Raw genomic sequence first — 57,671 nt, forward strand, 5'->3', positions numbered from 1 at the left:
CGGCTTATCCATACTGAAATTGATATTTGCTTGTGCTGCATGGCTATCCGTTTTCCCACGTTCAGTTTGCGGTTCAACTTCCCAAGGTCGTGTTAGTCGCCCGCGCGCTAATGGCGACCAGGGTGTTACCCCAATACCTTCCGACTCACATAGCGGAAGCATTTCCCTGGCTTCCTCCTGATAAAGAAGGTTATAGTAGTTCTGCATGACGATGAATCGGTGCCAGCCTTTGGCACGCTGTATTTCAATCGCTTTCATAAACTGCCAGGCATATAGGGTAGAAGCACCAAGATAACGGGCTTTACCCGCTTTCACAACATCATTCATGGCTTCCAACGTTTCTTCAAGAGGTGTGTTGTAGTCAAAGCGACCGATTTCATAAATATCAATATAGTCTGTTCCCAATCTCTTAAGGCTATCGTCTATTTCAGTCATAATCGCTTTGCGAGACAGCCCCATACCATTTGGGACGGGGCGCATAGGAGCAAATACCCTGTCCGCAATGACGACATCATCGCGCCGTGTGAAATCACGGATGGCTCGACCAAGTATTCTTTCTGTATCGCCATTAGAATAGTTGTTGGAAACATCAAAGAAATTTATTCCATTATCCAAAGCCAGCTTGATGAAACTTCGGCTACTATCCTCATCCAATGTCCACGGGCGGTCATTCATGCCTGAACCGGTATTCCCGTAACTCATGCAACCAAGACAAATTCGCGAAACTTCCAAACCAGAATTCCCCAATCTTGTATATTCCATTTTTGTCCTCCTGCTATACTTGTTATAAGTCAGCGCAAAGTCTTTTGTTGGCGAATTAATTCGGAAGGCGTATACCCGAAATGCTTTTTGAACGCGTAGGAAAAATGCGATAGATCTTCAAATCCTACTTCATCGTATATATCAATCGGCTTTTTATTTTTTTCGGCAAGCTGGTAATGGGCCAATTCCAGCCGTTTTTGGGTCAACCACTTTTGCGGAGTCGTATGAAACGATTTTTTGAAGTCCCGCTTGAACGTACTCAAGCTTCGTGCAGTCAGGTAGCTGAACTGATTTAACGTGATGTTGAACATATAGTTCTTTTCCATGAATTCAGCAAGATTTATTTTGCCCGGCTCATCAAAGTTTGTCAGCAAATTATCCGTATCCGGGTCAATGGAGCGCAAGATGGTTATCGCTTCTTCCAGCTTTAAGGAAATCATTGTTTCCGGCAACTGGCCCTCCATTTGGAGATAAGGCAGCAGGGAAGCAAAAAAACTGTCCAGCAAGGGCTCATTCGCATAAGTCTTGATCTTGTGTGAACCGGACTTGGTCACGTTAAAATGGTGACGGACATAATAATCCTTCAGCCGCTCGGCTTTCAGGATCATCATGATTGACTGGTAAGGCTGGCCATCTTTTGGATATTTGATGAGTGCAGCCAACTGACGACGAGGGAACAGGAACGTTTCTCCCGCTCCGATAACATATGTGCTTTCGGCTTGAACAATCTTCATTTCTCCGGAAATAAGCCGTACAATGCAATGATGCTCCAGTACGGCTTCTTCTTTATAGTATTTGTCATCCATACAAGCCCAAATGATTTCAGCCTTCATATTCTGTCCCTCTACGGCCATATAGTCCCCCTCAATCCTGCAAAACCGGCTCGGTAGGACCCGGAGCAACGGTTTACCATGATGTTTGGCCTCGCAATTCGCAGGCATAAACATTGTTACAGCTTTCACCCTCCCGGACTAATCTACGGTCAGCCTGTGATTGAAAATCAGGCTCAACGGAGATTAGTGAATAACACTTTGCCGGGGTATTGTCGAGCGAAGAATCAGCGAGGGGCCGCCTGAAGGATGGGCTGCCGGAAGCACAACAACACCCCCTCCGAAAATTCGCTCAGCAGTTTTCATTTTTCAATTGGACGGCTTGATATCGAATGTTACGCCTGTAAGCCGTTCGCTTAGTGTCCAAAGCTTGCCGGCCGTATCCGGATCGAGGGCATAAGCCGCTACTCCGTTAAACGGTGGAAATATTGTTGCAAACAGATCTGCCGGTGTAACCGGCTCCGTACGCGGATCCAGCAAGGCTACTTCATTGTCTTCGCAATACACGCCGCCTAGATCGTTAAGCAATGGACTGGTTGCGCACCATACTGTAGTTGAAGCGCCCTGCGAAATGGTTTTTAAACCCATTGAGGCATTATATACGGCGTTCCCTTCTTGGTCTAAGAGCCCCTGCGCTATCAAATTTTCGGTCGACAGCAGCCGCTTCAAGTCGGTATCAATAATTGAACCGGGATGCAAGGAAAAAGAGCGTACACCATGACTCATGCCGCGGTTGTCCAATTCCAGGGTGAACAAAATATTGGCTGTTTTGGATTGTCCATAACCCTGAAGTGTATCGAACTCGCGACTTTCGAAACTGAAATCTTCAAATACGAAAGACGAAAAATGATGTCCCCACGAAGAGACATTAACTACCCTTGCCCCTCCAGCGTTTTTAAGGGCGGGCCAGAGTCTTGCGGTTAAATGAAAATGTCCCAAATGATTGGCGGATAGCTGCGATTCGTATCCACGCGCGTCGCGCTGCAGCGGAACCCACATGATCCCCGCATTGTTGATGAGCAAATGCAACGATCTGCCCGAAGTCAAAAATCGATCTGCGAATGTATCGATGGAAGCCGGATCCGTCAAATCCATCGGTATGAGTTCTACATTAGGAACACCCTCAAGATTTTTTTGCGCTTTTTCCATATCCCTGGCGGGCATAACGACGGTGGCTCCCGATGCAACAAGGGTCTTGGTCGTTTCCAGACCGATGCCGGCATAGCCTCCGGTTACAATGGCTGTTTTCCCGTTAAGGTCAATACCCTTTATAACGTCTCCCGTTGCAGACGTCGCGTCAAATCCTGATCCTACCGGCTTTTGTAACATCCCCCTATTATTCTGCTTCACTTTTTCACACTCCATTCATTTTTGTTATTGAAATTGTATCACGGCATTTCTATATTTCACTTTGTTTAAAGGACCAAGATTACTTTGTTTATAGGATCAATATTTCTTGTGATTGTTGTCATTTGTATTTAGCCAATCCCAAAGTCGCGCTGCAGTGCAGGATTAATAAATAACAGCCGAATGCCCAATACTTTGCAAAAAGCTCAACCTGTATTAACACCGACTCTGAGGTCTGTAAGCAAGTGCAAGTCGGTAATAAGGATTTTCATGCAAAGAGCAAGCTGAACACCGAGTAGGATGTGTCCGAGCTTGCTCTTTTTGATGAGTACGTAACAATATTAAAAAATTCCTTTAGGCTAATTAAACGGCTGTACGACCTCCATCGACTGGAAGTATGGCTCCATGAATAAAGCTCGAACGATCTGTTGCAAGAAAAACAATAGCCGCCGCAATCTCATCAGGAGAAGCGACACGTCCAGCGGGAGCTTGAGCTCCCAATTGGTCAAGAAAATCACCCAGTTGAGATGAACCTTCGGTACGCGTTGGTCCCGGGCTGACTGTATTGACTCGAACCCCATGAGGGCCGAACTCTGCAGCCCATGATTTAGTAAGCAGATTCACCGCTGCCTTGCTCGCGCCATAAAGGCTAAAGCCTGACGTGCCTAACTCCGCTACCATGGTCGAGACGTTGACAATCGATCCTTTGCCGCGTTCAGCCATTAATGGCGCAAGCTCTGCTACAAGAAAATAAGGAACTTTGGTATTCACCGCAAATACCTGATCAAAGTCCGCCTCTGTTGTTGCATGAGTGGGTCCCGCAGCACCGAGTGCGGCATTATTGATCAGAATATCGATATGACCGCCACCGATCCGGACCGCTTCTTTCGCAAGCGCACGCGCGCTCGCTTCGTCACTAAGATCTGCCGCTATGAAATCGGCCCTTCCGCCATTGTCGCGTATATCGTTGAGCGTCTGTTCTCCCCGTTCGACACTGCGCCCGGCAAAGATGACATGAATGCCAAGCCCGGCCATCGCTTTTGCGGTCGTTCGGCCAATCCCGCTTGTTCCTCCCGTAATAAGAGCTGTGGTTCCCTTTTGTTCCGAAATCATAAGTAAATACCTCTCTTCTTTGCATTTTTGAATCGATCAATACATTGTTTTGTAATAAACAATACATTTTTTTGTATTGAATGTTTCAATAATATAGCTTGATCTCTGGAATGTCAACTCCCTTTTTGATATAATAACTTTATGAAAAATACAGACGATTTCGATCAAACATCATATAAGCTAAAACTCACCTTAAAGGGACAGGCTACACGGGCTCGGATTATTGAAGCCGCAGCGGATATTATGTCCGAGCAAGGCATCAGTAAAACATCGATGGAGGATGTCCAGCGTCAGGCGAAGGTCGGCGCGTCCCAGCTATACCACTATTTCCATGACAAAAAAGAGCTGGTACGAGCCGTAATCGCGCATCAGGCCGAGGCCGTTCTTGAAGCCCAGCAGCCTTATTTAGGAAGTCTTGACAGCTTTGAAGCGCTGCAGTCATGGAGAGATCTGATTATTGGAATCCAGAATCAACGGCAATTCAAAGGTGGTTGTTCCTTAGATTCTTTAGTAGGTGAAATAGCCGATACTGAGGAAGAAGCCCGTTATGAGCTTGTATCTTGCTTTGCGCAATGGGAAGGTGAAATTTCCAGGGGGTTGCATGACATGCACGCTCGTGGTGTGTTGCGATCAGATGCTGATCCTGCCAGCTTAGCGTTGGCTCTTCTCACGGCACTTCAGGGTGGTCTCTTACTCTCGCGATTGCGGCGGGAAGTTGCGCCACTTGCTACAGGACTAGATGCCTTGCTGGACCATATCCGTTCATTTGCTAACTAGTTTAATCCAAATTCCAACGGGTAACTCAAGAAGCGCGCCAGTTCCTTTTCTGTGCGCGCTTTGTTGGCGGTACCTCTTAAAGAAAGATTGAATGACCGGTTGGTCCGACATGTCGCCCAAACCAGCATAGAGTATGAAAAAACGCCAAATCGACCGCAAAGGAAGGCTTAGCGTATATTTTAGTTAAAATGTTGGCGAGACCCCGCCTATAACATCATGGTTTTCTTTCCTCTATGATCCACCCATCGTGCCGTCGTCCTTAAATGCAAAGGTTAGAGCACATAATACTGAAGCTCTGAAGTATTAACTATTTGATCATTTTTTTCTGAAACATTAGTGGCTATCTGCAACCGCAACGGGCAAGAACGATCGTGCTTTTGTCGGTTACTATTTAGATAAAAAGCATAACGGCAAGGGCTATACTACGGAAGCTGTTCAATTAATTGTTGAATATGCATTCCATGACTTAAAGCTGCATCGGATAGAAGCAGGTGCCATGCCCCATAATATGGCATCCATTCGGGTATTAGAGAAAGCAGGTTTGCATAAAAAAGGAATCGCTCAAAAAAATGTCAGGATAAATGGAAAATGGGAAGATCATCAGGTTTTAGCCATAATAAATCCCAATGACTATTTGGATTGAAAATCAACAACAAGAAGAAACGGCTGTCGCGTTCCTGCAGCGGCGCAGTTCGTTTCTTCGCTTTTATAGACATGAACAAGAGTGAGTGAAGCTTATACATAAAAAAATACAGAGCAGCAGAGGCCCCGCCTCATCATGCTCTGTATGGGAATCACTCGAATGAAAACTGCATCACAAGTTCCCTCAGCTCCTGCGTCTGCCGCGAAATGATATCCGCCGATGCGGACATCTGCTCCATCGTGGCATACTGCTGCTCCGCAGCCGCGGCCACATTGCCGGAGCGGGCGGCCGTCCCCTGGGTTAAGCCGTTCATTTGGTCCATCGATGCGGTCATACTTCCCATGGCGGAATACATCTGCTCCACTGCGGCGGATACCTCAAGGGTTTGCCGGTTCACGACTTCCACTGATCCCGTAATGTGATCGAATGACTCTCCCGTATAACCTGCCGTTGTCAATCCGGCATTTACAAGCGCAACGCTATCCTTCATGGATGCGGACGTTTCGGCAACTGTCATCCAGATTTCCATGATGGTTGTCCCGATTTGCACCGCTGCGTCTGCCACCTGGTCCGCCAGCTTGCGCACCTCACTGGCGACAACGCCGAAGCCCCGGCCCGCCTCGCCAGCGCGCGCCGCTTCGATTGCCGCATTTAGCGACAGCAGGCTGGTTTGCCCGGCAATTGAGGCAATCAGGGAAGCGACCTCTTCCACCCGCTTCGATTTCTCCTCAAGCCGGGCAACATTCCCTGCGGAAGCATCCACAGCGATATGGATGCGCTGCATATGACGGATCAGCTCGTAGGCGCCTTCGTTGCCCTTTGCCGCTGTATGGTATGCCGTATCTGCCGAAGCGCTGACTTCCTCCACGCTTCGGGCAATTTGCCCCATGCCGCCTGCGATCTCATCGGACAAATCCTTCAATTGCCGGATGATCAAGGCTTCCTGCTCCGTTCCTTCCGCAACCTCGGTGATGGAGCCGGATATTTCGAAGGTTGCTTTGACCGTTTCCGCTGCTCCCGCATGTAGTTGTTCCGCATGAATGGCCACTTCGCCCGAGCTTCGCGTAATGCTCTGCATCGTTTCCTTGCGCGACGCCACCATCCGGTTGAAATTATCCCCCATCTGCTCCAGCTCGTCTCCCGTGCGGATGTCCAGCCGCATGGTAAAATCACCGGCCGATAATCTGGACGAGAGCCGGTTCATCTGCCCGATATGCTTGGTCATATAGCGGCTGAACCAAATAATCGCGCCGCCCATCACCAGCAGCGCAATGGCGATGACAATCAGCATCCTGTTCAGGAGTTCCTTCAGCGGCGCATACAATTCCCGCTCCGGGGCTGCCAGTGCCAGTATCCAGCCCTTGTAATAGACCGCAACGGGTCCTTCTCCCTCTTCGAATGTCCCCAGATATACACCTTCGTGATCCCGCTGAGACATGCGTTCAGTTATTTCCAGCCTTAATTGGGCGAAAGTAGAATTGGCGTTATCGATATTATCCGATTGCATCGTGCCGCCTTCTTCACGACCGGCAATGAGATTTCCCTGCTTGTCCACCAGAAACGCCTGCCCGCTGCTGCCTACGCGGATATCCCGGATCATCGCCTGCATACTGTTCAGACTGATATCCCCGGTGGTGACCCCAAGCAGCTTTTTTGCCTGTCATAGAAAGGTACGGTCGCCGTGAACATCGTCGTGTCCGTCGTCTCATCATAATACGGGTCCGTGAATACAACGCTCTCCTTTGTATCGGTCGCGTTCTGATACCATTCCCAATGCGGGTAATCATAGTCCGCATTCATAGATTCCTCCGTATATACCGTCTGATCGCCATCCTTGTAAGCATACGGCCCAAAATATTCCCTACCGGCCTTGTACCGATTCGGCTCGTACCATACGCCGACGCCAAGCGTGTCCGTATTCAGATCCGGCAAATTCAGCAGAATGCTGCGATAGGCCTCCTCCGTCATATCCGTGCCGTTCGCTTCCACGATGCGGACCAACGTTTGCGGAATTCGGATATGAGCTGTGAGCTTGCTCTCAATCCCCTGCATCGTTTCCTCGAGACGGCAGTCCATATTGCTTTCGATTTCGTCCACAATCATAGACTTGGCGAAGGTGTAACTGATCCACGACAAGGAGAGGGTGATGAGCAGCAGGACCGGTAAAGCCAGCACCATCAGCTTGGTTTACAGCCGTTTCAGGAAAATCTTTTTTATAAAATTCATACGCATCTCCTCCGCATCCTTTCAGAATGAACCATTTGGCATAGATGTCCTCCTTCAAAATTATAGGTCCAAAGCATTAATTGACCGTCAACGCATTGTGTTTTATTTATTAGGAATAACCCCCCCCCCAAGATCAATGGATCTTGAGGGCCTGATTTGGCGGAAAATATCATCAATGTATAGGTCCAAAAGCATTAATTAGGAGACTCTGGGAAATTCCGAGAGGCTATATTATGTTTGAGAGGGTTCCCGACGATATTAATTAATGAAAGAATGAGAAGCGGTTTAGAAAAGAGAGGAACTGAATAGATGAACAACAAAGTCAACTCGCTGGAAAGCCTCGTTGCGCTGCTGCCTGTCATACAGGCCGCCGTACCCGCGGATATGTCTATCGCAGTATGCGATCTTACAAAATTCATTGCCTACTATCCCGGGGAAAATATTGACCTCCATATCGGCGTCGGTCAGCAATTGAATCCGGATGAGCCGCTTGCAGCCGCCATTCTGGAAAACAAATATTTCGAGGGAGATGTCCCGGCCGGCTTCTACGGCTTCGAGTTCACCGGCACGGCTCTTCCGGTTCACAATGATGAAGGCGTCGTTATCGGCGGACTGGCCGTCCAAATTCGACGGCACAGCGAATTGATCGAACTCTCGAACCATATCGTGGTTGCCCTGTCCCAAGCGAACGAAAGAATCGCCAAGGCTGTCAACGGCTCCAACATCATAGCCGATCTCAACCGTCAGCTGCTTGTGCTGTCGCAGCAGGGGAGCCAGAATGTGGAGAAGACGGATCAAGTGGTGTCGATTATTAAAAATGTCGCCGATCAGTCGAATTTGCTCGGCTTGAACGCTTCGATTGAAGCAGCGCATGCGGGGGACAAGGGGAGGGGCTTTGGCATCGTCGCCGGCGAGATCCGCAAGCTGTCGCAGGAAACGATCGATTCGACCAGGAATATCCGCCAAACGCTGCTGTCCCTGAAGGAAGTGACACAGCAGATCGGAGACGCTATCAGCCAGGTGGCTTCCATCAGCCAGGAGCAGGCAGTATCGACAGAGGAAATATCGGCGTTTATCAGAGAAATCCAGGAAATGACAAACCGCTTAAACGATTTTGCGCATAAACTGTAATCCACTCTTGGCTCCTCGCCATAAAAATGCACCCCTTGGAAGCTCATCGGACAGATTGTCCAAGGTCTCTCCCAAGGGATGCCGTTTCATACATTCTATATCTCCGACAACCGCTCCAAATAATCTCTCAGCACATGGCGCTGGAGAACGAGATTCATAAATTTGCCTTCGCGGATGATCTCCACCAGGCCAGCCGTCTCGAGCTCCTTAATATGATGAGAGATCGTCGCGGCGCTGACACGGTGGGTTTCGTGCAGGTCGCTGCAGGGAAACGGGACGCTGCTGGCGCCGATTTCCTTGAGCATCTGATAACGCCGCGGCTCCGCAAGTGCGCGGGATATCCGCGTAAACTGCTGGTCTGTCATTGGGGTCATTAGGCTTGGTCTCCGTTTCCTATGGGTTTGTCGGGATTACGCTAATGATCTTCCGGCAAAGGACGGGCTTGAACCCCTTCGAAGGTAATCGCGACCGGCTGGATGGTGCCGTCCTCGTTGAAATACATCCGGTCGATGCAGACGACCCGGTGATTGGCATCGGTCTCCGTCAGCGGTCTCCGATGGTAAACGATATACCATTCATCCTGCCCTGGAATCTGGATCATCCCATGATGGCCTGCGCTTGTTGCGACATCGGGATTTTGCTGCAAAATCTTCCCTACGCGCTCGAACGGGCCGGTCGGGGATGGCGAGACCGCATAAGCGACCGAATAGTCCGGCTGTCCCCAGCCACCCTCCGCCCACATGAAATAATAGCTGCCGTTTCTCTTGATCATGCACGGCCCTTCGACGAACAATTCCGGTGTTATTTCCTTGTACACCTCTCCATCCCCGAACGTACCCAGACTGATCATATCCTCGTTCAGCTTGACCACATTGCAGCGTCCCCATCCTCCGTAATACAGATAGGCGCTGCCATCCTCATCAATAAAGACATGGGGATCGATCGGCTGCGCGCCGTGATGGAATTTATCGATCAGCGGCCGGCCGATCGCATCGCGGAACGGTCCTCCCGGCTTGTCGGCTACGGCAACGCCGATCCCGCCCAATTCGTCATCGCTCTGAATGTCGTTGGCGGCAAAATAGTAATAATATTTGCCCCCGCGTTCAATCGGGGAAGGCGCCCACATAGCGCGCCACGCCCAGGCAATATCGGCCATTTTGAGAATTCCGTCAACCTTCGTCCACTCTGCCAGATCCTTGGAATAAAAGGCGTCGAAGAAGGCCTGTTCCCCATACGGGGCAGAGTAGGTAGGATAAATCCAGTAGCTTCCTTCGAAAATACGGGCTTCCGGATCGGCATACCAACCCGGGAAAATCGGATTGCCTGCTGTGCGTTTGTCATTGTTGGCTGAAATCGTCATGGGATATTTTCACTCCTTGGCTGCAGAAAAAAACCATAGTCTTCACGATGGTTTTTTTCTTATTGTAGATGATTTTCCCGCCGCTTGCCATGCTTCAGCAATTATTGACAGGCGGCTCTGATCCAGGGAGGACGAAGGGGCTCGAGGCTTCCCGCGAAGCAAGCTATCTGATATGTCTGAGCTTATCCGGATTAACGACGATATAAATGGCGGAAATGCGCATATCCTCGATAAGAAAGGTGAAAACACTGGCGGGACTGTCATGTTCGTACGTAACGATTCCGGGTTGACCATTAACCATTGCGGTTTTGTAGGAGAAGCCGGGCTGCAGTTTCTTCAATACACCGGCAAAGAAACGGGATATCCGGTCGGGACCCAGGATAGGCAGGACCGCGGCGGATACTTTGCCCCCGCCGTCCGTGTAAAGAGCTGCGTCATGGGACAAGGCATGCATTAACTGGCCGACGTCGCCTTTGGTCAACGCCGATACAAACTGATTGACCATGTCCGCTAATTGATCATTTTGCGGCTTGGGCAGCCGGTCTGCCGCAGAACTACCCATCTCCTGCTGCGTTGATGGTGGTTTAATGCTGCGTCTGGCGCGGTGGAAAATCTGCCGGCAGTTCGCCGGGCTTTTGCCTACGATCTCCGCGATTTCATCGTATTCATACTGCAGCACCTCCCGCAGCAGGAAGACTGCCCGCTCTACCCAGGACAGCTGCTGCAGCAATAAAAGATAGGCCATGGACAAGGATTCCTGCCGGGCGTAAGCATCATAGGGATCCTCGCTGCCGCTCTGCCCGGTGACGAGCGGCTCCGGCAGCCATGTGCCGACATAAAGCTCCCGCTTCTTCCGGGAGGAACGGAGACGGTCGATGCAGCGGTTCGTTACAATTTTGCACAGATACGATTTTATATTATGAATCCGATCGGAATCTGCGGCGTTATACGACAGGAACGCTTCATGCACAATGTCCTCCGCGTCCATGACACTTCCCAACATGCGGTAGGCCAATGTGAACAGCAAGGTCTTATAGGAAGCGTACATTTGATCCGTGAATGAGGCATTTTCCATGAGAAGCCCCCTTTCTCTCCTTTGTAAGAGCCGGTTGATGATTTCGGTGCCCCCGCCTCACTTCCGCTCCGTTTCTTCAGGAGAAGACGGACTCGGGGACGAGCGATTCACCAGCCGCCGAAAGCTCCTTCAAGAGCCGGATGGATGCGCGTCTTGCGCTCGCTGCAGCCGCATCCGCCAGCATTTCTCCATGGCTGGCCCAATCTCCTGCCACATAAAGACCTTTTATTCCTGCAACAGCCGGTCCTGGCATGGGGTCTCTGCGGCCAATATGCATATAATCGTGAACGACCGTTATATTCGGCAGATACTGTCTGGCGACCACTTCTTTTTGCCAATGGGGATGCAGGAGATTCATCGTTTGCTCCAGCTTGCGTTCGTCTTCCCGCGGATCACTCTCCCCGGTCCCATTATACTGGATAAGATGCACGACCTGCTCGCCGTTGCCGCTCAGTTTGGAGGCTCTTGAATGGTTTGTGAAAAAAACAGGCTGGTCAATTCCCATTGCAAGCTGTCTGCCGGGTACGGGCAGGCGTCTCAGGGAGAGGTCCAGACACGCCGCCATGATGGGCCGGGCATCCTCCCTCCAGCTGCGCAGCGCGGTTTGCTCAGCGCCCGGGACCAACCGGGACGTTTCATTCGGAGATAGTGTGCTGATGACCCGGGAAACATTCAGCACTTCCTGGTCATCCAGCAGCAGGCCGCAGACAGAGCCATTATCATGCCGGATTTGCGATACCTTCCTATTATTCAGCACGGTTACTCCAGCCTTCACCGCCTGCACGCGAAGCTGATCGACGATCGTTTGCCAGCCCCCGTCCAAATAGAGCACGCCGCTCTTGAGCGCGAGCTGCACCTGCCGGACCGCAGGACCAACCCGTTGATAATCGATGTCTTTGCTGTAGGTGGATGTTCTGCACAGCGCATAGAACAGATGGCGGACCATCGGATCGCGGATTTCCTGCTCTGCCCATTCCCGCAGGCTGATATTCCCCATGGCGGCGGTATCCATTTTGCCCAATTTGATCATAAACCGCCCAAACTCCATTTTACCCGATAGGGTCAGCAGCCGGGACGATAATAATTTCAGGGCATCGCCCGGCAGCGGGACAATCCCGTTCTGCCAAATGGCCAGCCCGCTTGCAGAAGGCTTCCCTCCCTGCAGACTTACGCCTAACTGCTTCAGAATCGTATAGGCTTCCCCTCCGAGATAAAGCGCGTGGCCTCCCAGATTGAAGAGGGCGCCATTCTTGTTGACGGTGATGGCCCTCCCTCCTACACGTGACGATTTCTCCAGTAAAATAACAGACTTCTTCGCTCTTGCCAAATCTATCGCCGCGATTAACCCGGATATTCCTCCGCCGATTACGGCTGCATCATAATTTTTCATGGTAAGCTCCTCCTTATTTGGATGATCTGCAAACAAGACGGGGATCGGTGATCTTCTGTGACAAATTATTCAAAAAAAACATTGAGCGGCGGGACAGAAAGGATTAGTTTTTTATTTATTATGTAATAATTACGAATAATTAAAGCATATCTATTCTATATCCCGAGCAGGGAAATGAATGAAACGATGAAAGGATATAGTGGAAATGACCATTCCAGTTATGATCTTGAGCGGCTTTCTGGGCAGCGGCAAAACGACTCTGCTGCTGCGGCTGCTGAAAGAGGCGCGAAACCTGGGGATAAGGCCTGGGATATTAATGAACGAGTTGGGCAAACAGGACGTGGACGGGAATATTTTAAGCGAGCAGCTTGGTGTTCAGGTCGAGAAGCTGCTCGACGGCTGCGTCTGCTGCAGCAAAAAAGAAGAACTTGCCGGAAGTCTGGAAGCGCTGCTTATGGGACAACCCGATATTCTCTTGCTGGAGCTTACGGGCGTGGCTGATCCCGGGGATGTGGTTGCGATTGCGAAGGGTCCGGCGCTTGCAGAGCGTATCGGGGACATCAGGGTCATTACTGTCCTGGACGCCGAATATGTACTGGATTATAACAGCATCTTCGCTTCCGACCGTCAGCTTGTGAAGACTTTGCGCCGCCAAATCGCTTCGGCCGGTCTTGTTATCGTCAATAAAACGGACCTGATCCACCCGAATATGTCCGGAAAAATTGAAAAAGCGGTCCGCAAGCTCAACGAAAAGGCGGAGATTGTCTACACCGTCAGAAGCCATGTCGATACCGCCGCACTGCTCGCCGGCATACGTCCGAATGAAGAGCCGCCTTCAGCCGCGAGTCCATTCCGTGTGTTAAGCGGACATCCCCCAGCAGAGGGCAAGCCGCATACGAAGCCCCATCATCACAACGCCGAATCCTACTCGCAGATGCAAGCCGTTACCCTGCCTTTTCCGGCCGGGGGACAAGTCAGCAGGGAGCAGGTGGAGCAGTTTCTGCACGATTGGAGCGGGCATCTGGTTCGGGCCAAAGGATATATCCGCATCGCAGGCGCAGAGGCGATTCAATTAATCCAATATGCCGGGAAGCGAACGGTGTGGGAGCCCTCCAATTACCCCGGCACTCCTTATCTGGTCGCGATCGGCATGCAATTGAACGATACGGATCTGGCTGCCCGCTGGACGAGGCTTTGGCAGGCGGAGGTTGAGCCTTAAACGGGCATTAACCGTATATCCTCCCGCGCCTAATCCTTATTGGAGCAGGTTAAGCAGGGTTTTGACGGAATTGTCTATAAACGAACGCTCGGGGCGGGACTTCATCATGACGGTAAGCCCGATCAGCGACACCACCAGCGTCTGAGCCATTACCTGGGCATTCATATCATTCCCAAATTCACCCGACCGGATGCCTTTTTCAATCGTCTCCTGAAACAAGGCAGCCAGATACATCTGATGTTCTCTTGTCAGAATCTCCATTTTTCTGTCATGCGGGGCGAGCTCTACCATCGTATTGATGCAAAAGCAGCCCCTGCTTGGCCCGTCATCATACCCCTCTTCCACGATGCTTTCAAAATAGGAGCGGAAGGCTTCTTTTACCGATGCGGTGTTTTGCAGCTTCGCCCTGGCATTGGAAGAGTGGTCACGGGTATATTTGCGGAGCGCGGCTTCAAACAGCCCCTGTTTATTGCCGAAGGCCGCATATATGCTTGGCCTCTGAATGCCCATTCCGGATGTCAAATCACTCAAGGAAACGGCTTCATACCCCTTCTCCCAAAAGAGCTGCAGCGCAGCATCCAGTGCTTGATCCTCGTCAAATTCCCGCGGCCTTGTCATTCTATGACCTCATTTCATATCAATCAGTATAATATCATGTTAGTATGATCAGGGATTATTGTCAAATCCAACTCCAATTAGCAAACGTCTTTTTGTTATTATCAACAATTTCGGGTTTTAATCTTGACATTACACATTCATTATCGTTATATTTACATCAATTCATAACGTACCAATTAGTATGAAATAATTGTGGTTTTACTCATCAGGGGGAGTTGTTGATTCATGGAATATGGGGAATCCGGTAAAGGAGCAGCCCTCATCGGAGAGAATGTCAACGTACAGCCGGAAACAGAAGAAGCATCCAAAGAGACCGTATCTGAAGCTGCTCCTGTTCCCGCACTGAAACGTTCCACAGCAATGCTGTTTGCCGTTTCCTGCGGGCTGGCGGTCGCTAATATTTATTATGCCCAGCCGCTGCTTGACGCTCTTGCGGGCGAATTCGGTATTGGACAGGCATCCGTCGGCATGGTCATAACCATGACTCAAATTTGTTATGCGCTGGGACTGCTGCTGCTCGTCCCGCTTGGCGATCTGGTCAACCGCCGCAGGCTCATCGTCACTCATCTCCTGTTGTCCGTACTGGCGTTGGGCATAGTCGGATTCGCGCCTACCGGCATTATATTGTTTGCGGGAATGGCTGCTGTCGGCTTGCTTGCCGTCGTGACGCAGACTGTGGTTGCCTATGCCGCAGCGTTGGCGGCACCTGCCGAGCGCGGGCGTGCGGTGGGACTGGTGACAAGCGGAATAGTTATCGGAATTTTACTTGCCAGAACTTTTGCGGGGATTTTGACCGATTTGGCAGGCTGGCGTTCGGTCTATTATATTTCTTCGGCTATGACGCTGGCGATGGCCTGCTTATTGTCCCGGGTACTCCCTCGATATGAGCAGAGGAAGGCGCAGCTTTCCTATTCGCAGCTGCTTCGCTCGGTATTCGCCTTGTTCCTTCAGGAGCCGGTTCTGCGCATCCGCGCCGTGCTCGCTCTCTTGATCTTCACCGCGTTCAGCATCCTTTGGACTTCACTGGTACTGCCTCTCAGCGCGCCGCCTATCTCGCTTTCCCATACTGCAATCGGCTCGTTCGGGCTTGCGGGGGCGGCCGGGGCATTGGCGGCGGCAAGGGCAGGCAGGCTGGCGGACCGGGGGTTGGGACAATGGACCACCGGAACCGCGCTTGCCCTCCTGCTCCTATCATGGCTGCCGATCAGTTTCATCAGCCATTCGCTATTCGCTTTAATTGTCGGGATTGTCCTGCTCGACCTCGCGGTACAAGCGGTCCATGTCACCAACCAGAGCATGATCATGAGCGTTCGTCCCGAGGCACGCAGCCGGCTCACGGCCGGTTATATGATCTTTTATTCCATCGGCAGCGCTGCAGGTTCAACCGGCTCGACTGCAGTCTACGCGCATGCCGGCTGGAACGGTGTATGCATGCTTGGTGCAGCGGTCAGCGCATTCGCCTTGTTGTTCTGGGCGCTGACTCGCCGCCGGACCGACCGGCTGCTCAACCAATCCTGAATTTTTACGTTATTCGCGGTAAGACGGCTGAATCAGTCCGGCATATTAACCATTTGCCAGGTTGAGCTGCCAGGAAACGCCGTATTGATCCGCTACCCAGCCAAACTTCTCACTCACGGGAGATGGAGCAAGCGGCATCAAGATCTGACCGCCATGACCGTTCCGTCCTCATGGTGCATGATACTGTTTACCCCGGATTGGCCGAATAAAGAGATGTAGAAATTCATTGCCTCCTCCGCCTTGCCGGAGAACATGAGAAACGTGGTAATGGATTGATTTGTCGCGCTCATTTGCAATCAGCTCCTTATCAGAATCAGGCCAGCGGATTATAGGTCTGACCTTCTTGGCATCCATGTGCATTATTGGTTGATGCAAATTGGCTGATCAAGTATCAGAAGGCGAAAAAAAATCCAAATTAAAGGAGATTGGAGTCAGACTAACACGGGTTTTTATACATTCAAAAATTAAGTTACAATTTATATAATATGTAACTTGACATATGAAACTTGAAACAGTAATATATCCTCATAGGAAAGGAGGAATGTATCATCGCAGACTCCACGATTTCCCGGACATCCATTCTTGATGCCGCTGAAGAAGTTCTCCGGCGATTCGGAATGGCCAAATCCAACTTGTCCGACGTGGCCCGGGCGCTCGGTGTCAGTCATGCAGCGATCTACCGCCATTTTGACAATAAAGCTGCGCTCCGCGAAGCTATGGCCGAGCGGTGGCTGAACCATGTCATGGAGCCGCTGAATGCCATTGTAGCCAATAATGACGAACCTGAAATCCGCTTGCGAAGCTGGCTGGATACGCTGCGGGCATTCAAACGCAGCCGGGCCTTAACCGATCCGGAGCTCTTCGCCATGTATATGGCTCTGACCGCTGAAGCGGCCGACTTGCTGCATCGACATGTCGAAGACATGCTGGAACAGCTGACTGCCATTATTGCAGACGGTATTGCCGCAGGCGTTTTTGCACCGTGCGATGCGCGGGAGAGCGCACGGGCATTTTATCTGGCTACGACCCGTTTCCATCATCCCAGTCATGCGGGGGAATGGGAATTATCCGATTCCGACATCAATTATGAAATTACCTGGAAACTGCTGATGAGTGGTTTAACAAGCAGATCCTAGGTGCAAGAGGTCCAGTCTTCAAATAATGTTGTTGTTTTGAGGAGATGATTGCAGATGTATGCCATTATGGGCGTTACAGGACAAGTCGGAGGTGCTGCAGCCGAGGCGCTGCTGGCGGAAGGCAAGAAGGTTAGAGCCATCGTAAGGAATGAAGAAAAGGCCAAAGCATGGCGTGAACGCGGCGCCGAGACGGCGATTGCGGATTACCGCGACTCTGCAGCCCTGCAGGAAGCTTTTACAGGCGTGAAAGGTGTATTCGTTATGAATCCGCCTTATTTTTATCCGGAGAATGGATTTCCCGAAACAAGAGCGGTTGCGGAATCCATACGCAAGGCGCTTGAAGCCGCAGCTCCGCCGAAGTTCGTTGCTTTGTCCTCTGTAGGCGCACATCGCGATCACGGACTTGGAATTATTGAATCTCTGCATATCCTGGAGCAGGAGCTTGGGCGGCTGTCTATTGCTTCGGCATTTCTGCGCGCAGCCTGGTTCATGGACAATTCTTTCTGGGATATTAAGCCTGCGCGGAGAGAAGGACAAATTCCCGGCTTCCTTTCCCCATCGGATCGTAAGATACCGATGATTTCGACGTTGGATATCGGCAGAATTGCAGCCGAAACACTTCAGCAAAGCTGGGAAGGCACGCGCTATCTTGAACTGCAGGGACCAGATTCCTATTCCCCCGATGATATTGCTTCTGTGCTCGGCAGGCTGCTGGATCGCAAGGTAGAGGCCGCTTCCATTCCCCGTGCAGATTGGGAGGAGCTCTTTATCAGCCAGGGCGGGATTGCCGGACGGATACATGGCAGAATTGAAATGCTGGACGGCTTCAATAGCGGATGGATTGACTTTGAGCGCCAAGGAACTGAATTTATCACGGGTACAGTGACATTAGAGGGATCTTTGAAAAAGCTTATGTAAACCATATAACGAGAAGAGCTTGCTGTACTATTCATTTTGCGGAGGTGTATCAGAAAGTATGAATAAGAGAACGCTTGGTAAAAATCTTGAAGTGTCCGCTCTGGGTCTGGGTTGTATGGGCATGTCCGCTTTCTACGGCGGACGGGACGACCAGGAATCGAACCTGACGATCGAACGCGCGTTGGAGCTGGGTATTACTTTTTTTGATACAGCGGATATGTATGGAACCGGCCGGAATGAAGAACTTGTCGGCAAGGCGCTTGCCAAGCGCCGCAGCGAAGTCGTGATCGCGACCAAGTTCGGCAACCAATGGAACGAGGAAGGCAAGATGATCGGCATCAATGGGCGTCCCGAATATGTCAAGGCTGCCTGCGAGGCGAGCCTCCGCAGGCTTGGAACGGATCATATTGATCTTTACTACCAGCATCGCGTAGACCGCAATACGCCGATTGAAGAAACGGTTGGAGCAATGTCCGATCTCGTCCGCGAAGGAAAAGTGCGGTACCTCGGATTATCCGAAGCCGGTCCCGCCACCATTCGCAGAGCCCATGCGGTTCATCCGATTACGGCCCTGCAGACGGAATATTCGCTGTGGAGCCGGGATGTCGAGGATGAGATCCTGCCGACATGCCGGGAGCTCGGCATCGGCTTCGTCCCTTACAGTCCTCTCGGACGCGGGTTCCTGACCGGAGAGATTAAGAAATTCGATGATTTTGCGGAGGATGATTACCGCCGGAGCTCCCCGAGATTCCAGGGCGACAATTTCCGCAAGAACCTGGACCTTGTCAGCAAGATCGAGGAATTGGCCGCCATTAAAGGCTGTCAGCCTTCGCAGTTGGCGCTGGCCTGGCTGCTGGCTCAGGGCAACGACATCGTGCCCATTCCCGGTACGAAGCGGAGAAAGTATCTGGAGGAGAATATAGGCGCTCTTGGGATTCAGTTCACTCCGGATGAGCTTAAGCTGATCGACGAAATCGCCCCCAAAGGCGTGGCGGAAGGGACCCGCTATGCAGAAGCGGGTATGAATAATCTGAACCTGTAATGACCGCATCTGCCGGATAACGGATCGAATTGTGCTGCTTCCGTCAGCAATGCTTGCTTATTGGTTTTGGTTGTTCGTTTCTCAAAAAAAGGAAGACCACCCGGGTGTCTGACTTCCCCCGGGTGGTCTTCTTCGAATTCTAATACAATCTGTCCAAGCGCAACTCGTTCAAAGCCGCCTCGTTTAAAAGAAGCCAAGCGCAGATTGCCCGAACAGTCATTGATAAATGCTACTCCTTCAGATCGGCCAGACTTACCGCTCCGCCCGAACGCGCCGACAGATTGGAGGCCTCCATCAGCCGGGTCAGATCGAGCGCCAGTTCCATATTCCGGGTGCCCGGAATTCCGCTGCGGATACTCGATACCCACTGCTCGAACGCCGTTGGCAGCGCGTCGGGCAGCGGCCACTCCACAACAGGATCAGCGCCGTTAGCGTAGCTCGCGACGATAAGCTTGCGGCTGTGAGCGGAATACTGCAGGCTGCCCTCCGTCCCGTGCACTTCAAGCGTGAACGGCGAGAACGGGTTCACAAACCCCGCCTCGACAATACCAAGAGCACCGTCAGGATAGCGAAGCACAACTGCGGCATTGTCCTCCACTTCGCGGCCGGTTACATAACCGTAGCTTGCACTGACGCTCTCCGGCATACCGAGCAGCAGGCGCGTCAGATACATCGGATGGCATCCGAGATCGATCATCGCGCCGCCTGCGCACTGCTCCAGGCTGTAGAAATACGCCGGCAGCCCGGTTTCCGAGAGCGCGCCTTTATGCGCCAGCCTCATGCGGGCCAGCGTCAGCCTGCCGAGCAGACCTTTGCCGATAACCTCCTGCGCAGCCTGTGCGAACGGCGTATTCAGCCGTGGCAGCGATACGGTAAGCATGATTCCTGCGGACTCCACGGCCGCCAGAATTTCGTTGGACTCCAGGAGCGTAGGGGCAAGCACCTTTTCCGTAAAAATATGCTTGCCCGCATTCGCCGCCGCCACCATAATATCCCGGTGCATCGTCGTTGGCGCGGTTACGATGACCGCATCGATGCCCGGATTGGCCAGCAGCTCCGCCAGATTGTCGTAATAGGGAACCTGATGCGTTTCCGCGTGCATGCGTCCCCGCTGCGGATCCTCATCCCATACAGCCGCAATGGCGATATCCGGATGCTGCTGCGCCTGCAGCACGTAATCCTTGGCGTGAACATGCCAGAAGCTCAATATTGCTGTCCGGATCATTTTATCCCTTCCTCCCATCGACCGGATCAGTCAAAATAGACTGCATTCCCGGTACGGTTCGATTCATAGATTGCCTCAATAATCTCGGATACGACGCAGGCCTGCTCCGGTGTGGTCATCGGTTCCGTGTCATTCACAACAGCTTCGATCCAGAGACGGATCTCCTTGTCGTGCATGCTTTCCTTGCGGCCCTCAAAGAAGTCCGCGCCTTTGACGTTGAATTGAATATCAGTATCGTACAGCCGCCCGAACTTCTCTCCGTTGATGCGCAGCGTTTCCTTCACATCCGCTCCGCCTTCGGTTCCGCACAGCGTATAGATGGCCTCCCGCGTATCGAGCATATTCAGCGCCCAGCTGGATTCCAGCATGACCGTAGCGCCGTTCTTCATCACGATCATTCCGAATGCCGAATCCTCAACCGTGAATTTCTTCGGGTCCCATGGACCGGCGGCGTTCGCCGCCTGCTCGCGCTGCGACAGCTTGTGATAAGCCGAACCCAACACGACGCGCGGTTCATAATTGTTCATCAGCCAGAGGGTCAGATCGAGCGCATGGGTGCCGATGTCGATAAGCGGCCCGCCGCCCTGCTTGTCCTTGTCCAGGAAGACGCCCCAGGTTGGTACGCCCCGTCTGCGGAGAGCATGCGCCTTGGCAAAATAAATATCGCCCAGCTCGCCGTTCTCGCACATTTTCTTCAAGAAAAGACTGTCCGGACGGAAACGGTTGTTGTAGCCGATCGTCAGCTTCTTGCCCGTACGGCGGGCCGCTTCCGCCATGCGGCGGGCATCCGCTGCCGTCTTCGCCATCGGCTTCTCGCACATGACGTGCTTGCCTGCTTCCAGCGCCGCGATGGACACCTCGGCATGGGCGTCGTTAGGGGTGCATACATGGATGACATCGATGGAGGCATCCGCCAGCAGCTCGCGGTAGTCCGCATAGACCTTGGCTCCGGAAGCGCCGAATTTATCCGCAGCCTGCCGGGCACGTTCGGGCACGATATCGCTGAACGCGCACAGCTCGACCTGCTCCAGCTTGCTGAGCGAGGGCAAATGCTTGCCGGAGGCGATGGACCCGCAGCCGATCACGCCAACCTTTACTTTGTCCATCATTGCTGGGCACCTCCCAGCAGCTCTCTGATTTCCGCCAATCTGTCCTTGATGCGCAGCGGCACTTCCGCATGCAGCTCGGCCCAGGTCACATACAAGGCTGGATCGATGCGATACTCGGTAAATTCCATGGATGGCTTGAAACGGCGCGTCTTCAAGTACTGCTCCACCAGCCGGTCCGTCTCGTCATCGGTCGTATAGACGCCGTCGAACGGACCGGTGATGAGCAGGCCCCGCCGTCCAGCCGTTTCATACGTGCAGGTCATCAGCTCGGGCAGCAGATAGAACATATCCGGCTGCGGCAGAAAGGCGTGCTTGCCGGGCTGGGAATACAGCTTGACATGGGTCCCGTCCACCAGATTGCTGCGGTCGTGGAGCAGTCCTTTGAAATGCCGGCCGTGAAAGCTGGCGTCGCAGTCCACTACTTCGCCGTCATGTCCGACATAGATCCATACATGCTCCAGCTCGTAAAGATGCTGGATATCGTAATCCCAATAGATTGCATATTCGATCAGATATTTGACCTGCGGGTCTTCAAATTCGAAGATTCTGCGCGTCGAGGGAGAAGGTCCCGCCTCTTCCAGTACGGTAACGCCGACACGGACAGGGAAGAAAGGCTCGTTGTTGTCAAAATAAATATAAGGGGCGTATTTGGAAATCCATTCGTTATTCATTGTTATATTCATCCTTCCAGGAGAGCTGTTTTTTGGGTGATACGATTATGGCTTTGTTCGATTTCTTCAGGCAGGCACTGTGATTTCAGTTCATATACCTTGATTGGCGCGCGCTTGATGACCTCGAGGAAATGGTCGAAATAGACGTCATCCCCGCTGTGCACATACGGGCACCAGTGATCCGACAGTCCGATCGTCTCGTGGATATGAACGCCGACGATATGGGGACTGACCTCCCGCAGGTCGCGCAAATTGTCGTACAGGCCCATCCGTTCCATCATCATGGCGTGTCCGATGTCGTACCAGAGCCCGACCGGGCTGCCCTTCAGGCTTTCTATAAGCGCCCCGGCCTCCCGAAGCGTCGGGATCTGATAGCAGCGGGCACGCGTCTCGATGCCGATGGCGACGCGATAGCCTTTTCTGGCCACAAATTCACTGATCTCCTCCAGACTGTGCCGGATTCGATTCAGATAAGACGGGGCAAGCTTCTCCCGCCTCTCCGTCATCTCCTGCCACAGATCCCGGTATTCCTGCGAATCCCGGCCCTGCTCGCGGTAGATCTGCTTGAGCTGCGAATCGATATTCACCGGGAACGGAACCTCGCCGGGATGAACGACTACTGCCTCCGCCCCGTAACGATCCGCATATTCAATGGACTGCTTCAGCAGGTCGACTGCGCGCCTGCGTTTCTCTTCATCCTCAAAGCCGAGCATGACGGAATCCGTGTCGTACTCCTTGTCGTCAACGAACGGGAACGCATGATGTACGCTGGATATGCGGATCCCCCCGCTGTCAATCATCGGCTCGATCGTCTCCAGATGCTCGCGCGTCACATTATAGTTCAGCTCCACGCTGCCGAATCCGAGTCCTTTGATCTCTTCGATCATGGCCCGGCCATCCCGGTGCTTCTTGATGTTCCAGCAGGTAGAAAACGAAAACTCTCCCTTGTCCGTTACCTTGTTCATATCGGGTCTCTACTCCTTCACCGATCCCAGCATGACGCCCGAGATAAAATATTTCTGCAGCCACGGATACACGATCAGAATCGGCACCGTGGCGAACATGATGCTTGCCGCTTTAATGCTCTCCGGCATTATCGAGACCAGCTGGTCTCCCTGCATCGACAGCGGATCGTTGGTCATGCTGTTCACGATGACCTGATACAGCTTGAGCTGTATGGGATACAGCTCGGGATTGGTAATATACATGAGCGCATCCATAAAGCTGTTCCAGCGGCCCACCGCATAGAAGAGACTAAGCGTGGCAAGCGCCGGCATGGACAGCGGCAGAATGATCTGGACAAGCGTCCGAAAATGGCTGCTTCCGTCCATCTCGGCTGCCTCCGACAGGCTTGCCGGGAGCGAGCGGATGAACGTGATAAGAATGATCAGGAAGAACGGATTTACCATCGTCGGCAGTATGAGCGAGCCGATATTATTCGTCAGGTGCAGACCCCTGATCAGCAAATAATCAGGAATCGTCCCGCCGCTGAAAAACATCGTGAACAAAATCAGAAACATGAAGAATTTCTTGCCCCGCAGCCTCTTGGATAAGGGATAGGCCGCAGCGATCGTCATCAGCATGGCCAGACAGGTGTAGCCTGCCGTCATCACCAGCGTCAGTCCAAGCGATCTGATCATCGTATCGTCCTGAAATACCTTCCGGTACGCTTCCATATTGATGCCCCTTGGAAAAACTGTCACTTCTCCAGACAGTATCGCTCTGTTGGAGCTGAGCGACACCGAAGCGATATGAAACAAGGGAGCCAGGCAGAGGATCACCAGCACAACGATCAGGATTACGTTGACAGCCTCGAAGGGCCTCCCTTTGCGGGCCGTTATCAGTCGAGTGTTCTCAGCCATCGTTTAGAATACTCCGTTTTCGGTTATTTTTTTGGCGATATAGTTCGCTCCCAGAAGCAGCACAATGCCGACCAGGGCCTGAAACAGACCGACGGCGGTCGCAAGCGAGAATTGCGAGGTCTGTATCCCCATTTTGTACACGAAGGTACTGATCACCTCCGAGAAATCCCGGACGCTCACATTCCCGATCACAAACGGCCGGTCAAAGCCGATCTGGACAATTTCGCCAATCTTGAGAATGAGCAGGACGACGATGGTCGGCTGAATCCCCGGAAGCGTCACCGACCACATCCTGCGCATCCGCCCAGCCCCGTCGACTGCGGCGGCTTCGTACAGCTCGGTATTGACGCCGGTAATGGCGGCCAGATAGATAATCGTCCCCCAGCCCGCGCTCTGCCAGACCCCGACAGCCAGATACGTAATAAGCCAGTCATATTTGTTCGTCAGGAACGGAATCGGATCGATGCCAAAATGCCCGAGCAGCAGATTGATAATACCGGTATTCGTTGCAAACACCTGATACATGATCCCGCCGATAATAACCCAGGACAGGAAATGGGGCAGATACAACGCCGTCTGCGCCAGCTTCTTGAACCGGCGTCCGCTCAGCTCGTTCAGCAGCAGCGCAAGCACGATCGGAGCGGGAAAGGATACGATCAGATCCAGTATGTTGAGCATGAAGGTGTTCCGCAGCGCTTCATAAAAGCCGCTCATCCCGAACACTTCCCGGAACACGTCAAGCCCGACCCAGGGACTGCCGCTGACGCCTTTGAACAGATTGTAGTCCTGAAAAGCGATCAGAATGCCGTACATCGGACCGTACTTGAAGATCAGGAAATAGGCGAGCGGCAGGACCAGCAGGGCATACAGCTGCCAGTTACGGTAGAAATAAAGGCCTTTGTTGTTCAATCCAGCTCACTCCCTTGCTGCTTTGCGAATTAAAAGCTCGGTGAAAAAGACAGGCTGCGCATGCGAAAAACGTCTTTACGATACTCGCGGGGCGCTGCAAGCATATCTATCGCTTGTCACTTGTCGAGATGACTGTTGTACCCTGCAGATGCTCCCGAAGCAGCTTTCTTACGAAAGCTTTCAGCTTGCGCTTCTCCAGACTATTTCCGCCTGCTCCGCCTGTTATTCACCGGACTTTATTGCTCCTGCTGTTATTTCTTCATCGCTTGAAAGGCTTCCGTGCGTTCCTTCACAATGGCGTCGCCGCCGCTTGCCATATAATCCTTGAGCAGATCGTCGTAGGTTTTGTTGAAAGCCTCGGGCTTTGCCATCACGCTCTTGACGATAATTTCATCGTATTTGTCCTGCAGCGTTGGCATATACTTGTTCTCCGCCTCGATCGGCGTCGTAAAGTTCGCATAATTGATCGTATCCGTCAGCGACATTTTGTAGGCATCCTTCACATATTGCTGGAATTCCTCAGGCACAGCCGCAGCTGCCGCCGCCCAATTCTTCTCGTCGCTGCCGAAGTCCTCGCCTTGGGTAATCATTGTAATGTCGCTGGAATTGTACATCCGCTTGCTCGTCGCATCGGATTCGATGCGGTGCGGCAGACCGTCCTCCAGCGTATAGTCCTCGCCTTCGACGCCGTTCATCAGCGTAAACAGGACATCCGGCTGCGCCATCCAGTCCAGATATTTGATCGCTTCCGCTCCGCGCTTGCTGGATGCCGGCACCATCAAAAAGAAGCCCGTCGGATCATATTCCGGCTTGAGATGCTTGCCGGCGTTATTCGTATACGGATCGGCAGGGACAAGCTTGGCGTCAGGGACGTTCTGCGTCAGCACCTTGGCGATGCCCGGCGTCGCATTGTAGCTGTTGCCCAGATTGTCGCTGTACATGCCGACTTTACCCGTCATGACATCCTGGAAAACCTGCTTCTCGTCCTTGTCCAGCGCGAAATCGGGACTCATCAGCCCTTCGTTGTACAGCTTGTTCAGAAACTCAACCGCATCCTTATGCCCCGGGAGCAGAAGCGGATAGCCCATGCTCTCCGACAGCGTGTAGCGCTGCTCGTCCGTAAGACCGTCCTGAATGAAGGACCAGACAATCGGCTCGATGGACGCAGGCGTCAGTGAGAAGCCGAGGGGAATAACCTTGCCGCCCGTTTGACCGGGGTCCTTTTCCTTGAACGCTTTTAAGGTCTGATAGACCTCTTCCGTTGTCTTCGGCATCGGCAATCCCAGCTTGTCCAGCCAGTCCTGACGGATGAGATTCTCATATTTGCCCGTATTGACGCGTCGTCCGGGAATCGAATATTGAACGCCCTCCACCTTGCCGCGGTCAAGCGTGGGAGCCAGATATTTTTTCAGGTTCGGACCATACTGATTGATGAGATCATCAAGCGCCAGCAGTCCTCCGTCCTTGGCGTAGCCGTAAGATGTGAGCACGTTCGTGTTGGCGAATACGATATCCGGAGCGTCGCCGCTGGACATCATGACATTGACTTTGTCGGTGGCGTCCGTACGCGGGATCGGCACGAATTCCACTTTAATGTTGTTCGGATCGCCGAAATTCGTCTGCACATAATCAGTCCAATAATTGTCGGTTACGGTAACTCCCGCAGGAGAATTGCCCCTGTCAAAAATACCGACCTTCAAGGTAACCTGCTCCGGCTTCGCCGTGGAGCCCCCTGTCGCTGCGGAGGAATTGCCCGCCTCATTCCCGCCCTGCGAGCATCCCGCCAGCAGACCGAACGATGCGACAACCGCCAGCATCATACTCAACCCTTTCCTTCTCATAAAACACCTCGCCATCTTTTTTTAAAATATAAGAAAGCATAGAATTCGACCTGCACTTTGCTTATATTTTTGAGTGAAGAAACTTAAGTGCGCCGCATAAGGAAGGTCGGAGCATGCCGTTTCTTCTCTGCCTCTCAAGTTATAGCGCTTCTTAAAAAGCAGGGCAATTTACACGTTTCCGCGGAACAAACAAAAAAGCAGATTGGCGCATCTGCCTGGAGTTTTGTATGGAGCAAACGAAATTCAGCGAACATACGAAAGGTCGGAAATCCCCGAAAACCCGCATAACGACTAGCTTTCCGGCTTTTTACATTCCCTCTTGCGTTCTGCCGGGGTGCATCAGCCTGCGATAGTCGCCGGGAGACACGCCAACCATTTTCTTGAAAATCCTGCCGAAGGAAATGGCATGCTCGTATCCGACCTGCCGTGAAATTTCATTGATCGATTGATCGGTTTCACGCAGCAGCTTTTGCGCCTGGCCAACGCGCAGCCCGATCAGAAAATCGACAAATTTGACGCCGAATTCTTCCTTGAACAGCTGGCTGGCATACTTCCCGTTCATGCCGAACCGTTCGCTGATATGATTCAGGGACAAGTCGGAATTCGCGTAATTGTCCTCGATATACTTTTTCACATCATAGATGATATGGGTATTGCTGCCGGATTCCAGAATCGTGACGTATTTATCGTACAGCTCGCCGATCAGCGACTCATATATTGCCCGGATCTCCGTCATCGCCCCCGTCTCCTTGAGCGCCTCTGCCATCCGGGGATAGGTGACCGTATCCCAATATTCATTGATCTCCGGCGATATCTCCTCCATCTCGCGGGCGAAACGGTGGGTCAGATAGTTCAGGAGCAGCTGCATCTCTTCGTTCTTCAGCACCCGCTCCTCCAGATGATCGAAAATCCGGGCAAAATCGTCCATCCAGGCCGGTGCAGGGATTCGGAAATGATGAATCAGATCCTCCAGCCATTTGAAATAAAGCGAATCGACGCGATTTTCCTTGTCCTTGATTTGCTGATAGACGATAATCCGGTTGTTTCCGGCCGTCATCTTATATTGAAGAGCGGCGAGCGCCTCGCGGAAGGACGTCTTGATATCCGGCCAATCGTCTGCAGATGAGCCGATACCGATCGTTACCGAGAAGACCAGATCGCCCGCCGCCCATTTGCGCAGCCTGTCCATCATGGCGTCGATGGTAGGCGGCTTGGCTTCCGGATCCGGATGAACCTGAACCAGGAGAGCCAACCGGTCGCCGGATATCCACTCCGAGCCGACGACCATTGCGCCGGAATGCCGCCATTTCCCGGCCGCCTTGTTCAGCTGTTCCTTGGAAGCAAGCAGTTCCTGCCGGTCACGACGCAGCAGAGGGACATATTTATCAATTTCCATAATCGCGATTACCAAACCGCACTTATCCTCCGGCAATCCGAACAGACGGGCGTATTCCTGCCACTCCTGCATGGGGATGGCTTTCTCGTCCTCCTGCAGCTCAAAGAAAAATTGCTTGCGCCTGACATGCACGCTCTCGGCCTCCTGCCGGTCGATCAAATCCATACGGACCATCATCGTGTCGAATGCGTGCTCGATAATCGAGAACTCATCTCTATTTGCCGCCTTTGTCTCCTGCTGATAAGATGAAACACGCCTTACAATATTCTCGATCGGCTGATAGTTTCTCCGGGTGACATACATGATATACGCAATAATGGCGGCCAGAGACAGGATAATGATCGCCAAGGGCATCAGTGAGCGTATCGCAGCCTGAGCAAACAGATTGGTACTGATCGTTCCGCTCGAATAATGCCAGCCGATGTAATCCGATTCCAGTTCAGTGAGCGGCTTCGCCCTCGGCGAGGCGGGACGCGTCGAGTAGATCGGGCTGCCCTGCCCGTCGGTGATGTCCATGAATTCCTTGGTGCCGCCTCTGAGCTTGCTTGCCGTCGACAGCAGCAGATCGGCCTTTACGTTCAGCACGATGATGCCCTCATTGCCGATGGAGTTTTTGGTAATCGAAATAATTCTCTCCGGCGGATCGATCAACGGAAACTCGGAATATTTGCGGATGGGCGACCAGTGGACGCTCTGGGACTTATTTTGCGCCTCCTGTACAAATTGCCTGTCCGTAAAGTCCTCAAGCTTCGCGGCATATCCGCCCGTCAGCACCATCTGGTCCTTGTTTCTGTAAAAGTAAATCGAATGAATCAGCGGGTTGTTGCGGATCTTGGCAATTTCACTGGACGCTTTGTAGTTGATCAGACTCGGCTCGTAGGCGCTGCCGTTGAAATAATCGTTGATCGCCTCGTTCTTGACGATCTGATTGGCGAGCATCAGCTCGATATTTTTGAGCGAGGTCGTCATGCCGTCCACGACATGGTCCGCATACGTGCGGTTGGTCTTTTCGGTTTCCTTGACCACATTGTTGTATGTAACGGCAAAAACGATCGCGATAATGACGGCTCCGGAGACGAACAGAGTCGAGAGGTGGGAAAGCAGAAACCGCTTGTACCATTTTTTGTTTTCCATATCAACCTCGCCCCTTCCATTTGAGCTTTTTACCGGCAGCGGATTTGGAATCCTATACCGCAGGAAGAAACAGCCTTGCCTTCCTATGGCGGCATAGTTGGTTTCTTCCCTCAACCTGACAGGCATTTGGATGCTATCTTGGCAACAAAATAAAGCCGGCTATCTCCATCATACCCCCGATGTGTTATCGCAGTGTTGTCAGCGGGAAATTCGCCGGGAACAAGTAGAATTGGCTGGCGCCGTCCTTTGGCGGAGCATCAAATTCAAATATAATCAATTTATGGAATAATTTTATATTTTCCTATGCTATGAAAAAAAGAGCCGCTTCGAAAAATCGAAGCGGCTCTTTTTATGGAGAATAAAGGAATTGAATTGACGATGTCCATGTTAACAAGCTGCTGCAGCTGGCAGGAGCGCTGCCTGAAGACCGCGCTTTTTCCGCCCCGCTACAGATTCACGCTGGCATTGCGCAGGATTCTTGCCATCATTTCGGCATTGGGATACTGCCCTTCCCCATACTGATGGATAACCTCTTCGATATCAAAATCAACACGCTCGATTGAACAGCTGATTGAACCCTTAACCGCCTCGACAATGGCGTAAGAGGCTTTCTTCATCCCGTCAAACGGCAGGCCTACGCTCCCGATATTCATAAGCACCCTGCCTTTGATATAACGTATGTAAGGCTTATGAATATGAGCATATATGAAAATATCCGCATCCGCCCCCGACATTAGCTTCTCCTCCAGCAGCTCGTCCTCCCCGCCTGGAAGAACAACCTCGAACAGACTGTCCGGCGTGGCGTGGAACGCGCTGACGAAAACGCCTTCCATATCCAGATGCAGCCTGGTCGGCAGCCCGTTCAAATATCCGATATCCTGTTGATCCAGCCGTGACACCGTCCAGTCCCGCTCCGTATTCATCATGTCGATGACCTTCCCTGGAACCTCCCCTGGAAGAACGCCCCGGACGACCCACTCGTCCGCATTTCCCTTAATAACGCGGGTATGCAGCGACTGGACCAGAGCAAGAGAGCCTTTCGGATCGGGTCCGCGGTAGCACAGATCGCCAAGCACATAGATTTGATCGATGGCCTTCTTGCGGATGTCCTCCAGAACGGCCTGAAGCGCGACGGAATTGCCATGAATATCCGAAATAAATGCTGCTCTCATCAGCTCACTCCTTTATTTAAACCAACCCTTCTCCTTGAAGCGTGTGATCGCTTCGATCCGGTTGGTGACCTGCAGCTTATCCAGAATGACGGATATATAATTGCGGACGGTTCCTGTGGTAATGTCCATGTGGCTGGCGATATCCTTCGTGTTCTTGCCGTCGGCGATTAGCGCCAGCACTTCCTTCTCCCGGAGCGTCAACGGATTCTCTTCGCTGTAGCCCTCGTCCACCAGATCCGATGCATATATCCGGCGGCCTGACATAAGGCTCCGGATCGAATCGGCCAATTCCTCGCTGGGACTGTCCTTCAATAAATAGCCGTGCACATCGGCCTTGAGCGCGCGTTCAAAATAGCCGGAACGGGCAAAGGTCGTCAGAATCATCACCTTGCATCCGAAGCCCTTCAGCTCCTCGGCAGCGTCCAGCCCGCTCTTGATGGGCATCTCAATGTCCATGATACAAAGGTCAGGCTGAAGAAGCTTGACAAGCTTGACGGCTTCCTCGCCATTGTTGGCTCTCCCGACAACCTGCATATCTTCCTCAAGGTCCAGCAGGGAAGCAAGCGCGCCAAGCAGCATCCGCTGGTCCTCGGCAATTACGATTCGAATCATACCTCCGCCTCCTGTACCTGTTGTTTCAAGACGTTCGGGACGTTTATCACGAGGGTCGTACCAGCAGCTGAATGAATGTCCAGACTGCCGTTCACAAAATCAAGACGCTCTTTCATCCCCTGAAGACCGTTTCCTCTCATGCAGGTGGTGGGATCGCCTATGCCGACGCCGTTGTCCTTCACGGTGATTCTTAAGCCTGCGGGCGAAGGATCAAGCCTCACGGAACAGGCGGAAGCGCTGCTGTGTCTCACCACATTGGTTACAGCTTCCTTGAGGCACATGCTCACAACATTCTCGTTCAGCAGGGAGGTGTCAGTCAGCCTGGGATCTCCCTCCAGCGTGAACTCGATACCGGCGGCCTTGAGAATCTGCCTGATGCGGAAAATCTCATCTTCTACGGTTGTTCCGCGCATTTCCGTAACCATCTTCCTGACTTCCTTCAAGGCGCTTCTCGCCGTTACCCGGACATCGTCGATTTCGCTCTGGGCCTGAACCGGGTTCTGGCTAATTAATTTGTGAGCCAAATCGCTCTTCAAGCCGATCAGGGAAAGCTTCTGTCCCAGCGTATCATGCAGATCCCTGGCGATCCGCTGGCGTTCCTCCAGCTTCACAAGCTCGGATATCCGTTTGTTTGCATCCTCCAGCTGCTCCTGCAGCTTGTCGCTCTTGTTCCGGTTGTAAGTAGTTACCGGAAGAAGAATAACAGCGATGAGACTAATAAGCACGAAGGGCAGCTGGGTAATGATAACGGGGTTCTTCGAGACGAACCCGAAGTTGATGGTGACGATTGTGCTGGATAGATGGATGGCGTACAGCGTAATAAATCCGGCGCGATTTTTGATATTTCCGATAAAAAAAGCTAAAAATATAGCAAAATATACGTAACCGTATATTAAGCTCATGGCAATCGAGATCAAAATTTGGATGCTGATCCACACATATACCGGCCAGCCCTTTGAGATAAAGGAAAGCACGTAGCAGATAAAAAAAGCGGCGATGAGCATGCCTCCGACCATGACCTCATACGTCGAGGAAGAGCGGAATATAAAGTAATAAGGAAGAATGTAGAGAACGACCCAAACATAAGGGATGATTCCCGTGTTTTTATGAAAAATCTGATACCACTTCTGCATGGGCTTCCCCACCTTTATCTTGGCGCACGTATTAATTATAAGTTATTCTCGACCTTTACGGCAGGTTTTATTATTTTGCCGCCTTTAATGCCGCTTTTGAGTGTGCTGGCTGCGCCTGCCGCGGCGTCCGCGTGATTCAGCAAACGTCTGACTTTTTTGAAGCCGACAAATGTTTTGTTCTGCTCATCCCACAGCCGGAATTGAAGCGATTTCAAACTTGCGGCAATGGTAATGGTCGTCGCTTTCTGCAGGGGCAATGAAGCATTATGGGCCTTCTCCAGGTTATAATTCGGTACCCGGGGGCTCAGATGATGAACATGATGAAAACCGATATTTCCGGTGATCCACTGCAGAACCTTGGGTAGCTTATAATAAGAGCTGCCGTCTACTGCGGCCTTCACATAGCTCCATTCCTCTTCATTCTCGAAATACGAATCCTCAAACTGATGCTGCACATAAAACAGCCAGATGCCCATCGAACCTGAGACAAAGAAGACAAGGCCCTGGATCAGAAGAAAATCCTGCCAGCCAATAGCCCATATCAGCAGTCCGTACAAGGCGGCTATGGAAACATTGGTCACGTAAGTGTTGATACGCTCCTTGCGTTTTGCCCCTTTGCGGTTAAACCGGTATTGAATCAGGAAAACGAAGATCGGTCCTATGCCGAACATCACAATGGGATTCCGGTACAACCGATAAGCGATCCGGCGAAGCAGGGGGGCTGCCCTATATTCTTCCACAGTCAGGATCCACATATCCCCGGTTCCCCGTTTGTCGAGATTGCTGCTCGTCGCATGATGGATGGAGTGGCTCAGCTTCCACTGCTGATACGGCACCAGCGTCAGAACGCCGGTAATGGTGCCAAGAATATCATTCACCCGCTTGCTTTTAAAGAATGATCCGTGGCAGCAGTCGTGAAAAATAATAAAGGTGCGGATGACAAAACCTGATGCCGCAATGGCGATAGGCACAGTAAGCCAGTAGGATACCGAAATACTGAGGTACGCGGCAATCCAGAGCAGGACAAGCGGCGCAAGCGTGTTAATCAGCTGCTTCACGCTTGACTTTTTATCGTTTTTTTCAAATGGGGTCATATTTTCTTTCAATTGGGCTATGTTTCCGGCTTTATTCATCGCATATGCCTCCTGGGTATGATGCTCTAGTAGGATGAAATGAGCCGCTACGCTATAACTTCCTACTTTCATTATAGAGAACGCTTTCCATTTGCCACAGTCATAAACGTCACACCCGGGAGTATGACAAACGTCATCCTTTCGTACAAATCGCCCATATTTTGCTGACCCCTTGTCATTTTTCGGCAGGAGGCGTATACTAAAAGCAACAAAGTATTGTGAAATAAATCACATAGTAGTCTACATTGTGAATTTAATCACAATATTAACTATCGAGGAGGCGCTTCATATGAAGATTATTGTGATAGGCTGTACACATGCAGGAACGGCTGCCATTACCCAAATGGCCAAATTATATCCAGATGCCGAGATAGTCGTTTATGAACGCAATGATAATATTTCTTTTCTCTCATGCGGCATCGCGCTTCATGTCGGGGGCATCGTCAAGGATGCCGCTCAGCTCTTCTACGCGAATCCGGCGCAGCTGGCCGAAATGGGCGTTGCCACCCGGATGCGGCATGACGTGCTGGCGGTCGATACGACCGGCAAGAAGGTGCAGGTCAAAAATCTCGCAACCGGCGAAATCCTCTACGACCGCTACGACAAATTGGTCATGACCACCGGCTCGTGGCCGATTATTCCGAAGCTCGCCGGCATTGAGCTTGCGAATATCCTGCTGTGCAAAAACTACGCGCATTCGCAGACGATTATCCAGAAAGCGGCAGAAGCCGCCAAGATCACGGTTGTCGGCGCAGGCTATATCGGCATTGAGCTGGCTGAAGCCTTCCAGCAGCTTGGCAAGGAAGTCACGCTCATCGACAATACCGACCGCGTGCTGTTCAAATATCTGGACCGCGAGTATACGGAGCGGGTCGAGGAAGAGCTGACAAGCCGCCAGATCCGGCTGGCGCTGGGGCAGGGTGTTACCGGTTTTGCAGGCGAAGCCGGAAAAGTCACACGGGTTGTGACAACAGCCGGGGAATATGAAACCGATCTTGTCGTTCTGTGCATCGGCTTCCGCCCCAATACGGAGCTGCTCAAGGGACAGGCGAATATGCTGGACAACGACGCTCTCATCGTGGACGAATATATGCGTACCAGCTGTCCTGACGTGTTTGCGGCAGGCGACAGCTGCGCGATCCACTACAATCCGACAGGCCAGGATGCCTATATACCGCTGGCTACCAATGCCGTCCGGATGGGCGCTCTCATTGCCCGCAACCTGGTGAAGCCGACGGTCAAATATATGGGAACCCAGGGCACGTCGGGCATTAAAATCTACGATTATCATATCGCCTCGACCGGCATGACCGAACAGGCCGCCCGTTCTGCGGGGATGATTGTGAAATCTGTCACAATCAATGACAATTATCGTCCGGAATTTATGCCCACTTATGAGAAGGTGCTGCTCAAGGTCGTCTATGAAGAGACCGGAAGACGGATTCTAGGCGCCCAGATCATGTCTAAGGCGGATTTGACCCAGGCTATCAATACGCTGTCGGTGTGCATTCAGAATGAGATGACAATGGATGAACTGAGCTTCGTCGACTTCTTCTTCCAGCCGCATTACAACAAGCCGTGGAATCTGCTGAATCAGGCAGGGCTGCAGGCGATCTGAGCCGCTTGGTCAGTCAGAAGAGAGATATTATGCTGCATTCTGCATATAAGAAGATACAGCTTCGCCCTTCTACGGCGGACAATAAGTTTCTTCCTCTGGATCTTATAGCTATGGATAAAAGTGAAACTCATACATTCTATAAGGTCAAAAAGACGCCTCCAGCGCCACTGATACAGTGGTCTTGGAGGCGTCTTTGCACGCTGCCCGGATGTTACTCGCTATCTCATTTGGGATGGCTGCTTCCCGCTTCTGCTATTGCTCTAGTCCTTCTTCTGCGCGACCGGCATCATCATGCCGTTATCCATGCCCATCATGGTTACGCTGTCCGCAGACTCGTTCTCTTCCGCGAGGAACACCTCGGTCCCGAAAGCAGGCTTCGCGTAAGGCAGATGCGTCCGGCCGCGGGCCAGAATCTGCCGGTAATTGCCGGAATCGCCTTCATACCCGTCATGATCCCAGGGCACCCAGGAACGGGCGCTGCAGTAATGACAGACATACGAGCGGCGGTAGCGGTCCTCCGTCCTGTTCGGATAAGAGCGGTGAAACAGATGCGAATGGAAGAATAGAACATCCCCCGCTTCCATAGGCACCGGTATCGCTGGCGGGTATTTCGCCACGATTCTCGAGAGTGTGTTTACCTCATCATCGAGATGACTGACGTTCTGCACCGCGTTCAAATCCCCGAAAGCATCCAGGGCATGAACATTGCCGCCGCCCATTCCCTCCGGCGGATAAACCGGCTCATGATTGGAGCCAGGCACCACCCACAGGCAGCCGTTCTCCTCATCCGCCTTCTCAAGCGCGACCCATGCTCCGATCAGCGTATCCGGGTGCGTTTTGATGTAGCAGGAGTCCTGGTGCCAGCCTTGTCCGCCCCGTCCCGGCGGATTCAGAAACATCATCGATTGAACCGCATAAACATCCGGCCCGATAAGAGCCTCCGTCACATCCAGGATTCTTGGATTAAGCAGCCCTTGCTCGGCCACGGCATCCAGCCTGGAGAGCATATGAACGCGCGTCAGGTTGGTGAATTCCTCCTTCAGCGGATCCTTGCTGTCCGGATCGGGAGCCTTGATTTTCTCCTTGCTGTCCAATCGCGTTTGCTCTGCCAATTGATAGAGCCTGCCGATGTCTTCTTTTGATACGAGACCCTTAACGACGACATATCCTTCGCGATGGTAATGCTTATATTCATCCACGCTTACCAAATAACGATCGTTTCGCTGGCGCGACTTCGGTGTGTAAAATTTGCCCATTGCCGTATCCCTCCACATCAGCTGCCTTCACTATCATTGTGCATCATGGAAGACAGCGTTCTCAATGGAGCAATCCGGCAAAACGATGTATTTATTTGATATGGTTATTGACCACAATATGACGGTTCACCGTATATGGCGCTTCCGTACCGGCAGACTCGGCCATATGGCGGAAAATCGGGTTCCGGCATTGTTGAATGTAGTCGGAAGCCGAGATTCCGCGTAGCTTTTTGTAGGTTTTGGAGAAATGATGCTCGTCGCCGAAGCCCACTTCATAGGAAATTTGCTTGACCGACCACTGGCCGTTCAGCATCAGCTGCTCCGCCCGCTTCAGGCGGTGCTCCAGCAGTGCCCGCTTGGGCGTCATACCGACGCTTGCCCGGAACATCCGGGTAAAATGCTCATGCGACCAGCCCGTTTGGCGGGCGATATCTTCAATCGCCAACGCCTCGTCAAGATGCTCCTCCATATACGCGATGGCCCGCGTGATCTGGATGGGCACCTGAAGCAGGGTATCCTCGGGCGGCTGGTCCGCCGATGCGCTCAGCTCCTCAAGCGCCGCCGCGAGCAGAACGGACAGCCGCCTTTTCCAATGAAGGGACTGCTTGCCCGAAATGCGGAGCATTTGCCTGATCAGGTCGGGAATGAGGCTGTTCGGGCGGACCGGATGCACGGCACGGTCATGCAGGAGCGAAATCAGCCGGTTATCCGTCTGGCGAAGCACCTCGTAATCAAAATGCACGAACAGATGGCGCACATTCTTCTCCTTGTCAAAGCAGTAGCGGTGACGTTCATCCGGGCGCGTAAAAACAAAGCACGGATCATTCAGTATATGCGGCTTGCCCTCAAGCTCGTAGACGGTGTCCGTGCCCACGGGAAAATAAACCAGTTCATAATCCTCGATGGTCCGCGCATCCAGAACAAAACCGGCTTTAATGACGATATCCCCGACACTATGAACGATCGGCCATCCGTCCTCTGGTGCGGCCATACCCTGTCCACTCCTTTTCCGGTGAAATGCCCTTAAACGGGCGGGTTTATGGCCATTATACCGCTTTTGGGCGCTCGCTGCTCGGGCGAACCGGCGGCTTCTAACGTTCTGACCGTTCATCCATGTGGGCATACGGGGGCTGCGCCTTGATGAAGCCAGCTATCGCAGTATGTTTATATCCCTGCTCATGCATTGGCTCCCATTTGATACTCCAGCAGCTTACCGAACATACCTCCCGTTTCCTTGGAGAGCTCATGAAATCCTCCATGCTGAATAATCCGCCCATGGTCCAATACAATTACCTGATCCGCATTGCGGATGGTCGATAAGCGGTGGGCAATGACGATAATCGTCATATGGCCACTAAGCCGCTCCAGCGCTTCTTGAATCCTCGATTCATTCCCGCTGTCGAGCGCACTGGTCGCCTCATCCAAAACAAGGATCGACGGCTTCCGCAAAATTGCCCGCGCCAGAACGATCCTCTGCCGTTCACCGCCTGAAAGCCTGACTCCCCTGTCTCCCAGAACGGTATCCAGTCCTCCCGGAAGTTCCCGGATAAATTCATCAGAGGCCGAGAATCTTAGAGCCTCCCACATTTGCTCTTCACTTGCATCCGGCGCCGCAATGGACAGATTTTCCCGGATGCTGGCGTGGAATAGAAAAGGATCCTGCGAGACATAACTGGCTGATCTCCTAAGGGCAAAAACGGCATCGCCGACAAGCGGGCTCCCATCCACAAGGACTTCGCCCTTATCCGGCTCAATAAGGCCGATCAGCGTATCAATCAGTGTACTTTTTCCGGCGCCGGATCTTCCGACGATTGCTGTCATGCGGTTTGCCGGTATCCGAAGATTGATGTCCTGTAGAGCATATGCCGAATGGTGCTTAACATAACGATAATAGACATGACGGCATTCAATGCTGTGCCGGATGCTTATGGAATGTTCGCAGCTTGCATTTTCATGCAGTTCCCGCTCTTTATCCGCTTCACAATCCTTCTGTAGCTCAAGCAGGCTGTTGAATGCGGGAATCGTCTGGGCAATCTGCTCCCAGCTGGACTGCAGCATGGAGAACTTCGGCCATAAGCGGGAGAAAATAATGACAATCAGGAGGAGCTGCTCGGCCCGTATGCGGAACACTTCGAAGGCTACGAAAACAAATAACGCGATTAGAATAACGGATGCTATCTTGTAGTAATACTGGGAGGTGGACTGCAGTCTCGCAAACTGTACGAAATTATGCTCCATCCGGTAACACAGCGCGCGAAACCAGGTCAGATGCTGTCCCTCCATCATGTTACTTTTAATATCTTTTATCCCATTGAAATGGTCGGTTATCCCTGCCGTATAGCTTTGTGACAGTTCAGTTGTCCGATCCCCGATTATTTTCGATTGTTGAATAAACCTGCGCGAGTAAACTGCCAGCGCTATGCCGCAAATCAAGACGAATAGCGTAAGCTTCGCCGACAGCCAGAACGCAAAGCCGATCTGGACAAGCATGAAAAGCAGCGTTGTCGATAATCGCAGGGACAGATAAGTTCCCTGACTGACGCGAGTCAGCTCGGAAGTCATGATATGATTGAAATCGGACCTTCTTTTTTTCAGAAAAAAAGACCATTTTGTCTGAATTAAGGCCTGATACATTTCCAATCTCAAGTAGCGGATAAACCCCTGTTGAATTTCCAAATTCAGATTGGTTTGGCTGCGCTGCAGATGCGCTTGACCGATTAGAAGCACAATGAATGCTGCAAGGACAACAGGCAGTTTCAGTCCCTCCGGCAATCCCTTCAAGGGATCGGCCAATATGGAAATGAACGGCACTCCTGCCGTATTGATATCGTATAGGCCAATGAGGCTAAGCATAGGGGCTAACAGGAAGACTCCAACCCCCTCCAGCAAGCTTATCACCGTCATACCGATTAAGTTGAGATAAAGCTTAAAGCCTGCAAAAGCTTGCAGTTTTTTGATGTATAAAAGTATTTGCGTCACCTTGAATTCCCCTTAACTTAATAAGCTGACCGGAAGAAGACAGACTTACAGATTTTCCGGGCTGAGGTCCCTCAAAATTCTTTCATTAGGATAACGCTATCGTCCGTGAAAGAAGAGAAGCCCTTATACATCTATATTGCATAAGGGCTTCCCGGAAAAAAACTATGAAACTGGAGGATGTCCCGGCTGTTCGCCAGGAGTATGTTCATTCGCGTCATTTCCTTTAAAGTCAATCCAGGTTCCTTTTCCTGCCATCGTCATATTGACGTCAAGCATTTCAAGCGTAGGTGCTTGCCATACTGTCTTTTCCATTGATATCACCTCCTTTCGTAGCACAAATCATCAAAAATGATTCATGAACCGGTAGGCAATCAAGCTGCGCATTAAAAATCTGGCATGTGGATCATAGGCATGCTCCGGTCTTGGCGAATTTCCGATTTGGAGCAGAGAATCTTTGATTTGATGAACATTTAAATAATGCGAAGCGGCTGAGTCTTGGCAGAGCTTATGAACTTCCTCTATAAAAGTGCCCCATGAAGGAATCATGCGGTGGACCCAATCCGCACCCTGCACCCCTCGAATGCGCTGATTCAACCGGATTTTATCGGGTAGATATCTTTCCGTTGCCCTCCGAATAAGCGACCGGTCGAATCCGTTCTGGACATACTGCTCAACGGGTACGGATAAGCAAAATCGAACGACTCGCGGATCGCTGGTCGGATCCCTTTCCCATATGCCGTAACGCAGGGATAATTTAGTCCCCGATGCACCCTGCATGGCCGAGTACGCCAGCTTTTTGAACTGATTTTCACGTGCCTCGAACGCATCGGCAGAAGACCTGCCAAGTCCGACATCATGATGCTTAAGCGTATCAAAAACGTTTGTTCTTCTTGCGAAATCCGGATGGATCAATAATGGAAATTCCGGTTGTTCATCCCTGTAAGCGGACCTGTTTAAAAATGGAAAGGCAGACTTTGCTATGTAAGGCAGCAACTGCTTTCTTCCTACACCGATTCTTCGGCCGTAGCCCTTGAGCTCGCTATAAAGACGGATCCACCGCATTTTCCTCAGGAGCAGGGCGTAATAAGCGACTGCGGGTCCCCATGAAATAGTGTAATTGCCCCTCGCCCCTGTTAATAGAACGCCAACGCCATGCTGCTCCGCTTTCTCGAAAATTCCTTTGATCCAAAACGAATTCTCAAAAAATTTGTAGGGCATCTCCAGAATCCCGAGCCACTCATCAATTTCTGCAAATGAATTTCTGTCCGAAAAATCCAGGTAGTTGTCCCTTATATTCCCCACATGCTGAACCGTGGCCTTAACGTAAGGGCTCTCATCCGCCACCTTGCTTCCACCCGTCCAATCAACAAAATCGGACGGCGGGACATAGCTGTAGGTATGTAATATCTTCCCTTCCTTCCTTAAGGGGGAAGCAGCAAAGCTAACGACTGCACCGGAATCCAGCCCTCCGCTTAATGTCGCGCCAATCTGACGGCGGGTCCGAAGCTTCGAGCTGACGGCTTCCTGAAAAACCTCGCGAAATGCTTCCTCGTACTCCCCGTTAGACTTTAGCTTCAATTTCTCAACATGCGAGGATAACGCCCCATATTCATACAATGTCAATTTTCCATCGGCTATTGTCATGGTATGGGCAGGAGGCAGCTGGTGGATGCCTTTATATACAGTGGAGCAGTACTCTACGGAATCCAATATAACCGGAATCGCCAGATATTCGGCAAACCACGGCTCATTAAGTTCTTTCTTCATACCGGGTAAAGCAAGCAAAGGAAAAATTGCCGTACAGAAAGCAAAATGATGCTGATCGGTATGATAATAAAGCGTTCGATTCCCTAATAAATCCCTCGCCCCGAATAGAACGCGTTCCTTCGCATCCCATATGACGAATGCAAAGTCGCCGATCAAATAATTCGGAGCTTCATTCCCCCATTTCTGGTAAGCCAGCAAAATAAGCTCGCTATCCGTAATGCGGGTTCTCCGGAATGGTTCGATACTTAATCTGCCGAACAGTTCCTCCCGATTGTCGATAATTGCATCCGCGGTGATGGCCAGCTGGTTGATTTCATCGAAATAAGGCAATCGTTCATTGACCGACTCGGGAGTAATCCACTGCGCATGGCATCCCAAAAAGGCGGATCCGCCATGCCAGACACAAACGTCATCGGCAGGGTATCTTTGCAGAGCTTGCATAAGACAACCGCTTTCCTGAATGGATACAGGCCTTCCGTTATGGTTAACAATCCCGGCTACGGCACTCATTTTTTTCCTCCATGGATGGATATGTCTTGCTGTCAAAGCTCTATCACTGTTTTAAATGATACAATTTGTATCATACGATTCGTGGATTGCCTTCATTTTTCGGGGGGTGACCTGAATTATTATTCATCTTTCCAGGTGAAAAACGAAAAGTGGTTGAGCAGGTATAGAACCCTGTTCAACCACTTTTTCATTTTAAAATACAATTTTCACTTATGAAGATCTACCGCAGCTAGCAGCCGAGTCCGCTTCCTAATGGACGTCCCTTGTCCCTGTTTACTAGCTGAAGCTGATCGTCTGCACGTTCAGATCCAGCACTGTCCAGTCGGGTACTGCAACGACCAGATCGTAGCTGCTTGGCAGATGAATAGCCTCCACCTTATCGTTCTGGGGCGAATTGGCGGCTTTATCGATCGTGAAGGCGCGCACCTCGACGGTCTTCGCGCTGCTTCGGTTGCCGATACGCACGACCGACATTTCGGGAGACAGCGTGATGTCCAGTCCTGCGGCGGGTCCTCCGCCGATTCCCTGAATCGCAAACGCCCGCACCTGATCGGCCAATTGGCGGGCAATCGTCATCGTGAATTCCTTCTCCGCCCCCGGCGTAAAACGAAGCTGCGTATAATCGGCATTCGTCGACAGCAGATCCTCCTGCCCCGCTGTCGTGGATACATCCGAGATGACAATCGACAGACCGTTGGGGAGAATGGAGTTGTAGGTATAGGTCCCCGCGCCGGTGCCGACAATTTTCCGCGAGAGCGGCACATTTTCCGGCAGCAGGTATGCTCCGGGAATCAGATAACATGGATGGCTGTCCGGAATGCCCGCATGCAGCTGCGAACCGAAGCGGCCGGTCGCAAGCCCGTTCTCGTCCGTGATCTGCAGATCGGCCGGCGAGAGCAGGAAGTCGAACACGAAGCGGGTAAGCCCGAACGGTCCGCTGAAGGGCAGATCGTGATCAGCCAGCATATACTGGCCGTTCGTCATAAGTCCCAGCGTAATGCCATCCTGACTGCGGAAGCTCACCACGCCCGGATCGGCAAAGTATTCAAATTCGAAAATGCCTCCATTACGCTTGAATTTGAGCCTGCATTGATCGGATTCCGGACGGTTGCAGTCCCATACGAACATCTCGACGCCGTCAAGGTCGTTAATCGTCGTTATTCCGTCGGCGGACAGCTGTGGCCCGGGATGTCCGTTTGGATAAACAAACTTGTAAGGCATAACGCAATGCGAGCTGCTCAGCTTGTCCGTATACCCTGCATCCCATACCTCGCCCGATGGGATAAAGAAAAGCAGCGGAGCGTTGTCGCGGTCGCAGCCGCGCAGGAACGCGGCTTCAATCTCGCGACAGGTTTTCTCCACCCGCGCCGTTCCCTCGCGGCCCTGATCATGAAAGTGGATCAGGCTTTCACGGCTGAGCAGCTTGCCGTGCACGCCGGTCAGCTGCTCCTGCAGCTCTGCTTTTGTCAAAGTCGGCGTATCCGTACGTCCCTGCCAGAAATTATCCGCGACGATGCTTGCCAGTGAAGTGCAGTAGCCGGTAGCCAGTCCGCCGTTGGCCGTCCCCTTGAGGAAATAATGATAGAAGCCGTAGAAGGCCGCTGTCAGGATCGGGTGGCCAAATACCGGGTCCAGCTGCTCATGCCAGATTTCCGCTGCCCCGAAGGTATCCTGGTACGTCCCCCAATCCGGGACGCCATCCGTGAAGTTGCCGAATTTTAAATTATGGACGCCGTATTTGAACGGAATTTCCAGTACCCTGGCTACCGATGCGGATCGGCCGTTGCTGACCAGACCATCGGGGTTGCGCACCTGAAGCGATACATTGCCCCCTGCGCTGCCCGTCCCGCCGGTTCCCGGCATAACAAAGGTGAGCTGGGTCCGGCCAAGCACATCCGCGGGTGCCGCAGCACCATTAACAAGCACCGAGGCTCCCGGCAGGAAAGCGCGTCCTGCAAGCGCGATGGTCGAGCCCGGTATCAGCGCTGCCACGAAGGTATCCAACTGCGGCTTGACCCGCATCGTGATCCGGTTGCTCTCTGTTGCGTCCTCGCGGCGCACGTATACGGTCTTCTCTCCTCCTGCCGCATCCAGCGGAATCGTGACGGACAAGCTTTCATCCGCATTAACTGCCGGCACAAGCACGGTCCCTCCGAATACGACGCGGTCGTGGCTGGTGAAATGGCTTCCGCGAAGCGTCAGACTATCCCCCGGGAACGCCTGGGTCGGTGTGATTTCCGACAGCCAAGGGCGTTCCAGCAGGTCCTCCCAGGCATCATCGGAAAACTCAAAAAATTGGATGCTTCCATCAAGGCCCTCGTAGGCGGCATCCATACCCGGATTGCCGCGCTGCCCCTGTGCCCCGCTTCTTCCATCCCGCGCATCCTTACAGGTTTCGCCCACGCCGCTTCTGCCTCCGAAGCCCGGAAAACCGCCTTCGGCGCCATTGCCGCCGCGTCCGCGCTGGCCGCCCTGATTCTTGATCTTGAAAGCGCGGCTGGTCACCGTCGATACCAGCGTTCCGTCCAATACGCCGATCGTAATATTGCCGCCTGCTCCCCCGTTGCCGCCGCGGCCTCCGCGCCCGCCGGCACCGCCGTCGCCGCCTTCACCGCCATCGCCCGGATCCTCCCAGCAATGCCAGCCGAATGCCCACCACCGGTCGCCCGCCTCCCCGTCAGCGCCGTCGCCGCCTCTGCCGCCGCGCTGGCCAAGCCCGCCCTTGCGGCCGTCTTCTCCATTCAAATCGAGATTGGGCATAGCGCTCATATCGCGCACCCACATTTCCAGATTGGGGGCCACCGCCCCCTTCGCCCCATCAATACCCGGTTCACCGGAGCGCCCGTCATCGCCGTTAAGACCATCCCGGGAATCCGGCTTGGTATGAACACCGGACCAGCCCCGGCCGTTCAGATCGGGATTATCCAGCCTTGGAGGGGTTTCACCGCCCGGTCTGCGCCAGGTGATCCTGGCTTGATCACCGCAGATGATTTTCTCGGCGATGATATAGAAGGTCGATACGTTGGGCTCCACCACAAGCTCCGTTTCCGTCAGATCCAGCGTATGGGCGATAATAACGGCGCTGGATACGGGAATAGTCTTCAGGCTGAACAACTGCGCCCCCTTCTCTGAAAGGGACGGCCAGTCCGCCGGCTTGGGAAGCTCCAGCTTGTCGATGATCGCCACATCATTCAGCTGAATGGCGTTGCGGTTAACAGTGATCAGCTCCGAGATCGACGTGTTGCGCAAGGACTGGCGGAGAACCGGACTCTCGCGCAGGACATTGGTCGGCATCAGAACTCCGCCGCGCCTCACGGCATCGAGACTTCGCGAACCGACAGCCGGAGACGTTCTGGTAACGGTCGGAATACTTATTCCTCCCGGAAAGCCAGGACGGGGAATCGTCGATATTGGAGGCGTGTTCTGCGACGGCGGCAGCCATCTCCTGAGAGTGGATGTGCTGTTGCGGTTCACCAGATACTTCGCCAGACTATCCCGCTTTGCCACAACATCTGTCACGGAGGACAGCTGCAGCGCAATTTTGGGCCAGTCAATGACGGCAGCCGATGTCTTGCGCGGGGCAATCAGAATTTTGCCAGGCGTCATAACTGTCTTGGCCGTGAACTTCAGGGTTCCCAGATCCGTCAGCTTCTCGACACCGGCCGCATTCATCAGATCCTTCACCGGCTGTAGGCGCGCCCGGCTGATATCAGGCTGCAGAATAACCTTGATGTTGGGATTGCCGATCACCTGCCTCACGGATTGCTCGATGCCCGCTGCCTGCTGCTGCTTCAGCGTCGCGAAATTGGCGCTCACCGCACCGCTGCGGATAACCGTTTGGCCGATTCTTCCCGTGAACGCGCTGCTGTGGCCGTCAATGCCCGCCCCCAGCTTGAAGCCAAGCTGTCCGACATTTTGAATAGGGCTCGAAGCCGCTTTGGATCCCACAACCTGATTATTAATATGAAGCTCCATGATACCGGAATCATCCCTGGTAAACCGGACCCCGGCTGCTTCGCCCGCCTTGATCAGCGCGCTGCCGCTGTCCAGCGTCTCCCAGCCCGCGGAGGTGTGAACAGCGCCAACGAGCCTGCCGCCTGCCTCGAGATACAGGGCTACCGAAGGACTTTGCGCCTCCATAATGGTCTGCCTGCCGCCGTCCACCCCATCGGGAGCGATGGTTGCTTCGAGTGTAAAGGACTGCAGCGACTCCAACGCCTTATTGCCCGCCAGTTCGATGTAGCCTTTGTCCAGATGGAAGCCCATGTCGCCGTCAAGGACCTTCGCATTGACGGTCTGCGCAATGGAGATTCCTTTTATTGAACCGTCAAAAGCCCCTTCGCTGTCGCTTTTCAATAAGAATAAAGTGGTTCCCTTTTCCATTCTCATACCTCCTCTTGGATTTACCTTGCGTGATTCCATTCGTAAATTCGAACAGCCACAATTCTTATATCCGCGAAGCTGCCAAGATGAAGGCATATATGACGTCAGCCCTGCGCTCTGACCGGGAACCTTAAATCCCGGAAAATCAGACAAATCCGGTGTGATTCAACCGTTTTCATTTTATTCGACTAGTTAAATATTCCAGATTGCAAAATTCGCAGCAAGCGCCTAAAGACCGAGTAGGATATCCATTCAATCGACCTACTCTGTACGCTGCCAAGTCTGCTTTTCCCGATTGTTTGAACCCGCAGTCCCCGGTTGTTTGCCGAAAACGGCAGGGTGCGACAGGGTTCGATGTATTTTGAAATCAGCAGGTCAATTAAAGAAGTTGCGGAGAACAAATCGTAATATACTCCTTGCCAACATGCGGGCGATCCTCCTGTTTCCATTGCTTATACTGCGGTTCACGTATAATCTATCGAGCAGAAATAAAGGGCGCCCAATTGGATGCCCTTAGTTAATTGAGGTGAATATTCACAAGGCTTTTGAAGGCGGTTCAAGAAGATTGCCCAACAGAGAGTGATGCAGTCCTAAATTATTTCTGTACGACACAAAACCTGTTACCATCAGGATCAGCTAAAACGATATAGTCTGCGCCTTCCGGATAGTTCCAATTAACAGGGGAAGCGCCGAGGGCAAGCAACCGTTCCACTTCTGCTTGTTGATCGGCGGCGTAGAGATCCAGATGATGGCGCTGGTGGCTCTTAGCTTCCGACGATACTTGCGTAATGGCCATCCGGGTACCCGTTCCCTCTTTTGGGATCAAAATCGCCCAATCCGTGGAAGGCTCGCGTAAAGGTTGATAATCCAGTGCCTCCATCCAGAATCGAACAGCGCGAGGAACATCCAAGACCCCCCACACAATGGAACCAATTCTCAGCATTACTATCACCTCTTATCTGTTTTTCCTGAATCAGGACAACGATACCATGGCTATCACACTTGAACCGGTGTGCAAAATTCTGTCGCAGTTCATGCAATCCGTCTTATAAAAGAAAGCCGACCCCCATTTAATTAGGATCGGCTGTAACGCTTAATTAAACGTTGTTGACAGATTAAGACCTGCCTGCATTCTTCTTTCAGTACAGTTATTTAAAAGCCGAATACGGAATAACAAACTCCGGCATTCCATCAGCAAATGCTGTGTATTCATATTGCGTGAAGTAAATAACAACCCCATTGCGGTTGAGGAAATAATCGCGATTCGCCTCTATGGTCTTAAAAGGAGCAATCAACGATAAGTTCCGGCTTTTAATTTGCTCTTTAATCTCATTGTTAATGACGGATACATAATTTGCATTCTTTTCAATGACATCCTTCAATGAGAGCAGATCGCCCGTTGCCAGATCGAATGTATAAGGCACGCGTGCAGTAATCCCGTGTGCTCCCCCCGAATAGATATAATAATCCACGTAAAGGCTCAGTCTGCCCTTCTCATTATACGTAACGGTATACCGGCCGTCGAGGCTTGGCTGCCGAACCTCAGCCTTGGGATCACCGGCCAGGATTTCATTGTTTCCTTTTACAACCGGGTCCATTTCCTTCGATCCAGCCGCAACATGCTTGTCGGCCTCCTGCTTCAAAAATGCATTAATTTTCTGTTGGACCTCCACATTGCTATAACCCGAGATCACAGGATAGTAAACCGATAATGACTTGCCATCTCCATCCGCACCGATAACTTCAGATTGAATTTGCAGATCATTCTCTTGAATGGCATGAATTCCAATTAGCTTTGTGCTTTGCTCATAGGCAATATCATAACCCATACGCTCCAGCAGAAAGCGAAGCGGCAGGTAAGTCGTATTATCCTGAACAATCACTTGAGGTCCGGCAATCAGTTGGTTGTTCAATGTGATGGCATTGTTTTTCAGATTAATCTCCAGCAGCCGGTCATGACCTGAAATTTTAGCTATCTGGGTATTCTTATCAAAATTTGTGACCAGCCCCAAGGCCGTATTAAAATTCCGCAGCGCAATGTAGGTCGAACCCTCTTTATTGATCGTACCGATGCTCGTTTTAGCTCCTTCTATGTTAAACGGCTGTGCTGTGATCTTGAATTTCGAACTGGAAGCTGCGGCAGACGCATGATCAGCAATTGACAGTGCTGCTGGAGATGCGAGAAATGCTGCTGCAAGAGTCAGGGCAAGCAGCTTTTTTTTCTTATTATTTCTTTTCAATTGTCAACAATCCCTTCATGTGTCGGGCAATCGCCCACCTGTAAGTCAAATAAATGCGTCATCCAATAAACGGTGTTGATTCAAGAAAGGTTGCAAACGTAAAGCAAAAAAACGGGAGGCTGATCAGCTTCCCGTTTTTTATACTTTCGCAAACTATTTGTTCCCGCTCATAATTTGATCCATGAACTCCAATCCCTTGAACTGCCCCATGGCGAGCGGACCCACGATTTCCGTGTCCACGATGAACATCTTCTTATTCTTCACCGCGGCCAGACTGTTCCACACCGCATTCTTCGCAAGCTCGTCGGCAGTCAGCTCTGCGGCATTGGTAAAGTCCTGGCCGAGAAAGATATAATCGGGATTCCATTTGCTGAGGCCCTCCAGGCTAATCTCCCCGTAATCCTCCATATCGTCAAACTCCTTGAAGCCAAGCTGTTTATAATAGGGCTCCATTCTGGGGCCGCTGTAATAATAGAAGCCTTTGCCCCAGGTCATCATAAACACAGCCGTCTTCCCCTTCTCCCCTAACTGCTCCATCCTTGCCGCGACCTCATCCAGCTTCTTATGGTACGAATCGATATACTGCTGCGCCGCTTCTTCTTCGCCGATCACTTCTGCCACCTTCGTGATTGTATCCTCCCATTTCTCCGAAACGGGAATCACAATCGTCGGAGCGATTTTGACAAGCTTGTCATAAATCGCCTCTTCATAATCCGAGGTGATGATGACATCCGGATTCAGAGCCATTATCTTCTCGAGATTCGCTTCGTCCCCCAGATCGGCGATTCGTCCGTCGCTTACGAACGGCTTGTACACCGGGAAATTCTGAAGCGATTTGAGCCCCGCCACACCCGTGACAGCATCGGCTTGTCCGATGGCGAATAGATGCTCGGCGTAAGGGAAATAGGTCACGGCAATGGTTTCAGGCTTTGACTCCAGCGCCACTTCTCCCTTGGCATCCTTGATGACCTTGGGGAATTCCGCAGCCTGCTGCGCCGGCTCTGCCGCCGGACCGTCATTGGCTTTGTCGGCATTCGGAGCACCGCACCCCGCTATTGTGATTAGCACTGCTCCAAGCAGCCAAGCTGCCCGGAACCGGAACCTGCTTTTCTTCTGTAATCCTGACATGATATCTGTTCCTCCACCCTTATCGTCTGTCCAGCCTCAAGCCTTAAGCTTGCAATATTATGATAATGATATTCATTATCAATGTAAATTATAAGCATAAACAGGCAGGAGGGGAATAGACAATTACTCAAGTAAATGTGGATTATTACCCAGACCGGCCCGGAAGGCTCTCGGCGAGCTGCCGGTATGCTTCTTGAACAGACGGCTGAAATAGTGCGGGTCACTGTACCCGATGCTCTCCGCGATCGAGCTTATGCTGCAATTGCTTTGCGCCAGAAGCTGCCTGGCTCTTTTCATCCGGTGCTGAATCAGATAATCGATGGGAAACATCCCGCTGTATTTATTGAATAAATAGGAGAACTGCTTGACCTCCAGCCCTTCCAGCTGCGCCAGGCTGGCTAAGGTTATCGGCTCCCTGTAACGGTTATGTATATAGTCGATCGCATGCCTGATCAGCTCTTCACTCTCGCGGTTCTGCTGATTGCGCGCTGCCGTTAATGATTCATAGAGCAGACTGTAAAATAATTCTTTGATTCGAACGGCCGACATATGGCCGGGGACGCCATATACTTCGTGCAGCAGCTGAAGCAGCTGAGCAATGATCGCATTCTCGCCGGTATCAAGCGAATAATGGGTGTCCGCATAGCGCTGCCTTTCAGCTTCCGCTTCACGGGCAAGTGTGTAATGGATCAGGCAGTACTCCAGACCGGGCTCGTCAATGACAAGCGAGAGCTCCATATTCCTCGCCCCATGTACGATCTTTCCAGGAAACAGCTCATAGGCCTCCCTTCCTTCAAAGATGAAGGTCCCTCTTCCCCGCAGCGCAAATACAAAACCGGAAAAGGGCGTCGGGTATTCACGGGTATGGGCAGGATAGGAGCCTGACGGTAAAAATACTCGATAAACACCGTCTACGGACAGCTGTCCTCCGGCGATTTGGCCCGCCAGTTCATTCAAATCCACTTCCATTGCGGCCAGCAGCCTCCTTTCCTGTTCTCATGCCTTTGGCATTTCCTTTATTTTTTGTTGTCGGAAGAATCGCTTACAAGCGAGTCATACAGCATAAGCAACTCCTTGGACGGGCGAATGCCAAGCTCCCTGTTGAGCAGCTTTACGTAATCGGTATACTGGGCGGTCAAGCCTTTTTTGTTTCCTTCCTGTCCGTGTATCTTCATAAGCAGACTTACGACCGATTCGTCCAGCGGATTGCGGGCATGCAGCTTAAGCAGCAGCTTCGAAGCGGCAGTCCTGTTCCGCTGGGATATTAACAACCCGGAGAGCCTTTTTACGAAGGAGGCATACAGCTCGGCAAGGCGCTCCGTCTCGTATATCGCCCATACATAGGCTTTATTGCCGAACAAGTCTCCTGTGTACAGCCTTTCGAACTGCAGCACGCTTTCCACGTCGCCCGCCTCAATGCTCCCAGGCTTTCCCACCCGCTGTTCAAACACCTCGTAGTCGATAACGGCGTTGGTTAATTCCAACGCGTAACCATCATTCTCGGAACGTACAACCTCCCGCAAACCAAGCGGCTCCAGTGACTTGCGCAGCTGATAGACAGCCGTATTCAAATATTTCTCAGCACTTTCCCTGGTCATGCCCCCGAAAATATCCCCAATCAGCCGGGTACGGGCAATCCGTTTGCCCCGATGCAGCAGCAAGTATGCGAACAACTCGGCGCTTTTGCTGGAAATCCATTTCACGCGGCCCAATTCGTTCTGTATGGAGAAGTCGCCCAGCGCCGTAATGATAATTTCACCTGTTCCCTTGTCAGCCGAATCCTCCAGCGGCGGCATACGGAAGGATTCTCTGCCCGCCAGCGCGCGGTTAACCGTCCGTTCCAGCCGCTCCTGGGAAACGGGCTTAACCAGATAATCCACCACGGACAGCTCATAGGCCATTACGGCAAATTCTTTACTCGACGTGACAAAAACGATCTGCACCCTGCCGCCCGCCTCCTCCATCCTGGAGGCAAACACCATCCCGCTTTCGCCCGGCATGGAGATGTCCACGAAAGCCAGCCCGATGTCGTTGTTGGCGCCCAGAAATGCGGTTGCGGACTGTGTATCCTTGAAAGCCCCCGCTACCTGGACTCCGGGAAACTTGACCAGCATCTTCCGCAAGATCAGATGCATCACAGGATCATCATCAATCAATATTACTTTCATCATGCGCCCAACCCCGTTTCATCGTTCTTAACCGTTCCCGTGCCGCCGGCGGAGCCAGGCAATGTGAATATAAAGGTCGTTCCTTCTCCGGGTATGCTGTCAAACTGGAGACTGCCTCCATGAATGCGGAGAAATTCGCGGGTCAGCACCAGACCGAATCTCATCTCTCCTCCTTCACTCACGAAGCCCGGACCCTTGAAGAACAGCTCTTCCTGCCGCAGCAGCCTTGACGTCTCCTCATCGATGCCCGACCCGTTGTCCCTAACGTAAACCTTAACCAGACCCTCTTCCAAAGAGGCTCCGATTTCGATCCTTCCGCCAAGTCCGGTAAATTTGATCGCATTCGACAGTAAATTCCGGAGAATAAGGTCGAGCATCTCTTTGTCGGCATTCACCGTCAATAGCTCATCCACAAGCTCCGTCAATTGAATTTGCTTCATGGCGGCCCTAGTCCCGGCAAGCGCCACGCTCTGCCGCACAACCTGCTTCAGATTCCACACCACCGGATGAAAAACGACTCTCCCGTTTTGGCTGCGGTACCAGTCAAGCAAATTATCAACAAGATGGAAGGTGCTGCTTACCTGCCTTCTGATTTCCTGGAACACTTCGGCATGCGCAATATCGGGATCCGGCGGTTCCTCGCCCAAGAGCTCGGTCAGGCTGACAAGAAGCGCGATCGGATCGCGGATATCATGGGCCACGACGGTGAACAGCTTGTCTTTGAACGTGTTCAGCTGGGACAGCTGGCGGGCATTTTCCCGCAGACGCTCCTCATTCTCCATCCACTCCGTAATATCGTTGAACATCAGCATTTTGCCAATCGGGGTCTTCCCGGTATCATAAATAAAAGACATGCTGCAAATATAATGCCTGGGCCGATTATCCCGCAGACGTCGAAACGGGAAGCGTTCATCCCCGCTGTCTGCAGCGGAAATCCACTCCAGTAGCTCCGGGGAGGCCGACAAAACGTCCTTACCGTTCGCATGATAGCCTTTTGCACGGCCGAGCTCTGGAAACACCTCTTCGGCGGCGAGATTGTAATTCACGATTTCATCCTCATAATCCATCAAGATAACGCCGTCCCGGATTGTATCGAATACTTTGGCAAACGCCAGCGGCATCAAGCGCAGCAAGTTGAACCGGTAAATGCCCCAGACGTAAACGACCCCCGAAACGGCAAATCCGAACGGCGTAAAATCAATTGTTTCTCCCTTGTTGTAAACATAGGCAAGATTAGAGAGCAAGGGGGCGGCCGCACCCAGAATAAGGACCATAATCTGTTTCCGCACAATAGGCAAAGACCGCAGATACATCGGGATAAACAGCAGCAATCCGCACACCATGATGCCATAATTGTAAAATCCGTGCACCCGATACCAGGGTCCCATAGTCATGGTGTACATGGGAACGGCTTCATCCGCCCTCGGTATGTATCCTTTATAAAAGAAATGATGCCAGTCATCGGTCAAATGGATGAGGAAGGTTGCTGAAGGGATGATAAAAAGCAATAATACGTATCGTCTCCGGAGCCGGGTTGCCGCGCCGGTAAATTGAATGACCAGCAGGAGCCAAAATGTCGCGACAAACGGTATGCCCAAATATTCGAACTGGAGGGAAAGCTTCACGTCGCGCAGGTTTGTGCTCAAAATCTCGAACGCGTAGCCAAATGAGTAACACGACGCTCCCAGCATAAGGTAAATCATCGTTCGCGCAACCTGCAGATGGCGTTTCCGGTAGGACAGAAACGACACGAACAGCATCAGCGCCGTTGCAAAAAAAAGCAATATCGACATCCATTGTCTTGTGTCCACAAAAGCCGCTCCTTACATCACTTACATGGTTAATCAACCCTGCGACGGTCCATACAGCCTATACCGCAAGGTTTCATCCGGAAATCCGCACTCTTCCCTGTTCAAATTCGACAGAGAGTGCTAAAAATCCTTGTTTTATGCGGTTTTCGGTCATTCATTTTATGAGCTTATTTAAGCTTCAAAAAAAAGACAGCTGCATCACAGCTGCCTTCCGTTTCACACAATCATTTACTCCGCAGCCGGCAGCTCAAACGCCTCCGCCAGCAGCTTGAACGACATCCGCTTGGCTTCATAATCATGGACGATGGTCGCGACCATAATTTCCTCGGTATCATATTCCCGTCCCAGGCGCAGCAGCTGCTCCTTCACCGTATCCGGGGAGCCGACGACCACCCGCTTGCGGTTCTCACGCACCCGCATTCTCTCCACCTCGGAATACGGATAAGCCAGCGCTTTCTCCGGAGGCGCAATCCCCGCGCTGAACCGGCCCTGTTCAAGCAGCAGAAATTGATAATCGAAGCTAGACGCCAATCTCTGCGCTTCTTCGTCGGTTTTTGCGCAAACGACGAATATCGCCACCATCGCCTGAGGCTTGCCGCCTGGGAGGGCAGGCGTGAATGTTTCCTTATAATCCCTTACATAAGAGACCCCGCCGCTCCCGTTAATAAACTGGGCAAAGGCGAATGAGACGCCGCGCTCCGCGGCAAGCATGGCGCTATCCCCGCTCGAGCCAAGCAGCCACACTTCAGGCGCCGAGCTTATCGCAGGGGATGCCGTCAACCCGGGAAACCGGTGATTCACGTGGCTGGCGACATTCAGATAATGCAGCAAATCTTCAATCTGCTGCGGATAACGGTCAACCGTGCCTGCATTACCTTCCTGAAGCGCTCTTGTGGCAATGGGCATGCCGCCTGGCGCGCGTCCCAGCCCCATATCGATGCGTCCCGGGTACAATGCTTCAAGAAGACGGAAATTCTCCGCCACTTTATACGCGCTGTAATGAGGCAGCATCACGCCGCCCGAGCCTACGCGAATCGTCGAGGTATTCGCTGCGATATGCGAGATGAATACTTCCGGGCTCGAATGCGCCAGACTTTCCGTATTATGATGCTCCGATACCCAGAATCGATGATAGCCCAGCCGTTCTGCCAGCTCTGCCAGCCTGACCGTCTGCTTCAAAGCCTCCGCCGCGGTGCTTCCCTCCGGTACCGGCGATTGATCCAATACGCTTAACCGCATTTTCATCACACCTTTTGGCTTATTTCGTAATCATGACAACCCGTACACTCATGATAACGAAAGGCGCAGCCAATCGCAAACGCCAGCCCCCATTGCAGCATCAATACCGGATAACCGGCTCCAGCAGCGTGACAGTCTGTGTATGGCTGTTAAGATTCGCCACGACTCCAATCGGGACAGCGGCCTTGTAGCGTCCATGGCCGGAGGCCAGATTCGTGATAAGCGGTTTGCCCAGCGGCACCATCACCTCGTTAATCAAGTCCTCATAGGAAACACCGTAGGCATCTGCGCATTCGTTGCATTCACCCATGAGGATAGCGGAGGCGTCGCTGAACTTTCCGGCAAGCTTCAGCTGCTCCACATAACGGTACACCCTGTTGATCGGCTCATGCGTCTCTTCAATAAAGAAAATCTTCCCCGTCGTATCGATCTCGTACGGCGTACCAAGCGAACCGATCAGGGACGTGATGTTCCCTCCTACGATCGGTCCCGTGGCACTGCCCGGCACCTTGCCCGTCAGCGGCATACCGGGCGGATTGACCAGAAGACGGGGAGCCGCAGTAGATGAGGTCGCAGTAAAAAACTGCTCGAAATTATAGGGCGGCGTATTCGCCCTGAAGTCAAGCAGCAGCAGGCTGTGGAGGGTTACGATATCCGCATACTGATATAACACGTTCAGCAGAATGGTAATGTCGCTGTACCCGCTGATAAGCTTCGGATTCGCTTTGATCACGGAATAATCCAGATACGGCAGAATTCCCTCCACGCCAACTCCGCCTCTGACAGGAAGAATCATCTTCACCCTGGGATTGGTGAACATGCTCATCAAATCCTCCGCGCGCTGCTGATCCGAGCCTGCCAGAAAGCCGTTCTCCGCATAAACATACCGTCCCAGAAGTACTTGAAGCCCCATGCTCTGCAAATAGGCGATGCAGGCATTTATTCTCTCCGCAGCCAGCGGGCTTCCAAGCGTTACAATGCCGATCGTATCCCCCCGCTGAAGAGCTAACGGTTTAATGGCCATTCTCCCAAACCTCCATCCAAAACTTCCTCTGCTATTAGATTATGAATGGAGGCGGAACAGGTATGCGGTTATTGGGCAAAAAAAAGAAGGGCGTACAGGGCCCTTGCATCCCTATACCCTCTTCCTTCGCACTGCCAAGGCCGGTCAGGCCGGCAAATGCTCTTTGCAGAAAGCGGCGATCGCTTCTTCTTCGTCTTCTTCCATCTCGAAATCGAGTATCAGATCGGATGTTCTCTCATGCAGTTCATACTTGAGAATACCCTCGCGGTTCTCGTCCACGATGTAAATGAGCTTTATATAGACGCCTTTATCGGAGTGCAGCTCGTCTTCCTCCGGCACATCCAGATCCAGCACAAACTCATAACGCTTTCCAGTCAATATTCCGAATGGATCCTTCACCAAATCCGCACTATATTCCGTAACCTTAAACATCTGATCATCCTCTCTGGCACATCTGGATCTTATTATACCTTACACTGGACGGAAAAAGATGCAGTTTTCACGTTATGCCCAAAAAATGCCGTGTTCATACAAGCCCCACGATAAACATTGTGGTATTATACTCCATGCGGATTTGTCCGGGCAGCAAGCATGAGTTCCGCAATATTCAGGATGCTCAGGGGGATGAAAATGGCGGAGGAAGTCATCATTGCCGACTATCAATCAGAGTGGGCGGAGCAGTTCGAATACGAGAAGGCAAGGCTGCAATCGGCGCTGTACGATAAGACGATTGTTATTGAGCATATAGGAAGCACCTCCGTTCAGGGGCTGCCGGCAAAGCCGATTTTGGATATTGCGGTTGGAGTAAGCAAATTGGCGGAAGCTGATGACTTTATCGGGCCGTTATGCGCAATAGGCTACGAATATGTTCCCAAAGCGGACTTTCCAAACCGGAGATTCTTTAGAAAGGGAGAATGGCGGAAGGGTACGCATCATCTGCATGTTTATGAACTGCAAAGCGAGGAATGGAGCAATAATATACGGTTTCGCAATTACCTGAGAAGCAACCCGGAGAAACTTCAGGAATATGCCCGGCTTAAGAAGCAGCTCGCAGCTCTATACGCCGAGGATAGACCTACGTATACATTGTTAAAAGCACCCTTCATTAACTCGGTTATCGAATTGGCAAAAAACGAAGGCCATGATTTGTTCCCGAAACTGTAGCGGAAACCGCTGAATTCCTCCGGCTGCAGCACAAATATCTCAGCATGAAGAGGGCCTGCCGGCGGCAGGCCCTCTTGTTCGCTCCATGGTAATATTCCGGTTATCATTTCTATAACGTATACCTCACAACGGGATATGCAGCTCCGAGGCGGTCCTGCGTATGTAATCCGCGGCCTGCTGATATTCCTCATTGGTAGACAGATGCTCGATGATCAAGGTGGTATCTGGGTGCAGCTTGTTCAATTCGCTCAGGAATATCCGGTAATCGAGCATCCCCCGGCCCGGTATGACCTCATCCAGATGAACGGTAAGCTTGCCCTGCAGCAGAATGTCCTTGGCGTGGCAATTACGGATATAAGGCCCAAGCCTGGCAAAAAAGTCACGGATCATCTCGCCATTCCGGTAGTAGGTCCGGGGACTGCTGACAATGTTGACGGGGTCAAAGTGGACTCCAAAGCCTTTGCGGTCAATCGCCTTGATCAGAGCAAGATAAGTGTCGGCAGAGTCGGGGAATACCCACGGCATCATTTCCAATGCGAATACGGTATGCTCCGGCTTGACCGCATCGATGATTCCGCGTATCGTCTCGACAATGAGATCAAAGGTCTCGTCGCTGAAATTGTCCGGATCCGGCCCATCCCATTGTTCCCCGCGGGAACCGGCGATATTGACGCAACATTGGGCGCCAATCCGCTCCGCGAGCTCCAGCCGCTTGATGCAGTAGGCGACGGCACTTCGCCTTGTTTCCTCGTTCCGGCTGATCGGATTGCTCCAGGCGCCAACCTCCGAGATCAGAATATCATGCTCTCTCGCCGCCTTTAGATAGTCTTCGAGCTCGCCGATATCGTCTTCCCCGTTAATCGGGCAGGTAGTTGCGCGAAACCCCGCTTGCCGCAGTGCGGCTGACCAACTCTCCGGATTCTTGTCTTCTAGAAACACCTGGCCTCCAAGCCTCATTACAATCCCGTCCTTTCTTTCATACGATTGTCGCAAGCAGGAAATACTGTATGTTGCGGACAGTATATCATAGACACGCGTTTATACAAGTCCGGTTTTGCAGCACCGCCGCAAAATGGACAGTT

General features: G+C 52.1%; 48 protein-coding genes and 2 pseudogenes (1 of these 50 only partly in view). 10 read left to right on the top strand and 40 right to left on the bottom strand.

Annotated features, from left to right (window positions below; genetic code table 11):
• The 4 genes from AC0YOB_RS27135 to AC0YOB_RS27150 form a co-directional block, all read right to left on the bottom strand.
• A protein-coding gene (locus tag AC0YOB_RS27135) for an aldo/keto reductase (RefSeq protein ID WP_475795425.1) crosses the window boundary here: on the bottom strand, nucleotides 1-762 show its 5' portion. It extends 246 nt beyond the left edge of the window; only the first 762 of its 1,008 coding nucleotides appear in the window; the start codon lies at nucleotides 760-762; the stop codon falls past the left edge of the window.
• A 29-nt stretch (nucleotides 763-791) separates the two neighbouring features.
• A complete protein-coding gene (locus AC0YOB_RS27140) occupies nucleotides 792-1,616 on the bottom strand; it encodes a helix-turn-helix domain-containing protein (RefSeq protein WP_475795426.1) in 825 nt (274 codons plus the stop codon).
• A 285-nt stretch (nucleotides 1,617-1,901) separates the two neighbouring features.
• Nucleotides 1,902-2,921, bottom strand: a complete 1,020-nt coding sequence (locus AC0YOB_RS27145) for an SDR family NAD(P)-dependent oxidoreductase (RefSeq protein ID WP_475795427.1) — start codon at nucleotides 2,919-2,921, stop codon at nucleotides 1,902-1,904.
• 381 nt (nucleotides 2,922-3,302) lie between these two features.
• Complete coding sequence (locus tag AC0YOB_RS27150; protein ID WP_475795428.1) at nucleotides 3,303-4,052, bottom strand: SDR family NAD(P)-dependent oxidoreductase; 750 nt, start codon at nucleotides 4,050-4,052, stop codon at nucleotides 3,303-3,305.
• 141 nt (nucleotides 4,053-4,193) lie between these two features.
• Between AC0YOB_RS27150 and AC0YOB_RS27155 the strand changes: the two genes are divergently transcribed.
• Complete coding sequence (locus AC0YOB_RS27155) at nucleotides 4,194-4,829, top strand: TetR/AcrR family transcriptional regulator (protein ID WP_475795429.1); 636 nt, start codon at nucleotides 4,194-4,196, stop codon at nucleotides 4,827-4,829.
• A 370-nt stretch (nucleotides 4,830-5,199) separates the two neighbouring features.
• A pseudogene (locus AC0YOB_RS27160) lies at nucleotides 5,200-5,472 on the top strand (GNAT family N-acetyltransferase); the annotation flags it as partial.
• 151 nt (nucleotides 5,473-5,623) lie between these two features.
• Here the strand turns inward: AC0YOB_RS27160 and AC0YOB_RS27165 are convergent.
• Nucleotides 5,624-7,081 (bottom strand): methyl-accepting chemotaxis protein, encoded by a 1,458-nt coding sequence (locus AC0YOB_RS27165; RefSeq protein ID WP_475795430.1) that lies wholly within the window; start codon nucleotides 7,079-7,081, stop codon nucleotides 5,624-5,626.
• A gap of 5 nt (nucleotides 7,082-7,086) precedes the next feature.
• Entirely contained in the window at nucleotides 7,087-7,650 is a 564-nt protein-coding gene (locus AC0YOB_RS27170; protein WP_475795431.1) for a cache domain-containing protein, read from the bottom strand.
• Nucleotides 7,651-8,007: 357 nt separating this feature from the next.
• Between AC0YOB_RS27170 and AC0YOB_RS27175 the strand changes: the two genes are divergently transcribed.
• Nucleotides 8,008-8,829 (top strand): methyl-accepting chemotaxis protein, encoded by an 822-nt coding sequence (locus AC0YOB_RS27175; RefSeq protein ID WP_475795432.1) that lies wholly within the window; start codon nucleotides 8,008-8,010, stop codon nucleotides 8,827-8,829.
• A gap of 95 nt (nucleotides 8,830-8,924) precedes the next feature.
• Here AC0YOB_RS27175 and AC0YOB_RS27180 read toward each other — a convergent pair whose 3' ends face one another.
• The 4 genes from AC0YOB_RS27180 to AC0YOB_RS27195 all read right to left on the bottom strand — a co-directional run bounded on the left by AC0YOB_RS27180 (nucleotide 8,925) and on the right by AC0YOB_RS27195 (nucleotide 12,654).
• On the bottom strand, nucleotides 8,925-9,203 hold the full coding sequence (locus tag AC0YOB_RS27180; protein ID WP_475770177.1) for an ArsR/SmtB family transcription factor: 279 nt from the start codon (nucleotides 9,201-9,203) through the stop codon (nucleotides 8,925-8,927).
• Nucleotides 9,204-9,244: 41 nt separating this feature from the next.
• Nucleotides 9,245-10,189 (bottom strand): glycoside hydrolase family 43 protein, encoded by a 945-nt coding sequence (locus AC0YOB_RS27185; RefSeq protein ID WP_475795433.1) that lies wholly within the window; start codon nucleotides 10,187-10,189, stop codon nucleotides 9,245-9,247.
• A gap of 163 nt (nucleotides 10,190-10,352) precedes the next feature.
• Nucleotides 10,353-11,264, bottom strand: coding sequence for an RNA polymerase sigma-70 factor (locus AC0YOB_RS27190; protein WP_475795434.1), 912 nt, complete (start codon nucleotides 11,262-11,264; stop codon nucleotides 10,353-10,355).
• A 76-nt stretch (nucleotides 11,265-11,340) separates the two neighbouring features.
• Entirely contained in the window at nucleotides 11,341-12,654 is a 1,314-nt protein-coding gene (locus AC0YOB_RS27195) for a phytoene desaturase family protein (protein ID WP_475795435.1), read from the bottom strand.
• A 205-nt stretch (nucleotides 12,655-12,859) separates the two neighbouring features.
• Here AC0YOB_RS27195 and AC0YOB_RS27200 point away from each other — a divergent pair, with 205 nt between their 5' ends.
• The gene (locus tag AC0YOB_RS27200; RefSeq protein ID WP_475795436.1) at nucleotides 12,860-13,873 is read left to right on the top strand and encodes a CobW family GTP-binding protein; all 1,014 of its coding nucleotides are present in this window, start codon (nucleotides 12,860-12,862) and stop codon (nucleotides 13,871-13,873) included.
• 36 nt (nucleotides 13,874-13,909) lie between these two features.
• On the opposite strand, the gene AC0YOB_RS27205 is transcribed toward AC0YOB_RS27200, so the two are convergent.
• Complete coding sequence (locus AC0YOB_RS27205; RefSeq protein ID WP_475795437.1) at nucleotides 13,910-14,491, bottom strand: TetR/AcrR family transcriptional regulator; 582 nt, start codon at nucleotides 14,489-14,491, stop codon at nucleotides 13,910-13,912.
• A 360-nt stretch (nucleotides 14,492-14,851) separates the two neighbouring features.
• On the opposite strand from AC0YOB_RS27205, the gene AC0YOB_RS27210 reads away from it, so the two are divergent.
• Nucleotides 14,852-16,009 carry an MFS transporter gene (locus tag AC0YOB_RS27210; RefSeq protein WP_475795522.1) on the top strand — a complete coding sequence of 386 codons (1,158 nt, stop codon included), beginning with the start codon at nucleotides 14,852-14,854 and terminating at the stop codon, nucleotides 16,007-16,009.
• 45 nt (nucleotides 16,010-16,054) lie between these two features.
• Here the strand turns inward: AC0YOB_RS27210 and AC0YOB_RS27215 are convergent.
• A pseudogene (locus AC0YOB_RS27215) lies at nucleotides 16,055-16,299 on the bottom strand (VOC family protein).
• A 288-nt stretch (nucleotides 16,300-16,587) separates the two neighbouring features.
• Here AC0YOB_RS27215 and AC0YOB_RS27220 point away from each other — a divergent pair.
• Genes AC0YOB_RS27220 through AC0YOB_RS27230 form a run of 3 tightly spaced genes read left to right on the top strand, consistent with a single transcriptional unit; the run spans nucleotide 16,588 to nucleotide 19,105 of the window.
• Entirely contained in the window at nucleotides 16,588-17,145 is a 558-nt protein-coding gene (locus AC0YOB_RS27220; protein WP_475795523.1) for a TetR/AcrR family transcriptional regulator, read from the top strand.
• 54 nt (nucleotides 17,146-17,199) lie between these two features.
• On the top strand, nucleotides 17,200-18,063 hold the full coding sequence (locus AC0YOB_RS27225) for an NmrA family NAD(P)-binding protein (protein ID WP_475795438.1): 864 nt from the start codon (nucleotides 17,200-17,202) through the stop codon (nucleotides 18,061-18,063).
• A gap of 58 nt (nucleotides 18,064-18,121) precedes the next feature.
• Nucleotides 18,122-19,105: an aldo/keto reductase gene (locus tag AC0YOB_RS27230; protein ID WP_475795439.1), complete on the top strand. Its 984-nt coding sequence runs from the start codon at nucleotides 18,122-18,124 to the stop codon at nucleotides 19,103-19,105.
• Between the two features lie 229 nt (nucleotides 19,106-19,334).
• Here the strand turns inward: AC0YOB_RS27230 and AC0YOB_RS27235 are convergent, their stop codons facing one another.
• The 12 genes from AC0YOB_RS27235 to desA all read right to left on the bottom strand — a co-directional run bounded on the left by AC0YOB_RS27235 (nucleotide 19,335) and on the right by desA (nucleotide 33,302).
• Nucleotides 19,335-20,330 carry a Gfo/Idh/MocA family protein gene (locus AC0YOB_RS27235; protein ID WP_475795440.1) on the bottom strand — a complete coding sequence of 332 codons (996 nt, stop codon included), beginning with the start codon at nucleotides 20,328-20,330 and terminating at the stop codon, nucleotides 19,335-19,337.
• A 26-nt stretch (nucleotides 20,331-20,356) separates the two neighbouring features.
• Nucleotides 20,357-21,439 carry a Gfo/Idh/MocA family protein gene (locus AC0YOB_RS27240; RefSeq protein ID WP_475795441.1) on the bottom strand — a complete coding sequence of 361 codons (1,083 nt, stop codon included), beginning with the start codon at nucleotides 21,437-21,439 and terminating at the stop codon, nucleotides 20,357-20,359.
• The gene (locus tag AC0YOB_RS27245; protein WP_475795442.1) at nucleotides 21,436-22,110 is read right to left on the bottom strand and encodes a hypothetical protein; all 675 of its coding nucleotides are present in this window, start codon (nucleotides 22,108-22,110) and stop codon (nucleotides 21,436-21,438) included. Before AC0YOB_RS27245 ends, AC0YOB_RS27240 begins: the two co-directional genes overlap by 4 nt.
• Before the next feature lie 8 nt (nucleotides 22,111-22,118).
• Nucleotides 22,119-23,075, bottom strand: coding sequence for a sugar phosphate isomerase/epimerase family protein (locus AC0YOB_RS27250; RefSeq protein WP_475795443.1), 957 nt, complete (start codon nucleotides 23,073-23,075; stop codon nucleotides 22,119-22,121).
• Between the two features lie 9 nt (nucleotides 23,076-23,084).
• Nucleotides 23,085-23,972 (bottom strand): carbohydrate ABC transporter permease, encoded by an 888-nt coding sequence (locus AC0YOB_RS27255; RefSeq protein ID WP_475770186.1) that lies wholly within the window; start codon nucleotides 23,970-23,972, stop codon nucleotides 23,085-23,087.
• 3 nt (nucleotides 23,973-23,975) lie between these two features.
• The gene (locus AC0YOB_RS27260) at nucleotides 23,976-24,881 is read right to left on the bottom strand and encodes an ABC transporter permease (protein WP_379113514.1); all 906 of its coding nucleotides are present in this window, start codon (nucleotides 24,879-24,881) and stop codon (nucleotides 23,976-23,978) included.
• A 251-nt stretch (nucleotides 24,882-25,132) separates the two neighbouring features.
• Entirely contained in the window at nucleotides 25,133-26,701 is a 1,569-nt protein-coding gene (locus tag AC0YOB_RS27265) for an extracellular solute-binding protein (RefSeq protein WP_475795524.1), read from the bottom strand.
• 328 nt (nucleotides 26,702-27,029) lie between these two features.
• Entirely contained in the window at nucleotides 27,030-29,252 is a 2,223-nt protein-coding gene (locus tag AC0YOB_RS27270; RefSeq protein ID WP_475795444.1) for a helix-turn-helix domain-containing protein, read from the bottom strand.
• A 446-nt stretch (nucleotides 29,253-29,698) separates the two neighbouring features.
• Complete coding sequence (locus tag AC0YOB_RS27275; RefSeq protein WP_475795445.1) at nucleotides 29,699-30,424, bottom strand: metallophosphoesterase family protein; 726 nt, start codon at nucleotides 30,422-30,424, stop codon at nucleotides 29,699-29,701.
• Nucleotides 30,425-30,436: 12 nt separating this feature from the next.
• Nucleotides 30,437-31,036: a response regulator gene (locus AC0YOB_RS27280; RefSeq protein ID WP_475795446.1), complete on the bottom strand. Its 600-nt coding sequence runs from the start codon at nucleotides 31,034-31,036 to the stop codon at nucleotides 30,437-30,439.
• Complete coding sequence (locus AC0YOB_RS27285; RefSeq protein WP_475795447.1) at nucleotides 31,033-32,169, bottom strand: sensor histidine kinase; 1,137 nt, start codon at nucleotides 32,167-32,169, stop codon at nucleotides 31,033-31,035. Before AC0YOB_RS27285 ends, AC0YOB_RS27280 begins: the two co-directional genes overlap by 4 nt.
• Nucleotides 32,170-32,204: 35 nt before the next feature.
• Complete coding sequence (gene desA, locus AC0YOB_RS27290; RefSeq protein WP_475788266.1) at nucleotides 32,205-33,302, bottom strand: Delta(5) desaturase DesA; 1,098 nt, start codon at nucleotides 33,300-33,302, stop codon at nucleotides 32,205-32,207.
• 289 nt (nucleotides 33,303-33,591) lie between these two features.
• On the opposite strand from desA, the gene AC0YOB_RS27295 reads away from it, so the two are divergent.
• Nucleotides 33,592-34,920 carry an FAD-dependent oxidoreductase gene (locus tag AC0YOB_RS27295; RefSeq protein ID WP_475795448.1) on the top strand — a complete coding sequence of 443 codons (1,329 nt, stop codon included), beginning with the start codon at nucleotides 33,592-33,594 and terminating at the stop codon, nucleotides 34,918-34,920.
• Nucleotides 34,921-35,180: 260 nt separating this feature from the next.
• On the opposite strand, the gene AC0YOB_RS27300 is transcribed toward AC0YOB_RS27295, so the two are convergent.
• From AC0YOB_RS27300 to AC0YOB_RS27370, 15 genes are all read right to left on the bottom strand, one after another.
• The gene (locus AC0YOB_RS27300) at nucleotides 35,181-36,176 is read right to left on the bottom strand and encodes a phytanoyl-CoA dioxygenase family protein (protein ID WP_475795449.1); all 996 of its coding nucleotides are present in this window, start codon (nucleotides 36,174-36,176) and stop codon (nucleotides 35,181-35,183) included.
• Between the two features lie 91 nt (nucleotides 36,177-36,267).
• Entirely contained in the window at nucleotides 36,268-37,167 is a 900-nt protein-coding gene (locus AC0YOB_RS27305; RefSeq protein ID WP_475795450.1) for a helix-turn-helix domain-containing protein, read from the bottom strand.
• Between the two features lie 185 nt (nucleotides 37,168-37,352).
• Nucleotides 37,353-39,155, bottom strand: coding sequence for an ABC transporter ATP-binding protein (locus tag AC0YOB_RS27310; RefSeq protein WP_475795451.1), 1,803 nt, complete (start codon nucleotides 39,153-39,155; stop codon nucleotides 37,353-37,355).
• A gap of 162 nt (nucleotides 39,156-39,317) precedes the next feature.
• Complete coding sequence (locus tag AC0YOB_RS27315; RefSeq protein WP_475795452.1) at nucleotides 39,318-39,467, bottom strand: paeninodin family lasso peptide; 150 nt, start codon at nucleotides 39,465-39,467, stop codon at nucleotides 39,318-39,320.
• Nucleotides 39,468-39,497: 30 nt separating this feature from the next.
• A complete protein-coding gene (locus AC0YOB_RS27320; RefSeq protein ID WP_475795453.1) occupies nucleotides 39,498-41,432 on the bottom strand; it encodes an asparagine synthase-related protein in 1,935 nt (644 codons plus the stop codon).
• Nucleotides 41,433-41,708: 276 nt separating this feature from the next.
• Nucleotides 41,709-45,815 carry an IPT/TIG domain-containing protein gene (locus AC0YOB_RS27325; protein ID WP_475795454.1) on the bottom strand — a complete coding sequence of 1,369 codons (4,107 nt, stop codon included), beginning with the start codon at nucleotides 45,813-45,815 and terminating at the stop codon, nucleotides 41,709-41,711.
• A 595-nt stretch (nucleotides 45,816-46,410) separates the two neighbouring features.
• On the bottom strand, nucleotides 46,411-46,758 hold the full coding sequence (locus AC0YOB_RS27330; protein ID WP_475795455.1) for a VOC family protein: 348 nt from the start codon (nucleotides 46,756-46,758) through the stop codon (nucleotides 46,411-46,413).
• Between the two features lie 205 nt (nucleotides 46,759-46,963).
• A complete protein-coding gene (locus AC0YOB_RS27335; RefSeq protein WP_475795456.1) occupies nucleotides 46,964-48,055 on the bottom strand; it encodes a PdaC/SigV domain-containing protein in 1,092 nt (363 codons plus the stop codon).
• 153 nt (nucleotides 48,056-48,208) lie between these two features.
• Nucleotides 48,209-49,183 (bottom strand): ABC transporter substrate-binding protein, encoded by a 975-nt coding sequence (locus AC0YOB_RS27340; protein WP_475795457.1) that lies wholly within the window; start codon nucleotides 49,181-49,183, stop codon nucleotides 48,209-48,211.
• Nucleotides 49,184-49,306: 123 nt separating this feature from the next.
• On the bottom strand, nucleotides 49,307-50,152 hold the full coding sequence (locus AC0YOB_RS27345; protein ID WP_475795458.1) for a helix-turn-helix domain-containing protein: 846 nt from the start codon (nucleotides 50,150-50,152) through the stop codon (nucleotides 49,307-49,309).
• Nucleotides 50,153-50,199: 47 nt separating this feature from the next.
• Nucleotides 50,200-51,354 (bottom strand): response regulator, encoded by a 1,155-nt coding sequence (locus AC0YOB_RS27350; RefSeq protein WP_475795459.1) that lies wholly within the window; start codon nucleotides 51,352-51,354, stop codon nucleotides 50,200-50,202.
• Nucleotides 51,351-53,162 carry a sensor histidine kinase gene (locus AC0YOB_RS27355; protein WP_475795460.1) on the bottom strand — a complete coding sequence of 604 codons (1,812 nt, stop codon included), beginning with the start codon at nucleotides 53,160-53,162 and terminating at the stop codon, nucleotides 51,351-51,353. Before AC0YOB_RS27355 ends, AC0YOB_RS27350 begins: the two co-directional genes overlap by 4 nt.
• 228 nt (nucleotides 53,163-53,390) lie before the next feature.
• Nucleotides 53,391-54,407: an LLM class flavin-dependent oxidoreductase gene (locus tag AC0YOB_RS27360; protein WP_475795461.1), complete on the bottom strand. Its 1,017-nt coding sequence runs from the start codon at nucleotides 54,405-54,407 to the stop codon at nucleotides 53,391-53,393.
• A gap of 94 nt (nucleotides 54,408-54,501) precedes the next feature.
• Nucleotides 54,502-55,425, bottom strand: coding sequence for a S66 peptidase family protein (locus tag AC0YOB_RS27365; RefSeq protein ID WP_475795462.1), 924 nt, complete (start codon nucleotides 55,423-55,425; stop codon nucleotides 54,502-54,504).
• Between the two features lie 144 nt (nucleotides 55,426-55,569).
• Complete coding sequence (locus tag AC0YOB_RS27370; RefSeq protein ID WP_210038717.1) at nucleotides 55,570-55,857, bottom strand: DUF6509 family protein; 288 nt, start codon at nucleotides 55,855-55,857, stop codon at nucleotides 55,570-55,572.
• 198 nt (nucleotides 55,858-56,055) lie between these two features.
• Here AC0YOB_RS27370 and AC0YOB_RS27375 point away from each other — a divergent pair, with 198 nt between their 5' ends.
• Nucleotides 56,056-56,589, top strand: coding sequence for a GrpB family protein (locus AC0YOB_RS27375; RefSeq protein WP_475795525.1), 534 nt, complete (start codon nucleotides 56,056-56,058; stop codon nucleotides 56,587-56,589).
• Between the two features lie 123 nt (nucleotides 56,590-56,712).
• Here the strand turns inward: AC0YOB_RS27375 and AC0YOB_RS27380 are convergent, their stop codons facing one another.
• A complete protein-coding gene (locus AC0YOB_RS27380) occupies nucleotides 56,713-57,546 on the bottom strand; it encodes a sugar phosphate isomerase/epimerase family protein (RefSeq protein ID WP_475795463.1) in 834 nt (277 codons plus the stop codon).
• Between the last annotated feature and the right edge of the window lie 125 nt (nucleotides 57,547-57,671).

This window comes from Paenibacillus sp. JT31N17, from assembly GCF_056269255.1.

Excerpts from the sequence above, each read along its gene's own strand:
- AC0YOB_RS27210 (WP_475795522.1), top strand. The coding sequence starts at position 14,852 with ATGCTGTTTGCCGTTTCCTGCGGGCTGGCGGTCGCTAATATTTATTAT.
- AC0YOB_RS27255 (WP_475770186.1), bottom strand. The coding sequence starts at position 23,972 with ATGGCTGAGAACACTCGACTGATAACGGCCCGCAAAGGGAGGCCCTTC.
- AC0YOB_RS27280 (WP_475795446.1), bottom strand. The coding sequence starts at position 31,036 with ATGATTCGAATCGTAATTGCCGAGGACCAGCGGATGCTGCTTGGCGCG.
- desA (WP_475788266.1), bottom strand. The coding sequence starts at position 33,302 with ATGAATAAAGCCGGAAACATAGCCCAATTGAAAGAAAATATGACCCCA.
- AC0YOB_RS27185 (WP_475795433.1), bottom strand. The coding sequence starts at position 10,189 with ATGACGATTTCAGCCAACAATGACAAACGCACAGCAGGCAATCCGATT.
- AC0YOB_RS27275 (WP_475795445.1), bottom strand. The coding sequence starts at position 30,424 with ATGAGAGCAGCATTTATTTCGGATATTCATGGCAATTCCGTCGCGCTT.
- AC0YOB_RS27175 (WP_475795432.1), top strand. The coding sequence starts at position 8,008 with ATGAACAACAAAGTCAACTCGCTGGAAAGCCTCGTTGCGCTGCTGCCT.
- AC0YOB_RS27230 (WP_475795439.1), top strand. The coding sequence starts at position 18,122 with ATGAATAAGAGAACGCTTGGTAAAAATCTTGAAGTGTCCGCTCTGGGT.
- AC0YOB_RS27190 (WP_475795434.1), bottom strand. The coding sequence starts at position 11,264 with ATGGAAAATGCCTCATTCACGGATCAAATGTACGCTTCCTATAAGACC.
- AC0YOB_RS27205 (WP_475795437.1), bottom strand. The coding sequence starts at position 14,491 with ATGACAAGGCCGCGGGAATTTGACGAGGATCAAGCACTGGATGCTGCG.
- AC0YOB_RS27195 (WP_475795435.1), bottom strand. The coding sequence starts at position 12,654 with ATGAAAAATTATGATGCAGCCGTAATCGGCGGAGGAATATCCGGGTTA.
- AC0YOB_RS27200 (WP_475795436.1), top strand. The coding sequence starts at position 12,860 with ATGACCATTCCAGTTATGATCTTGAGCGGCTTTCTGGGCAGCGGCAAA.
- AC0YOB_RS27145 (WP_475795427.1), bottom strand. The coding sequence starts at position 2,921 with ATGTTACAAAAGCCGGTAGGATCAGGATTTGACGCGACGTCTGCAACG.
- AC0YOB_RS27295 (WP_475795448.1), top strand. The coding sequence starts at position 33,592 with ATGAAGATTATTGTGATAGGCTGTACACATGCAGGAACGGCTGCCATT.
- AC0YOB_RS27150 (WP_475795428.1), bottom strand. The coding sequence starts at position 4,052 with ATGATTTCGGAACAAAAGGGAACCACAGCTCTTATTACGGGAGGAACA.
- AC0YOB_RS27345 (WP_475795458.1), bottom strand. The coding sequence starts at position 50,152 with ATGGAAGTGGATTTGAATGAACTGGCGGGCCAAATCGCCGGAGGACAG.
- AC0YOB_RS27305 (WP_475795450.1), bottom strand. The coding sequence starts at position 37,167 with ATGGCCGCACCAGAGGACGGATGGCCGATCGTTCATAGTGTCGGGGAT.
- AC0YOB_RS27380 (WP_475795463.1), bottom strand. The coding sequence starts at position 57,546 with ATGAGGCTTGGAGGCCAGGTGTTTCTAGAAGACAAGAATCCGGAGAGT.
- AC0YOB_RS27180 (WP_475770177.1), bottom strand. The coding sequence starts at position 9,203 with ATGACCCCAATGACAGACCAGCAGTTTACGCGGATATCCCGCGCACTT.
- AC0YOB_RS27165 (WP_475795430.1), bottom strand. The coding sequence starts at position 7,081 with ATGCAGGCGATGATCCGGGATATCCGCGTAGGCAGCAGCGGGCAGGCG.
- AC0YOB_RS27300 (WP_475795449.1), bottom strand. The coding sequence starts at position 36,176 with ATGGGCAAATTTTACACACCGAAGTCGCGCCAGCGAAACGATCGTTAT.
- AC0YOB_RS27245 (WP_475795442.1), bottom strand. The coding sequence starts at position 22,110 with ATGAATAACGAATGGATTTCCAAATACGCCCCTTATATTTATTTTGAC.
- AC0YOB_RS27225 (WP_475795438.1), top strand. The coding sequence starts at position 17,200 with ATGTATGCCATTATGGGCGTTACAGGACAAGTCGGAGGTGCTGCAGCC.
- AC0YOB_RS27140 (WP_475795426.1), bottom strand. The coding sequence starts at position 1,616 with ATGGCCGTAGAGGGACAGAATATGAAGGCTGAAATCATTTGGGCTTGT.
- AC0YOB_RS27315 (WP_475795452.1), bottom strand. The coding sequence starts at position 39,467 with ATGGAAAAGACAGTATGGCAAGCACCTACGCTTGAAATGCTTGACGTC.
- AC0YOB_RS27170 (WP_475795431.1), bottom strand. The coding sequence starts at position 7,650 with ATGGTGCTGGCTTTACCGGTCCTGCTGCTCATCACCCTCTCCTTGTCG.
- AC0YOB_RS27240 (WP_475795441.1), bottom strand. The coding sequence starts at position 21,439 with ATGATGGACAAAGTAAAGGTTGGCGTGATCGGCTGCGGGTCCATCGCC.
- AC0YOB_RS27265 (WP_475795524.1), bottom strand. The coding sequence starts at position 26,701 with ATGATGCTGGCGGTTGTCGCATCGTTCGGTCTGCTGGCGGGATGCTCG.
- AC0YOB_RS27330 (WP_475795455.1), bottom strand. The coding sequence starts at position 46,758 with ATGCTGAGAATTGGTTCCATTGTGTGGGGGGTCTTGGATGTTCCTCGC.
- AC0YOB_RS27370 (WP_210038717.1), bottom strand. The coding sequence starts at position 55,857 with ATGTTTAAGGTTACGGAATATAGTGCGGATTTGGTGAAGGATCCATTC.
- AC0YOB_RS27285 (WP_475795447.1), bottom strand. The coding sequence starts at position 32,169 with ATGCAGAAGTGGTATCAGATTTTTCATAAAAACACGGGAATCATCCCT.
- AC0YOB_RS27235 (WP_475795440.1), bottom strand. The coding sequence starts at position 20,330 with ATGATCCGGACAGCAATATTGAGCTTCTGGCATGTTCACGCCAAGGAT.
- AC0YOB_RS27360 (WP_475795461.1), bottom strand. The coding sequence starts at position 54,407 with ATGAAAATGCGGTTAAGCGTATTGGATCAATCGCCGGTACCGGAGGGA.
- AC0YOB_RS27365 (WP_475795462.1), bottom strand. The coding sequence starts at position 55,425 with ATGGCCATTAAACCGTTAGCTCTTCAGCGGGGGGATACGATCGGCATT.
- AC0YOB_RS27340 (WP_475795457.1), bottom strand. The coding sequence starts at position 49,183 with ATGTCAGGATTACAGAAGAAAAGCAGGTTCCGGTTCCGGGCAGCTTGG.
- AC0YOB_RS27155 (WP_475795429.1), top strand. The coding sequence starts at position 4,194 with ATGAAAAATACAGACGATTTCGATCAAACATCATATAAGCTAAAACTC.
- AC0YOB_RS27320 (WP_475795453.1), bottom strand. The coding sequence starts at position 41,432 with ATGAGTGCCGTAGCCGGGATTGTTAACCATAACGGAAGGCCTGTATCC.
- AC0YOB_RS27270 (WP_475795444.1), bottom strand. The coding sequence starts at position 29,252 with ATGGAAAACAAAAAATGGTACAAGCGGTTTCTGCTTTCCCACCTCTCG.
- AC0YOB_RS27350 (WP_475795459.1), bottom strand. The coding sequence starts at position 51,354 with ATGATGAAAGTAATATTGATTGATGATGATCCTGTGATGCATCTGATC.
- AC0YOB_RS27325 (WP_475795454.1), bottom strand. The coding sequence starts at position 45,815 with ATGGAAAAGGGAACCACTTTATTCTTATTGAAAAGCGACAGCGAAGGG.
- AC0YOB_RS27375 (WP_475795525.1), top strand. The coding sequence starts at position 56,056 with ATGGCGGAGGAAGTCATCATTGCCGACTATCAATCAGAGTGGGCGGAG.
- AC0YOB_RS27250 (WP_475795443.1), bottom strand. The coding sequence starts at position 23,075 with ATGAACAAGGTAACGGACAAGGGAGAGTTTTCGTTTTCTACCTGCTGG.